We start from the raw sequence: 57,671 nt of genomic DNA on the forward strand, positions 1-57,671 counted from the left end.
TGTCCAGGCTCAGCTCCGCGACCAGCTTCTTGAGCCGCGCATTCTCGTCCTGGAGCTGCTTCGGCTCGCGGACCTGGATTCCAGGCCCGCGTACTGTTTCTTCCAGCGGTAATACGTCTGCTCGGAAATCCCCAACTGCCGGATCAGGTCCGCCACCGGCATGCCCAGCTCAGCCTGCTTGAACGCCGCCACGATCTGCTCCACCGAGTACTGTTTGCGTTTCATCGCCAACCTCCCGTTCACATTGGGAAACTCGCTCCGAAACACTAACACTCGTTTCTGTCCAGGATTTCTATAGCAGATCACCCGCCCCCTCTTTAGAGCCGCGCTACTCCTTCATCTCATCAATCACGAACGCATCCACATCGAACTGGGAACAAAGCTCCAGCGCATATCGATCCGCGATTTCGACGATGGAAGCATCGACCATATGATGTCGGCGCACCCATAGCTGAACCGTTCGAATCTCCTTGAGCAGCGCCTCGGCATCGCCGCCGATGGTTACGCTGGCGGCGTGCCGGCGATGAAGGTTGAGCGACTCGGGGACGAACGCGACCCTGCCGCGATCCATCACCCGCAGATACACCATCCAGTCGCCCGCGACACGAAACTGTCGAATGTCCTCGAAGTGGCGCTCAAGCACATCCTTGAGGATCCCTCTCCGGAACACGACCGCACTGACGTTGGGGATGGTGTTCTTGACGGCAAGCGCTTCGGATATTTCCCGCTCGCCGTCGTCGATATACGCCTTGGTCCATTTCGCGGCGGAGATGTCCGCCACGTAGTCGCGATAGTGTTCGCAGATGATCTCGCCCGTTTCAGCCATCTGCTTCGATTCGCAGTAACTCAGCACGGTTTGTTCATCGTCGAACCCACTTACGACGGTCGCGAGAAACTCCGGCTGTGACAAATCATCCGCTTCGGCAATCCACACGAAATCGCCTCTCGCGAACTCGACGCCTCGTTTCCATTGGGCAAACACCGACCCCGAGTTCACACTATTCACGAACAGGCGATTGTCAACGCTCTGATTCGCCAAATGCTCGCGGATCACGGGCACACTCCCATCCGACGAATTGTCGTCAAGCGCGATCAGTTCATAGATTGGATACGTCTGTTTGAGGATCGAATCCAATCTCTCGCCGATATAGCGTTCGTAGTTATAGTTGGGAACAACGACAGAGACGCGCTTGAATCCGCAGTTCAGCATGTCGAGGAGGTCATACACGTAGTGGCGGAACGAAAATTCGTCCGCCACGATTCGCGCCCCCTTCGAACCGAGGTCCTGCGTAAGCTTCGGAGACTCGATCAGATTGCGCAGCGCGGCAGCGAAAGCGCCAACATCTTCGAATGGGACAACCACACCGCCGCCTCGCTTCAGCAGTTCGCAACTGCCACTCGCTCCGTCGAACGCAACGACAGGCACCCCCACTTCTAACGCCTCGAGCACAACGGACGGAAACGGATCCTCACGCGACGTCAACGCGAGCACATCCGCGCCGGCATAATAAAGATCGGTATCGGCATCGAGTCCTGTGAACACAACCTTGTGTTGCAGACTGTGTTCCAAAACGATCTCATCAGCCGCGGCCTTTGCTGCGCTCTCCCAATGGCCTACCCACACGAAATAGGTATCGTCTCGGTCGGCGAGATTCGCTGCCGCCTGCGCATACAGGTCGATCCCTTTACGGAAGTCGGCATAACCCACGCCTAGCACGATCTTCGCGTCGCCCGGAAGATGGAGACGTTCGCGCAACGCGGAACGCGCGCGCGCGACATCGCCTCGCATCTGATTGCGTTTGTACAGCCCTTGCGGACGCACGCGAATCTGCTGCTCGTCGAGGGCAGAGAACTCCATGAACGAGCGCTGCACCATTTCGGCAGGAAAAACGACTGCTTCCGCATGCCGCGATATCTCCGCCGCGTGACGTTCGAGCCCGTGCTTGGCCAACATGCCCTGAAGTTCGTGGACGAGCGCGATGCAATTCACGCCGGCGCGCGACAAAGCCCCTGCAAACAGCCCCGATACGGTCGTGTTGCAGATCGCAGCGCTAAAACCTCGCTGTACCAACTTGTCGATCAACGCCTGCGCCGCGTCGCCCTCGGGATCGACACCGGCCAGGTCGTGAACGGCCCCCCAACGCTCGAACTCCGACTTCAGCGGCCCCTCGCCAAGCAACACGGTCTCCACGTCGACGCCGAACTCCACAGCCAGCGTCTTAACCAGATTGAGCGCGAGAAACTGTGCGCCGTGTGCGTAGGCATCGTGAGAGACGACCAGGACACGACGCGCACTGCCAGCCGCACTTGCGCGCGAAAGTGCATTGTTAGTGGCTTGCAGCCACGCATAGCCGTACCGACGATCCGGTTCGAGGTGTGCCCCCTCTGCCCACTCGTTCCACGCATTGATGAAGACAAGACGCTCATCCGGGTTCCCGATCCGCCGCACGGTATCAGTCGCTGCATTGCATAGCCACTCCTCGTACAACTTAGGTGTCGAGCCGACAAATACGGTTCCGCGCCCAGGCTTGCGAGCCTCGTTGTCCCACGATGGCGTCACACCGCGGAACAAGCGGTACTCGGTATCCTGATACGATCGGCTGCGCTCCAGATAATGCGTCCAGTCCAGGATATGGCCGGCGTAACCCCCATTGATCAACGTAACGCTATCTGCCTTCGACGGCGGTTGACTGTTGTTCGGCGGGAATTCGATGGCCGCATCGAATCCGTATTCACGCGGATCCACCCTTTCGAACGACTGCGTGTAAGCGAGATACAGCTCCCCGAGCCCATTTGCTCTAGCCCACTCTCGCCACCGCGCAACGGTGGCGAGCGCATCGGGAAGCAGATTCGGACGATACACCAGTAGCAGTGGGCGGCCATCGATGCGGATATAACGAGCGTCGCGCATGTACTGAGCGACATGCTCGATAAACGCCAGATCGTCCTCGGGCGAGTGATGCTGCGAAATCAGCAGTTCTTGATCCAGACCGTCCCAGCGACGCGTCCAGTTCTCGTTTGCCCAGCACAGGCAAAACGGCAGGTCGAATTCACGATGTTCAAGATACTGGCGTATCGGAGCTTCCATCAAGCGCTTGCCGCCAAACCAGTAGAAGTAGAAGCAGAAGCCGCCCAACCCTGCCGCTTTCGCGAGTTCAACCTGACGGCGTTGCACGTCAGGGATCCGGAGATCGTAGAAGCCGAGCTCGCCGGGCAAGTGCGGTTGATAATGCCCGGCGAACTGGGGCACGGCGCGCGTTACGTTCGTCCACTCGGTGAAGCCGCGCCCCCACCATTCGTCGTTCTCCGGGAACGGATGGAATTGCGGCAAGTAGAAGGCGATAGCCTTCACTGGCACCTTTCGCGGCGCCGTCGGCGGAAATGACTGATAGTCCTGCGACGGGCTTACCGCCATGACCGGCAGAAGCTGCGCCGCGAGATTCATTTCATCAGCCTTCGGTTCAGGCTCAACGAACGATGACGCCGACGCTGCAGCAGCATGCTCCTGGACCGGCACGGCTACGACCTCACCACGCAACCGGCTACGCAGCGCCGCCCAGTCCTGATACGCGCGCGTATGCGCAAACACGCCCGGAAACACCCTGAAAAAGAGCCCCTTTACCTTTCGCTTGAAGAAATGAGGAACCGGGAGTCGCCGATAGAGCACCTTGCCCGCCGAGCGGATCGCCGCAGCACGCTCGGCGCCCCCGACCGTCAGGCGCTTTGCAAAGCGAAGCGGCTTCGTGATGCGCCACGACGTGCTGGCAAACAGCGCATTGATATATTCATCGCGTTGTCTTACACGCGCATCGGCATCAGCGGCCGCGGTTCGGAGTAGCTCGCCGCGCCGCCGCAACTCGTCAACGGCGCGATGGTGCTCGTTTGAAATTCGCTCGCGTTCGCGCTCAAGGCCGAGCACATTCTCGGACAGAACCGCTGCGCATTTTTCTTTCTCGTCGAGTTCCGTCTCGATACGTTCGCGAATAACCCGTTCCGTCCCGAGGCGATCCGTCATGCGCGCGAGTTCGCGCTCGAGGTCGAGCACATTCTCGGACAGGATCGCAGCGCATTTTTCTTTCTCTTCGAGTTCCGCCTCGAGACGTTCGCGGATAACCCGTTCCGTCTCGAGGCGATCCGTCATGCGCGCAAGCCCCCTCAGCGCGTCGTCGATACCGACCTCGCCGACGGCATTCCCGGACGTCACTGTGTCACCGATGGTTTCCCCAACACCACTTTCCTGTATCGCTCCCCTAATATGCGTTTTCAGTTTCTTCAACTGTTCGTCCGATCGGATCGCAAGTTCCGCGATCGCACCAGCCTCCGCACGCACCGAAAGGCGGAGCGATAACGCGCAACCATTGGTCAGTTTTTGCAATACATGATCCGGCGCCGGCAACTCAAACCATGGATCGTCACCCGGGACGACGAGCTTTATCGGCCAACCGTCCTCAAGGACGAACGCGCCCGACACCTCCGGTTTCCCGGCAAAATCGCTGCACCATGTCCAAAGAACACGCCCGTCGGGATCGACAAGTTGGACATCGATCAGATCGACAACGCCAGGGCGATCGGTCACGTCGATACGCAGCTTCCGCACATTGAGCGCCGCTGCCGGCTCGCGCAATTCAAGATGCGCGACGCGCTCGTTTCCGTCTCCAAGCACATAACATCCCATGGCATGACGCTCGGACCACGACTCGTCCGTATCCGTCTGCCAGTACACCTTACATTCGACTCGGCCACTCTGGGTCTTCGAAATCGTCTCGCCGGCCACATTGGCAACCTCGTACATCGTCACGTCGAGACTTGGAAGCTTAACGTCCGATGCCAGCGCAACGAAGTAGAGCGGCCGAGCAATACCGGTATGCTCGTCGTCGCCCGTCATATCGTCCCGTTGCAACGTACGCATTGGCGCTTCGCGCAACTCGAGCGCAGCGAGCACTGATCCCGTCATCACCCGCTGGCCGTAAAGCGCCACTTGTGAGAACTGCGAATGCAAGAGAGACTCGAACTCGTCCAGATAGAGTTCCTTGACATGCCACGGGTTTGAGTATCCTGGTACATCGGAGTACTCGTACTTGTTCGGACTCGAAATGATGACGAAACCGTCGGGACGCAGTACCCGCTTAATCTCACGCATCATCGCCTCGTGCTGATCGTGATGTTCGATCGTTTCGAAGCTCACAACCATGTCGACGCTTGCATCGGCCAGCGGAATGTCAGCGGCTGATCCGACGACGAACGTCAGGTTATCCGCCGCGCGACCATACGCGGATTGCGCGTGGTGAATCGCGTCGTCACTGATGTCGACACCTACGACGGACGCCGCGGTTCGAGACAGCGCAAATGACCCATACCCTTCACCACACGCGATGTCGAGCACACGCAGCCCCGACGCGAGCTTGCGCGCAACGAGATACCGATGCATGTGCTCCATTTCGATCTGAGCCGACATGCCGGGAATATAGCGTTCACCATCCCAGACAAGATCGTCGTTCTGATCTGACGTCGTTTCGGAATCGCGGCTTGGCGATGACGATGCATGCTCGGAAATCTTCAAATATTCGTTGGCCATAGTAATCTTGGCGCTACGCGACTGACGAAGCGGAAACGCCCACGCGCAGCATTGGCACTGCAAGGAGGTGATGTTCAATACTCGACGAATGCACGTGAATCGGCAATGCGTCATGAATCCAGTGCAGTTGCACATGGTTTTGCTGGGTTCCGTCAGCGATCGCCACGTTGAGCGCATACTCGCCGACCGGCAAAAGCGGCATCGTAAACGAGAAGCGAGCCACCAGCGTATCGCCGGCGCGACATGATGAGTTCTCGCCTTTGTAAGTCAGGTAAGTGTTTTCCCCGAACAACGGTTGGCCAAGGTGATCGTTTAAAAAAAAGCCGACGATGGGTGCGCGCACGTCATCGTGAATAGCGGCGGTCACTTGCAGCGTGACGCACTCTCCACCCACCGCCCACGCGAGCGGCACATTTGCATCATCGATGAACTCGACATTGACAATGCGCGCCGCACCACTGCCGAACGAGGCTGCATGGGGATCGAACCGAAGCACTTCGATGTCGTTACGAAAGGGAGTAAAGTTGATTGTCGACAGTCGCGTATCGGTTTGCGCCTCACTGCCACGCGGGCCTGACGTGTGCGTCTGCGCAGGCGTCGCATCAGTTGGAGGCGCAGCGTCGAAATAGGCGTCCAGATATGCCTCGCACACTGCCCCCGGATCCCCTTCGCGCTTGACCTTGCCCTTGTCAATCCAAATGACACGCGAGCACAGCTTCTTGACGGTCGACGTGTCGTGACTGACAAATAGAATCGTGCCAGTTTTCCGAAACTGGTCCATGAACCGCATACACTTCTGATTGAAGAAAGCGTCACCGACCGCCAGCGCTTCGTCCACGACAAGGATGTCGGCATCCACGTGCGCGATGACCGCAAATGCGAGCCGCACAAACATGCCGCTCGAATACGTCTTCACCGGCTGGTCGATAAATTCACCGATATCAGCGAACTCGATGATCCTGTCGAGCCTCTCATCGATCTGGCGACGCGACAGCCCGTGAAGCTGCGCGTTCAGATAAATGTTCTCGCGGCCCGTATATTCGAGATCGAACCCTGAGCCGAGCTCAAGCAAGGCGGCCACCCTACCAACCGTATCGATCGATCCCCGGGTCGGCGAAAGCGTCTGGCAGACAATCTGCAACAACGTACTCTTTCCGGAACCATTCCTGCCGATGATTCCGATCGTTTCGCCCTTGGCGACCTCGAAGCTGACGTCATTCAACGCCCAGAAGACATCGGCATAAGCATCCGATTTCGCCCGCGCGTAACCGCGCCCCTTGCGGCTCGGTAGCATACGGCTCGCCATGCTGAACGCCGCCTGCTTGAGGCGATTCGCCGGCAAATCGTATGAATGAAATCCTTTTGCCACTCCTGATGCTCGAATGACAATCTGCTGTGACATTGAAGCCCTTTCGTCGAAGGCGCGATCCGCGCACCACTGCAAATTACCCAGCTCACCGAGCCGGGCGCAACACGCTATTTTAACAAACCGCCCCCGCAGCTGGCGGGTATCGACGCCGGATATCCCGTCGCGAGCCGCAACATCGAGCGCCATCGGTTTCACTGGTAACCGGAAGTAACAACCTCATCCCCGTCGATCTGCAATAATTGATGATTTGGCGCCGCGACAGCACTTGCCCCGCCCAGCAACAGCAAAGACCCTCCTCCCGACATGTTCATTATCTTCGGCTCGCCCCGTTCCGGCACGACGCTGCTTAAAGAGACACTCAACCTCCACCCCGACTTGTTCATCCCGATGCAAACGACGTTGATCAGCACCAGCGCCCACATCGCGGGAAGCATCTCGAACTGGGAGAAGGCTGCTGACGTCATCGCGCATTCGCTGGTTGCATCCGATGACTTTCCCGTGGTTTTCGGACAACATTTCACCGAAGACGACATCCGCAACGTAATCAAGTCGGCCGAACCTACGCTCGCCGGCGCGCTTCAGGCACTGTATCGCGAACTCGCAAACCGGCTCGGCAAGCGGGAATGCGGTGACAAGTCTCCGGACGACCTGCTGTCGATCCGCAAGCTCGAACAGTCTGGCCTGCTCGACGCCCCAATCAAGTTCGTTCACATCATTCGCGACGTCCGCGGGTCCGTTGCATCGCTGCTGAACGTCGATTGGGCACCTGCCGGCATCGATGAGTATTTTCCGCGGATCTGGAGTTACACAAATTTGCATCTGTATCACGTGCTCAAGGATCGCCCGAATTACGCGCTCATCCGATATGAGGATTTCGTGTTGCAACCGGCAGCCACCATCGAGCAACTTACGCGATTCCTCGACGTTCCGTTCCAGGAGTCGATGCTGGATGCAAGCCGACGCGGCCCCGAGCTGCGCACGAATCCGAGCCACCTAAACCTCGCGCAACCGTTCCTTCCCGAGCGGATCAGTGCGTGGAGAAGCCAGCTCTCGCCAGACGTCATCGCGCATTGCGAATACAGTGCGCTTGAGGCCCTACACACATTTGGTTACCAGTGATGCATTCGGTACGCCCAAGCGTGCCGAATGCAGCGGACAGCAAAACAGGCTATGAGATAATCCCCTGATTCCGTCTCGGGTACCACATTCGGGCCTCCGCCGCATATGGCCGCTCGGGCAGACTCGAAACCACTCCTGCCTCTCACCGCTTCCGTTCGTAGACCCATGCAAAGCTTCAGTGCCTCGCCGACGTACCTATTGACATCGCTGGTGAAGAACCGCCGCCTCATGTTCGATCTCGCCCGGCGAGATGCTGTCGGGCGTTACAAAGGGTCGGCACTCGGCATCCTCTGGTCGATGCTTACCCCGCTCCTCATGTTGAGCGTGTATACGTTCGTGTTCAGCGGGGTGTTCAAGTCCCGCTGGGGCGGGCAATCGACGCCAGGCTCGCACAGCGAATTCGCGGTTGTGCTTTTCGCCGGCATGCTGACGTTCAACATATTCTCGGAATGCGTGAACCGCGCGCCGTCGCTAGTACTAGTCAACACCAATTTCGTCAAGAAGATCGTCTTTCCGCTTGAAATCCTGCCGTGCATCAGCTTGCTTTCGGCACTCTTTCACGCATTCGTCAGCATCACGATTCTCTTGGTCGCCGAATTCCTAATCCAGGGCAGCGTCCCGATCACGGCGCTGTTGCTGCCTGTCGTTCTGGCCCCGCTTTGTTTGCTAATTCTGGGCATCTCGTGGCTACTGTCGGCCACCGGTGTCTACCTGCGCGACATTGGCCAAACGATAGGCATTCTGGTGACCGCACTGATGTTCCTGTCACCGATCTTTTTTCCTCTTTCATCGTTGCCCGAAAACATCCGGAACTTGGTGTACTGGAATCCGCTGACCTTCCCCATCGAACAAAGCCGAAACGTCCTGATTTGGGGCAAGCCGATTGATTGGACGATCTGGAGCGGCTATCTGGCGATCAGCCTGATCGTGTCGTGGATCGGTTTCGCATGGTTCCAGAAAACACGAAAAGGGTTCGCGGATGTCATCTGAGCGCGTCATCGAGGTAGCGTCGCTCGGCAAGGGCTTCAAAGCATATGACCGGCCGTCCGACCGTCTTGTCCAGTCGGTTTTCAACTTCGCCGCACGCCTTGCCCCCGGCATGAAGCTCAAAACCCGATTGCGCCGGCATGCAGAGGCCGCGGGTCGAACCTTCTGGGCATTGCGCCACATTGATCTGACAGTGAACCGCGGCGAAACAGTCGGGATCATCGGCAGAAATGGATCCGGGAAAAGCACGTTACTGCAGATCATCTGTGGGACGCTATCCCCAACCGAAGGTTCAATTCGCACGGCTGGCCGAATCGCGGCCTTGCTTGAGCTCGGCTCCGGCTTCGAACCCGAATACACCGGGCGAGAAAACGTCTACATGAACGGACAGCTACACGGTCTCTCGAAAGAGCAGATCGACCAACGCTTTGCCGCGATCGAAGCGTTCGCCGATATCGGCGAGTTCATAGATCAGCCGATCAAGACCTACTCCAGTGGTATGTTCGTGCGCCTCGCCTTCGCGGTGATCGCACACGTCGACGCCGATATTCTCGTGATCGACGAGGCATTGGCCGTCGGAGACGCGTTCTTTACGCAAAAATGCATGCGCTTTCTTCGCCAGTTCATGCAGACCGGCACGATCCTGTTCGTGAGCCATGACACATCGGCAATCCGGACCCTGTGTACACGTGCCGTCTGGATCGATCGCGGCGTGATCGTCGACGAAGGCGACCCAAAAGATGTCAGCAATCGCTACCTGCAAGCCTATTACGAGTCGCAGCAAGGCAAGAGCAGTATCTCAGCGCCTCCAGTGGCCGCCCTCGATAGCAATGACGGAGAAAGACTGGATCAGCGGGCCCGATACTCGTCTCGCGAAACCGCAGCCGCCCGAAATTTCACTTTCGATCCTTCGCAAACCGGAACCGCACTCCGCGGCGGCGCATTGCTCGAATCGGTAGAGCTGACGAGAGACGATGGCAACCGGATGCTCTGGATGGCCGGCGGAGAACTCGCAACACTGCGCATCAAGGCATCGGTCGCCCATCCGATATCCGAAGCGGTGGTCGGGTTCACCGTCAAGGACAAACTGGGTCGCATGCTGTTCGGCGATCACACGTACTGGGTCTCCACGGAGCAGCCGCTCAGCGTTGCAGAAAACGAACAGATAGCTGCCGAGTTCACTTTCCTGATGCCGGTTCTCGCGCCCGGCGACTATGCTGTCGACGTCATTGTCGCGGACGCCGCGTTGCCCGGAGAGCAGTTGCTGCTCCGTGTACATGACGCCTATGTATTCAAGTCGGAGGCCGCGACGTCATCGACTGGACTGATCGGAATACCCATGCGGAACATCTCGCTGTCGGTCGAATCAGCCGTCCCGTCTCAGGATTAACATCACATCGCCATGATGCATAACTCACGACCGTCGACTGCGCCCGGCAGCGACGCGTCTCGCGACAAGCCGCTCGAACATCAGCTTACAGAAGCCCTCTTGCGTACGCATCTGCTGGGAGAGCAATTGAAGCAAGCACGCGTAGAGGCGGACGCTGGCGCTGCTGCGCAAGCAGAAGTCATCAGGTTGCGGATCGAGATCGCAGCACTGCGTAATTCGACGTCGTGGCGCGTGACAGCGCCGCTACGGGGCCTGAACCGCATCGCGCGCATGATCCGACTGACGTTTCAGACACTCTCTCGTCAGGCGCAGATACGCGGAGGCTACGTCAGTGCCTTTCGCTACAACCTGGGAGCATTACGGCGCGATGGCCTTCGCGGGCTACGCGCACGCCTGAGTCGGCTGAAGAACGGTGCCGGCTTTGCAGATAGCCCCCTCCCGACCGAAGTCTATCGTTCATGGATCGAACGCTATGACACGTTCACCCAGCAAAGAAGAATCCAGTCACTCGCCGAAATCGAACATTTCGAGCGCCGTCCGCTGATCTCGATTGTCGTACCCACGTACAACAGCGACGAGCGCTTTCTACGCGAAATGATCGAATCAGTCCGTGCGCAGGTTTATCCGCATTGGGAACTGTGCATCGCCGACGACGCATCACCATCCGAATCGGTTAGAGCGGTACTCGAAGCGGCTCGTGCAAGTGACAACCGAATCAAGGTCGTGTATCGGTCTGTGAACGGGCACATCTCCGAGGCAAGCAACAGTGCGCTCAACATCGCGACCGGTGAATATGTCGCATTGCTCGATCACGACGACGTCATTCCGCCGCACGCCTTGTTCATGGTAGTCAAGTACCTGAACAGGCATCCGGACGCACGGATGTTCTACAGCGACGAGGACAAGCTTTCGGCCGACGGCGAGCGAACCTCGCCGTATTTCAAGAGTGACTGGAATCCGCAGCTGTTTCTCTCCCAGAATGTGTTTTCACATCTGGGCGTGTACGAAACGGCCCTCGTGCGCGACGCAGGGGGATTCAGGAAAGGACTCGAAGGGAGTCAGGATTACGATCTCGCGCTTCGTTGCATTGAAATTGCCGGACACGATGCAGTGGTTCATATTCCTCATGTCCTATACCACTGGCGCATCCTTCCCGGCAGCACCGCGACTAGCGGAAGCGAAAAACCGTACGCATTACTAGCCGCGATCCGTGCGCTTGAAGAGCATCTCGCCCGTACGCAGACGCGTGCAATCGTCGAGCACCCATGCAATGAGCATTCGACGCTTCGCGTCAGATATGCGCTCCCTCGACCTGCGCCGAAGACTTCCATCATCATTCCGACGCGCGACGGCCTGTCGATTCTCAAGCAGTGCATTGATAGCATCTTCGCCAGGACGATCTATCCGAACTACGAGATCATCGTTGTCGACAACGGCAGCGTGAAACCGGAAACACTTGCATATTTCGATTCGCTGAGAACCGATTCCCGAGTTCGAATCCTGCGGGATGATTCGCCATTCAATTTTTCCGCGCTGAACAATCGGGCCGTCGAGATCGCGACAGGCGACTATGTCTGCCTGCTAAACAACGATATCGAAGTCATTTCGCCGGACTGGCTGGACGAACTCGTCGGCATTGCGTCACAACCCGGAAATGGCGCAGTCGGAGCCGCACTCTGGTATCCGAACAACAAGCTGCAGCACGGTGGTGTGGTAATCGGATTGGGCGGCGTGGCTGGCCATATGCATACCTTGCTGCCAAGAGGACAGTACGGCTACTTCTGCCGTGCCGTGGCCATGCAAAATCTGTCCGCCGTCACCGCAGCATGCCTCGTCATCAGCAAAGCCATCTACTTGAAGGTCGGCGGACTGGACGAGGAACTCGCAGTCGCCTTCAATGATGTGGACTTTTGCCTTCGTGTCCGAGAGGCCGGCTATCGGAATGTCTGGACGCCGTATGCCGAGTTATACCACCACGAATCGGCAACGCGCGGCTCCGACATGGATCCGGACAAGTATCAGCGGTTCGTCGGCGAGGTGCGCTGGATGGAAAATCGCTGGGCCGGTCATTTTGAGTTCGATCCTGCCTACAATCCCAACCTGACGCTGAACGGCCAGGTCGCGCCATTCGCGCTTGCCGATCCGCCACGTCTCGACATGCTCGAATGAGGCAGTACTCAAGGCGATGGACGGGGTCACTCCCTCCGCCATCGTCAGCGCGAGTAGGGCCCGGCCTTTCCACGTAAACCGTCAAGCAACCCGCGCCACGCCATCCGCCAATGTTCCTGCGCCTGTTTGGGGAACAACGCGTAAATGGCGAGTCGCACTGGCAGCTTCAACGCCTCCGAGCTTTTCCACCGCCAGGGAACATAGCCGCGACGAAACAGGGCGACGGCATTCCTGAATAGGTAGTAATGCCTCAGCGGATTGTGCATCGGATACGCACGGCCAAGTATCCGCACGGGCTCTTCGCCCAATTCATGCTGCATCGTTACCCACGGCACGCCAACGACCCTGAACCCGCGATGCTTGGCCCGGACACACCATTCGAGATCGACGAAATCGATGAAGAGCGACTCATCCATCCCGCCGATCTCCGCCCAGTAACGCAGATTGATGCATGACCCGGATGTGATCAGGAAATCAACATCGATCAGATCGTGTCCCGCAGGCATGACGCGTTCGAGCCGACAAACTCGAAATCGCACGAACGGAGCCACGCCGCCGAGTCTCGCATCGTCGTAAGCCGGGCCAGCCAAGGCGATCTTCACGAAATTGACATTGGCTTTCGCGATCACGCGCGATAGCTCCGTCAGCAACATGGGTGATGGCTCGCTATCCTGATCGAATACGAATGCTGCCTCGTACCCTTCGTCGATCAAAGCCGCCACGCCGCAATTCAACGCTGCACCGATACCTTTGTTGTCGCCATTGGGAAGATATTCGATCGACTCGGCAAGCCCCAGATCCTTCGCGCTCCGCATAGTCGGCGAGTTGTCGACCACAACGCACCGAAGCTGTTCTGCCAAGCGGTTGGCCCGCTCGACACAAGCGGCATCCGGATTGTAAAACACGACAACCGCGCCTGCGCGCAGTTCTGTACTCATCTTTCCGCCATGCACAGGCGCAACGCATCGTGCCAGTCGGGTGCCCGGATTCCAAACGTTCTCGACAGCTTGTCGCCAGACATCCGGGAGTTGGCCGGTCGCGCGGCGGGAGTCGGATAAGACGATGCCGGGATAGGATTGACCTTCGGCTTGCGCGCGAGATTCGACGCGTCGAAGATAGCTTCGGCGAAGCCATGCCATGACGTCGAACCCGACGCACAAAGATGATAGATACCCGATCGTTCACGCCACCATGCGTCGCGATCTGCTTCGCCGACACCTGCAGCCTGAGCGAGGATATGGGCCGTGAGCGTCGCGATCGTCTTCGACCACGTTGGTGCGCCAATCTGGTCGGCCACGACGTTCAATTCTTCACGCTCCGCGCCAAGGCGCAGCATCGTCAAGAGGAAGTTCTTGCCGCGGATACCGTAGACCCAGCTCGTCCGCAAAATCAGATGGGCGCATCCGGATGCAGCAATCGCTTGCTCACCCACGAGCTTGCTCCGTCCGTAAGCGTTTTGCGGATTGACGGGGTCGTCCTCGACGTATTGATCATCCTTCGTGCCGTCGAACACATAGTCCGTCGAATAATGCACAAGCACGGCCCCGAGACGCGCCGCCTCCTCTGCCAAGATGGCCGGCACTTCGGCATTCAGCCGCATTGACAGCTCGACTTCGTCCTCGGCCTTGTCGACCGCCGTATAGGCGGCAGGATTGACGATGATGGCCGGAGCCTGCTCCTGTACCACGGCGCGCAAACGATCGAGATCGGTGAGGTCCACCATGGAGCGATCGCAGGCAACGACGGTTCCTAGCCCCTGAAGGGCTCGCAACAACTCGAACCCGACCTGACCGCTGACGCCGGTCACCAGAATCTTCGGCTGACTCATGCGCCTCCTCATGCAAAAACTTCGGCTTCGCCCAAACGCTTGCCGGCCGCATCCTTCGCGGCGAGCAGCGGCTCGAAATCGATCGGCCATTCGATTCCGATTTCGGGATCGTTCCAGACGATGCTGCGCTCATGCTCGGGGAACCAGTAATCGGTCGTCTTGTAGAGGAACTGCGCGGCTTCCGACAGCACGACGAACCCGTGCGCGAAGCCGGGCGGCACCCACAGTTGCTTGTGGTTGTCATTCGACAGCACCACACCGACCCACTTGCCGAAGTTCGGCGAACTCTTTCGAATATCGACCGCGACGTCGAACACTTCACCTTCGACCACGCGAACCAGCTTCCCCTGCGCATGCTGGATCTGATAATGCAGCCCGCGCAGCACACCCTTCGACGAGCGCGAATGGTTGTCCTGCACGAATTCGATACCGGGTTCGACCTGCTCGGCGAATTCCTTCCCGTTGAAACTTTCGTAGAAGAACCCGCGCGCGTCGCCGAACACCTTCGGCTCGATGATCTTGACTTCGGGCAGCGCCGTCGCCGTTACTTGGATGGCCATGCGACTTGATCCGTGAGAATGTTCTTGAGGTACTGCCCGTACGCGTTCTTCGCGAGCGGCTGTGCAAGCTTCAGCACCTGCTCCGCGTCGATCCAGCTGCGGCGATACGCGATTTCTTCCGGGCACGCGACCACGAGACCCTGCCGCTTCTGCAGCGTCGCGATGAAGCTGGCTGCCTCGATCAACGAATCGTGCGTGCCGGTATCGAGCCATGCGTAACCACGCCCCATGATCTCGACATTGAGCGCGCCATCCTTCAGATACTGCGAATTGACGTCGGTGATTTCCAGCTCGCCGCGCGGCGACGGCTTGATGTCGGCCGCGATATCGCACACGCGGTTGTCGTAGAAATACAGGCCAGTCACCGCATAGTGCGAACGCGGCTTTGCCGGCTTCTCTTCGATCGACAGCGCGCGGAACGACTTGTCGAACTCGACGACGCCGTAACGCTCCGGATCGTGCACGTGATACGCAAACACCGTCGCGCCGGTTTCCTGCGCATGCGCACGCTCGAGTTGCTTCGCGAGATCGTGGCCGTAGAAGATGTTGTCGCCAAGAATCAGAGCCGACGGATCGTTGCCGACGAATTCCTTGCCGATGATGAATGCCTGCGCGAGCCCGTCAGGCGACGGCTGCACCGCGTACTGGATGTTCATCCCCCACTGGCTGCCGTCGCCGAGCATCGATTCGAAACGCGGCGTGTCCTGCGGCGTCGAGATAATCAGCACGTCGCGAATGCCGGCGACCATCAGCGTCGACAGCGGATAGTAAATCATCGGCTTGTCGTACACGGGCAGCAGCTGTTTCGAGACGACGTGCGTGATCGGATACAGCCGCGTGCCGGAACCGCCCGCGAGAATGATGCCTTTACGTGCCATCGCGTGTCTCCTCAAGCGCGCTTCGCGTAGTTGGTCTCGACCCACTTCCGGTACTCGCCCGACGCGACTTCATCGGCCCATACCTGGTTGTCGAGATACCAGTCGACGGTCTTCGCGAGGCCCGTCTCGAACGTTTCCGCCGGCTTCCAACCAAGCTCGCGCTCGAGCTTGCGCGCATCGATCGCGTAGCGGCGATCGTGGCCGGGGCGATCCGTCACGTAGGTGATCTGGTCGCGATACGAACCGGCCGCCTTCGGGCGCGCCTTGTCGAGCAGGTCGCACAGCGTATGCACGACTTCGAGGTTCTTCTTCTCGTTCCAGCCGCCGACGTTGTACGTCTCGCCCGGCACGCCGCGCGCCAGTACTTCACGGATCGCGCTGCAGTGGTCGCCGACATACAGCCAGTCACGCACGTTCTGGCCGTCGCCGTACACGGGCAGCGGCTTGCCGGCGAGCGCATTCGCGATCATCAGCGGGATCAGCTTTTCGGGGAACTGGTACGGGCCGTAGTTGTTCGAACAGTTCGTCGTCAGCGTCGGCAGGCCGTACGTATGATGGTAGGCGCGCACCAGATGATCCGAACCGGCCTTCGTCGCGGAATACGGGCTGTTCGGAGCGTATGGCGTCGTTTCGGAGAATTGCGGATCGGTGGCGGACAGCGAGCCGAACACCTCGTCGGTCGACACGTGCAGGAAGCGGAACGCCGCCTTGTCGGTGTCGTTTAGGCCATTCCAGTACTGGCGGGCCGCTTCGAGCAGCGTGAACGTACCGACGACGTTGGTCTGCACGAAATCGGCCGGGCCGTGGATCGAGCGGTCGACGTGGCTTTCGGCGGCGAAGTGCAGCACCGCGCGTGGCTTGTGCTCAGCGAACAGCGCGTCGAGCGCGGTACGATCGCAAATGTCGACGCGTGCGAACACATGCTTCGAATTGCCTTCCAGCGATTGCAGCGTACGGAGGTTGCCCGCATAGGTCAGCTTGTCGACATTGAGTACCGCTTCGTCGGAATCGCGTAGCCAGTCGAGTACAAAATTGGCACCGATAAACCCTGCGCCGCCCGTAACCAGAATCATGAGGTTCCCTCTCGTAGTGCGTGGCCGGCGCCCTGGGGCGGCGGCCACGTCGAATTCGTCAGTATTGTGCTCGGTACATCAGACCGGGAATTTTAACCGGTCGACACGGCCGCCAAAGTCATGAAATGCTAATTTTGTTCGGGAAAACGACAATTATAGGGAGCCGCCCGCAGCAAAAGCCATGCCGCTAACAACTTGATACAGCGCTCCGCACCCTTGGCAGGAATAAAATTTCTTGCCAAATCAATGCAATTTCGAGAAATTTAAGTTGCAGAATGCTGGCTGAAACCAATCATTTTTCTTGTTTGTTGGAAAACCTGCAGGACTCGCCCCTTCATGATCCGCCCCCCCATCGCCATCGGCGACATCCAAGGCTGTCATTCAGCTTTCCAGTCGCTACTCGACCAGCTTTCGCCCCCCGCCGACACGCCGCTGTGGATCGCCGGCGACGTCGTCAACCGCGGCCCGGACTCCCTCGCCGCGCTGCGCGCGCTGGTGGACCTCGGCCCGCGCGCGACCGTGGTACTCGGCAATCACGACCTCCACCTGCTCGCGGTCTCCGCCGGCCTGCGCACCGAACGCCCGGGCGACACGATCGGCGAGATCCTCGACGCGCCCGACGCCGAAGCGCTGCTCGACTGGGTCCGCCACCGCCCGTTCGTGCACGCCGAGAACGGGATGCTGCTCGTACATGCAGGCCTGCTGCCGCAATGGGACGCCACGCTCGCGCTCGAACTCGCCGACGAACTCCAGCGCGCGCTGCGCGCGCCCGACTGGCGCGACACGCTGCAGAAGCTGTACGGCAACGAGCCGAACCAGTGGAGCCCGAACCTGAAGAAACGCGACCGGATGCGCGTCGCATTCAACGCGTTCACGCGCCTGCGCTTCTGCACACCCGATGGCACGATGGAATTCAAGGCAAACGGCGGCCCCGCCAGCGCGCCGCCCGGCTACCTGCCGTGGTTCGACGTGCCGGGGCGCCGCACGGAGGACGTGACGGTCGTGTTCGGCCACTGGGCCGCGCTCGGCCTGATGCTGCGCGACAACCTCGTCGCGCTCGATTCGGGATGCGTTTGGGGAAACCAACTGTCGGCCGTGCGGCTGACGGCCGATCCGGCGCAGCGCACGGTCACGCAGGTGCAGTGCGAAGCGTGCGGCGCGCCGGGCGGCGAGTGATTACGCGCTGAGGCGTCCGACCGGGAAGCGCCTTACCCCTCCCGCCCCGGCACCGGCTCGTCGGCCGCCCCGTCGCCTGACGCGCCGGCGCCAAGCTCGGTCGCCGGATACGCATGCTTCGCCAGTTCCGCGAGCGACTCGGCCGACGGCTTGCCGACCTTCTCCTGCATCGACGCGAGCGCGGCCGCGATCGCGTCGCGCGCCGCCGCGGACGTCGCCCGCCGGTCGCCGCCCGGCGCGATCGGCTCGCACACGTACAGGTGCGCGACGAGCGGGCCGCCGCTCAGCACCATGTCGAGTGACGTGCCGAGCGACAGCTCGCCCGTGTAGGCCGGCGCGACCGACTGCCGCCGCTGCGCGTCCTCGTACATCAGACAAATCGGCTGAACCGCGCACCCGGCCGATACCGCGGCCTGGAACAGGTTCGCATGGAACGGCAGCAGTTCCTGCCCGTCGGACGTCGTCCCTTCCGGAAACACGCACATCAGCCCGCCGTTGCGCAGGCGCTCGGCCATCTCGTGCATGATCCGCATCGCCTCGGTGCGCTTCTCGCGCTGCAGGAACACGGTGTCGAGCTTCTCGGCAAGCCAGCCGACGACCGGCCACTGCCGCACCTCGGCCTTCGACACGAACGGCGTCGGCCGCCACGCGTTGACCGCATAGATGTCGAGCCACGACACGTGGTTGCCGACGACGAGCGCGCTCGCGTCGAGCCGCGCGCCGTCGTTGTGGACGACGACGCGCATCCCGCAGATCCGCAGCATCTTGAGCGACCAGCGGCGCGTCATCTCGGCGCGGCGCGCGGGCGTGACGTGCGAAAAACGCAGCGCGACGATCGCCATGCCGCGCAACAGGTGAAAGACGAGACGCAGCTTGCGAAGAGCAATCATGGCGAGGGTCCGGCGTGGTTCAGTGGCGCTCGAACGCGATCTGTCCGGCAACGAGCGTCGTACGCACGCAGGCGGGCAGTTCGTAGCCGAGGAACGGCGAGTTGTGGCCCTGGCTCTTCAGCGCACGCGGCTCGACGCGCCAGTGCGCACGCGGGTCGAACACGCACAGGTCGGCCGTACCGCCTTCGGCCAGACGGCCCGCCGGCAGCTTCAGCACGTCGGCCGGCGCGGACGTGATGCGGCGCAGCGCCTGCGCGAGCGGCGTGCGCGTCTCGTCCGCCCACTTCAGCGTCAGCGACAGCAGCAGCTCGAGCCCGGTCGCGCCAGGCGTCGCTTCGCCGAACGGCAGCAGCTTCTCGTCGTCGTCGACAGGCGTGTGGTCGGAGCAGATCGCGTCGATCGTGCCGTCTGCAAGCGCCACGCGGATCGCTTCGCGATCGCGCTCGCCGCGCAGCGGCGGGTCGAGCCGGAACTGCGAATCGAAATAGCCGATGTCGACGTCGATCAGGTGCAGGTGGTTCACGCCGACGTCGCAGGTCACGGGCAGCCCCTCGGCCTTCGCCGCGCGCACGAGCGCGAGGCCGGCCGCCGACGACAGCCGCGCGAGGTGCACGCGCGCGCCCGTCACGCGCATCAGTTCGAAGATCGTGTGCAGCGCGATCGTCTCGGCCGCGACCGGCACGCCGGACAGCCCGAGCCGCGACGCGAGCGCGCCGCTCGCGGCAACGCCGCCGCGGCCGATGAACGCGTCGAGCGGGCGCAGCCACGTGGTGTAGCCGTAGGTGCTCGCGTACTGCAGCGCACGCAGCAGCACCTGCGTGTCGCGCACCGGCACGTTGGCATGCGTGAAGCCGACGCAGCCGGATTCGGTCAGCGCGACCATCTCGGTGATCACTTCGCCCTTGAGGCCGACGGTCAGCGCGCCGAGCGGATGGACGTTCGCCTGGCGCAGGTTGCTCGCGCGGAACTTGAGCATCTCGACGAGGCCCGGCTCGTCGAGCACGGGATCGGTGTCCGGCGGGCACACGAGGGTCGTGACGCCGCCCGCGACGGCCGCGGCCATCTCGGATGCGAGCGTCGCCTTATGCTCGTAGCCGGGCTCGCGCAGCCGCGCGCACAGGTCGACGAGGCCGGGCGCGACGATCAGGCCCGACGCGTCGATGGTCTTCGCGGCGTTGAAATCGGCCGGCGCCGCCGCGCCGGCCTCGGCGATCGCGGCGATCTTGCCGGCCGCGACGAATACGTCGGCCTGCCGTTCGGTGCCGGCGACCGGGTCGATCAGCGTGCCGCCTTTGATATGAATCTTCATGCGCTGTCTGTGAATGCGTTGATTGCGTGAATAAGGATGCGCGAAAGCGGGCTCAGTCGTTGTTGCCGGCGACGATGCCCATCACCGCCATCCGCACGGCGATGCCGAACGTGACCTGGTTGAGGATCACCGACTGCGGACCGTCGGCGACCTGCGAATCGATCTCGACGCCGCGGTTCATCGGGCCCGGGTGCATCACGATCGCGTCGGGCGCGGCGAGCGCGAGGCGCTCGGGCGTCAGGCCCCAGGTCTTGAAGTATTCCTGCGCGGACGGCAGCAGCGCGCCGCTCATCCGCTCGTTCTGCAGGCGCAGCATGATGATCACGTCGACGCCCTTCAGCCCTTCGTCGAGGTTGTTGAACACCTTCACGCCCATCTGCTCGAGGCCGCCCGGCAGCAGCGTGCGCGGGCCGATCGCGCGCACTTCCGGCACGCCGAGCGTGGTGAGCGCGTGAATGTCGGAGCGCGCAACGCGCGAATGCAGGATGTCGCCGACGATCGCCACACGCAGCTTCGTGAAGTCGCGCTTGTAGTGACGGATCGTGTACATGTCGAGCAGGCCCTGCGTCGGGTGCGCATGACGGCCGTCGCCGGCGTTGATCACGTGCACGTGCGGCGCGCAGTGCTCGGCGATCAGGTACGGCGCGCCGCTCGACGCGTGGCGCACGACGAACAGGTCGGCATGCATCGCCGACAGGTTGTTGATCGTGTCGAGCAGCGATTCGCCCTTGCTCGTCGACGATGCATTGATGTTCAGGTTCAGCACGTCGGCCGACAGGCGCGTCGCGGCGATTTCGAAGGTCGTGCGCGTGCGCGTCGAGTTCTCGAAGAACAGGTTGAAGACGGACTTGCCGCGCAGCAGCGGCACCTTCTTCACTTCCCGGTCCGTCACGCTGACGAACTGCTCGGCCGTATCGAGGATGTGGTTGACGATCGAGCGCGGCAGGCCCTCGATCGACAGCAGGTGTTTCAGCTCGCCGTTTTTCGTGAGCTGCGGGTTGCCCTTCAGGAAACCGTAGCGGAACCGGTCGGGGCTCGCGGCCGCCGCGGGATTGCCGGTGCGGCCAGTGGTGTCGGTGGTCATGGTGTGCGTGATTCCAACTATGCAAACGGGCCGCGGTGCAAACCAGCGGCCCGGGATACGGTTTCGCGTGTCGTTCAGGCGCCCTGCGCCTCGACGCACAGCGTGAACTGCGCGGCATCGTCGCGCGCGAGCACGAGCGTCGCACCGGCCGGCACGTCGAGCGCGCCGCCCGCGAAGCGCGCGGCGACCGGCAGCTCGCGGCCGCCGCGGTCGGCGAGCACCGCGAGCTCGACCGCGGCCGGACGGCCGTAGTCGAACAGCTCGTTGAGCGCCGCGCGCACGGTGCGACCGGTGTACAGCACGTCGTCGACGAGCACGATGCGCGCGCCGTTGACATCGAACGGCAGCGACGTCGGGCTGGCCTGGCTGTGCAGCCCCTTCTTCGCGTAGTCGTCGCGATGCAGCGCGACGTTCACGACGCCGAACGCCGGCGCGCCGAGATCGCGGGCGAGGCGCTCGGCGAGCCACGCGCCGCCGCTGTAGATGCCGGCGAGCCGCGGGCCGCCCGGTTCGGCGAAAGCCGTGCCGTACGCGGCGCGGATCTGGTCGAGCAGGACGCGGTAAAGCGCCTCGGCGTCAATGGTGCTCATGGTCGGACAATTGATCGAGATACTGTTGAAGGATGACGCGCGCGGCCTCGGCATCGAGCATCTCGGCGCGTGCGCGGCCGCGCACGTTGCGCTCGCGCAGCCCGGCCTCGGCCTCGACCGACGAATAGCGCTCGTCGACCCACGTGACGGGCAGCCCGAAGCGGCCGTTCAGCTGGTTGCCGAAGCGCTTGGCCTGCTGCGTCATGTCGTGCGGCGTGCCGTCCGGATGCATCGGCAGGCCGACGACGAGCGCGTCCGGCCGCCATTCGGCCAGCAGGTCGCCGACCGCCTTGAAGCGGTGTTCGCGGTTCAGGTTCTGGATCACGACGAGCGCGCGGGCCGAGCGCGTCAGCGCATTGCCGATCGCGACCCCGATTCGCTTTTCGCCGTAGTCGAACGCCAGGAGCGTCGCATCGCGCGCGCTCGCGCCACTCATGCGTGCCCTGCTTCGCCGGACAGCATCGACGAGCTGACGCCGAGCAGGCCCAGTGCGGCTTCAAAGCGCTCCTCGGCCGGCGTGTCGAACACGATGCGCGGATCGGCGGCGACCGTCAGCCAGCCGTTGCGGGAAATTTCTTCCTCGAGCTGCCCTGCGCCCCAGCCTGCATGGCCGAGCGTCAGCAGGAAGCGCTTCGGGCCGGTGCCCGTCGCGACCGCCTCGAGCACGTCCTTCGACGTCGTCATCTCCAGCCCGCCGTCGACGGACATCGACGAGTTGTAGCTCGCGCCCTCGACCGGCTCGTGCAGCACGAAGCCGCGCTCGGTCTGGACCGGGCCGCCGAAGTACACGGGGATGTGCAGCAGCGGCTCGATGTCGAGCTTCAGGTCGATGCGGTTGAACAGCGATTCGAGGTCGATGTCGGTTGGACGGTTGATGACGAGGCCGAGCGCACCGCGCTCGCTGTGATCGCAAAGGTAGACCACCGTTCCCGAGAACGTCGGATCGGCCATGTTCGGCATGGCGATCAGGAACTGGTTGGTGAGGTTGATGCGATCGGAAGGCTTTGACATGGTTTGAATTTTAGCAAAGACGCCGCGGCCTGACCGGGCCGCGATCAACAAGCAACGCCGCGCCGCGCTGGCAACGGCGCGCGCGGATCACATGGCACTCTAACACGCGCGCGGGCGCTGTCGGCAGCGTGTTGCAGGCCCGTGCGGCAAGGGTCGCCACCGCGTGTCCGTCCCCTTGTTCATCAGGTCCGGCCGAGCGCCGTGCCGAGCGCTTCGGACGCCGCGGTCAGGTCCGGCGGCGCGACGCCGGCTGCGATCTTCAGCAGCGCCGCGCGCAACATGTCGGACGCGTGACCGTGCGCGTCGAGGCCGCCGTCGGCGAGCGGTACGCCGTGCGCGGCACGGCGCCACGCGAGGCCGAGCGTGTCGGCCAGCAGCGCCGCGTGGCCGAGCCCGAGCGCGCACGCGGCCGTACCGACCCGGTAGGCGGCGCCGGACGCGCGCCACGCGGCACTCGTGTCGGCCGCGGCCGGATCGGCCGCGAGGTCGGCCATCGACGCATCGGCGGTCTGCAGGAAATCCTCATACGCATGTGCATTGACGGTCACGACGCCGAGCGCGCGGGTCGGCGCGACGGCGACCGCGTCGTGCTCGGCCCGCGCGGCATCGGCCTCCCACAATGCCTCGGACGCCGGCGTGCCGGCGACATGCCAGTCGACCGTCAGCCCGTAGTCGTGCAGTACGTCGACGAGCGCAACGTCCTCGGCCGCGGCGCCGAACAGCGCGAAATCGCGCCACAGCAGCGCAACCGTCTCGCGCACGAATTCGGGCGGCGCGCTGCGCAGGCCCTGCGCCTGCTCGCCGAGCAGCAGGTTCGTCCGCGCGAGAAAGCGCTTCAGTTCGGGCGCGCCGCTCGCGCGCAGCGCGCGCAGGCACGCGGCCGCGAGCCGCCAGAAATCGTACGGTGTGTCGTCGGCCAGCGCCGCCTGCATCGCATCGAGTTCGTCGAGCGCCGCGTCGGGCGCGGCGTGCGGCGCCCGCAGTACGCCGAGCAGCGCCTGCTCGTAGCGGGCGCGTATCCGGGTCGCGAACGCATCGGGCAGCGCGCGCAGCGTGGCCGGCGGCACCGCGCGGCCGACGAGCGCAAGCGCGTCGAGCGGCGCGCTTGCGCGCAGGTCGGCGGCGCTTTGCGCACGCAATGCACGGAAATGCTCGAAAAGAACCGGCGAGCAGGCGAGCTCGCGCAGGTTGTGGCGCCCGACGGCCGCGCTGAAATCGCGCAGCGCGGCACGCCAGCCGGCCGAAGTCGGCTCGACGGCGACGAGCGGCGCGGCGGCCGACAATTGCCCCGCGAAACGCGCGGCCGGCAGCCAGCCGGCCTCCGCCAGCACGGCCGCCGCAGCGGACAGCGGCGCGGCCGCGTCGTCGCGACGCTCGAATGCGTCGGCGGCTGCCGCAAGCCACGCGTCGGCCGCGCGCACGGCCCCGCCGCGCGGGTTGGGCAGTGCGTCAGGGAGGGGAAGGTTCGCCGGATCGGACGTCATGGACACGCGCGCCTGTCATCGTCAAGCCGCTCGCGCGAACCTCGGCGCGCAAGCGCCGGGCCGATGCGAGGCCGGAGCGGGGTGTCCGTGGGCTGAAGGTCCGGTCAGATCTGGACCATCTCGAAGTCTTCCTTGCGGGCGCCGCATTCGGGACACGTCCAGTTGATCGGGACGTCTTCCCAGCGCGTGCCCGGGGCAATGCCCTCTTCCGGCAGCCCGGCTTCTTCGTCGTAAATCCAGCCACAAATCAGGCACATCCAGCTCTTGTATTCCATCTTAAGCCGCGTCGGGAAAGTCGGTAAATTCGGGAGCCATGATGGTACCGTGTCGGGGCCGGACTGCCTAGCAATCGCGCTGGAGTCCGGCGACTACGTTGCGCTGCGCTAAAAAATCCGTCGTGCGGGCCGGATTCCGCCGCATAATGGCTGGAAAGTGCGGCCTGCCGGGCAACACAGGGCCGAAAAAGCCCATTTCGCCTCGCCGTCCGCATCCCCGTCGCTTTCCCGTTTTTCTCTTGCCCCATTTTTACATGTCCAGCAACGCCCCTCCGATCGTCCTCACCTTCGGCCTGTCCGATCCTACCGGCGGCTCCGGCATTCAAGCCGATCTGATGACCTTGGCGAGCATGGGCTGTCACGGCGTGTCCGTCCTGACGGGCTACACCGTGCGCGACTCGGCCGCCTGCGACGAAGTGACCGGCCTCGACCCCGACGTCGTCGCCGCCCAGGCGCGCATGCTGCTCGAGGACATGCCGGTCGCCGCGTTCAAGATCGGCGCGGCGACGCGCGCGGAAGTCGTCAGCGCGATCGCCGAGGTCGTCGCCGACTACGACGGCGTGCCGCTCGTGCTCGCGCCGGACTTCACGCTCGACGACGAGCACGTGCTCGCGGCCGACGACCTGCGCGAATCGATTGCCGACCTGCTGGCGCCGCAGACGACGCTGCTGGTCGCCGACTACGCGACGCTGATCGCGCTCGCGCAGCCGGACGGCGACGCCGAGGCGCCGAATCTCGACGCGGCCGTGTCGCATCTGCTGTCGCAAGGCTGCGAGTACATCCTGTCGTCCGAGACGGGCTCGCATCGGCTCGTCAACACGCTGTACGGCGAGGAAGGCCAGCTCCGCGAGGACATGTGGGATCGCTCGCCGCACCGGCTGATGGGCATCACCGATACGCTCGGCGCGGCCATCGCGGCGCTGCTCGCGAACGGCCAGGAGCCGCCCGAGGCGGTTCGCGAGGCGCAGGAATACCTGTATCAGGCCGTGCGCGACGCGTTCCGGCCCGGTATGGGCGCATACTTGCCCGACCGGTTCTTCTGGGCGCGCAGCAACGACGATGCGGACACGCCGCCGGCCACGAAGGTCGAACCGGTGCCGAGGACGTCTCACCGGCATTGAAACGCGCGCGGCGGGCGTGACCGCCGGCCGGCGCACGCACGCGAATCCGGCGCGCACATAAAAAAAGACCCGCATCGCTGCGGGTCTTTTCTTTTGGCTGGAACGCGCATCGCTGCGCGTTCCGGACACCATCGACCGAAGTCGATTACATGTCCATGCCCATGCCGCCCATGCCGCCCGGCATGCCGCCCGGCATCGGTGCATCTTCCTTCGGCAGTTCTGCAACGGCTGCGTCCGTCGTCAGCAGCAGGCCTGCAACCGAAGCTGCGTTCTGCAGTGCGGTGCGCGTGACCTTGGTCGGGTCGACGACGCCGGCTTCGACCATGTCGACGTACTCGCCCGTCGCTGCGTTGTAGCCGTAGTTGCCCTTGCCTGCAGCAACTGCCGCCACCACGACGCTGGCTTCTTCGCCGCCGTTCGTGACGATCTGGCGCAGCGGCTCTTCCATTGCGCGCAGCACGATCTTGATGCCGGCGTTCTGGTCGGCGTTCAGGCCGGTCAGGCCTGCGATCGCGGTGCGAGCGCGGATCAGCGCAACGCCGCCGCCTGCCACGATGCCTTCTTCCACAGCTGCGCGCGTTGCGTGCAGTGCGTCTTCGACACGCGCCTTCTTTTCCTTCATTTCGACTTCGGTCGCAGCACCGACCTTGATCACTGCCACGCCGCCGGCCAGCTTGGCCACGCGCTCTTGCAGCTTTTCACGATCGTAGTCCGACGTCGCTTCCTCGATTTGCGCGCGCACTTGCTTCACGCGTGCTTCGATGTTCACGGCTTCGCCTGCGCCGTCGATGATCGTCGTGTTTTCCTTGCCCACTTCGATGCGCTTCGCCTGGCCCAGTTCTGCCAGCGTTGCCTTCTCAAGCGTCAGGCCGGTTTCTTCCGCGACGACCTGACCGCCGGTCAGGATCGCGATGTCTTCCAGCATCGCCTTGCGACGATCGCCGAAGCCCGGCGCCTTGACCGCGACGGTCTTCAGGATGCCGCGGATGTTGTTGACGACCAGCGTTGCGAGCGCTTCGCCTTCGACGTCTTCAGCGATGATCAGCAGCGGACGGCCAGCCTTCGCGACTTGCTCGAGCACCGGCAGCAGATCGCGGATGTTCGACACCTTCTTGTCGTGCAGCAGCACGAACGGGTTCTCGAGGACGGCGACTTGCTTGTCCGGGTTGTTGATGAAGTACGGCGACAGGTAGCCGCGGTCGAACTGCATGCCTTCGACGACGTCGAGTTCGTCGGCCAGCGACTTGCCGTCTTCGACGGTGATCACGCCTTCCTTGCCGACCTTGTCCATCGCTTCAGCGATGCGATCGCCGATCGACGAATCGCTGTTCGCCGAGATCGAGCCGACCTGTGCGATTTCCTTGTTCGTCGTGCACGGCTTGCTGATCTTCTTCAGCTCTTCGACAGCCGCTGCGACTGCCTTGTCGATGCCGCGCTTCAGGTCCATCGGGTTCATGCCCGATGCGACGTACTTCATGCCTTCGCGAACGATCGATTGCGCGAGGACGGTTGCCGTCGTCGTGCCGTCGCCTGCGTTGTCGCTGGTCTTGGAAGCGACTTCCTTGACCATTTGCGCGCCCATGTTCTGGAGCTTGTCCTTCAGCTCGATTTCCTTCGCGACCGACACACCGTCCTTGGTGACCGTCGGGCCGCCGAAGCTGCGCTCGAGCACGACGTTGCGGCCCTTCGGACCCAGCGTGACCTTGACTGCGTTGGCGAGAATGTTCACGCCTTCGACCATCTTCGAACGGGCGGAATCGCCGAATACGACGTCTTTAGCTGCCATCTTCTAACTCCTTGAATTCTTGGGAATATGTACCGTCGAAGGACGCTTAGTTAGCGTTGACCACGGCCATGATGTCTTCTTCGCGCATGACCAGCAGTTCCTGGCCGTCGACCTTCACGGTCTGGCCTGCGTACTTGCCGAACAGGACGCGATCGCCGACCTTCACGTCGAGCGCGATCGGGGCGCCCTTGTCGTCACGCTTGCCCGGGCCGACCGCGAGGATCTCGCCTTGATCCGGCTTTTCAGCAGCGGCTTCGGGGATGACGATGCCCGAGGCGGTCTTGGTTTCTTGATCCAGACGCTTGACGATCACGCGATCGTGCAAAGGACGAAGGTTCATATTCACTCCTCTCTTGACTGAGATTGAAGAACGCTTGGGAATCTGCCCGGCGGATCGCCCGGCAGAGAATTGTTAGCACTCTCGTGCAGCGAGTGCTAATTATATGGACGGGTTTTGACAAATTCAAGAAGGGAAACCGGAGGAATTTTTTGAACGGCGCGGCGGCGGGAAAATCACGCGGAAACAACAAAAAACCCTTTATAAACAAAGCCATGACGAACGCGGCCCAACCCGGCCGGCGGGCCCGAGAGGCCCGCGCATCCCATCCAGCCCCGTTTGGACACCGGGTAAGCACGGAGTTCCCGAAGCCGGCGACAGCGCATCAAAAAACCTGCGCCGGCGCCGATCCGGCATGCTGCAGCACCGCCTTCGCGTACGCCGGACGGCCCTCGCGCGCCGTCGCACGTCGTCACGTATCGGCACAGCCCGCGCCCGACAGCGGCCGGAACGTCCGGCCCTCCGTCTCGACCGCCGCGCCCAGCAGCCGCGCGAGCCCTTTCGCGCCTTCGCGCATCACGACGTCGTGATTCCACTTGAATAACGGGCGCGCGATCGGCGCCAGCCAGTTCATCCACTTCAGTTGCGTGCGGATGTGCCAGTCGTAGCGCACGACGGTGCACGCACCGTCGCCGGCAAACGACCAGCATCCGTCGCCTTCGATCGCGCCGCTCGCGCGGCCTTCGAGCGCATGCCCGGGCTCGACGCGCCGCACGCGCATGTCGAAGGTCAGCCGGTACGGCAGCGCGCCCTTCCACGTATACCGGTGCAGCGCACCGACGCCGCGCGCGTCGCCCGGCTCGATCTCGACGGTGCGCACGGCGCCCTTCCACCAGTCGGGCCAGCGGTCGACCTGGTAGATCGCGTCCCAGACCGCTGCGAGCGGGGCGTCCACGCGCCAGGTCGTCGAGAACCGGTATTCCGCCATGCAGCCTCCGGCATGCGCGTCAGGGGCATGAATCAGCGCACCGATCAGGGCGCGAAGAAGCGCTCGGGAAACGCGACGTCGATCTCGATATCGTCGAGCGTCACGGTTTCGAGCGGCACGTCGTCATCGTTCGCGAAGCTGACGACCTTCAACGGAAAGCCGTCCTCGGCGTCCAGCCACAGCCGGTAGCGATGCACGCCGCCGACCGCATGCGCGGGCGCGCCCGTGACCGACACGCGCAGCGCGGTCCGGCCGCCGACAGCCTCCTCGCCTTCGGTCACCGTCGCGCCGCCCTGCTGCAGCGCATGAACGTTGCGCAGCAGTTCGCCGACGTCCGACCGGTCGACCCGGTGGCCGCTGCGGTCGCGCACAAGCGGATTGGACGGCGACAGCGTCAACGCGGGCGGCGCATGCGCGCCGAACGGGCGCAGCCGCACCTTGCCGTCGCCGGGATCGTATGCAAGCACCGCGCCGTGATGAGGCGACACGAAATCCATCCGGACGAAGCCCGGTTTCAGGTACGCGTAGCGGATTTCGGCGTGTTCGCCGCTCCGCGCCGACGAGCGGATCGTCGCGCGGTACGAGCGGACGTGGTCGAAATGCGCCTGCGCGACGGTCACGGGATCGGCTGTCATGCTCGCTCCTATCAGGCTCGCGGCCAGCAACGCGGCGATCACGGCGCCGCCTCGACGTCGAGCACGCCCTCCATCCCGCGCTCGCGATGGCTCCTGAAAAACAGCAGCCGATGCGTGCAATAGTAGGCGAACCGGCCCGGCTGCGCCGGTGTGAAGCGAAAGGTCTTCGGCGTCGTGCCGAGTTCGGTGTGCACCGCGATGCCGGCCTGCGGCGCGTCGATCTCGAAACTGTGCGGCACCACGCCGGGCTCGGCCGACACGGTCAGCTCGACCGGCACATGCGCGCGCACGATCACGTGGTTCGGACGGAAGAAATAGCTGCCGCCTACGATCGTCACCCGCTGCACGCCGTCGGCGTCGACCGGCACGCGCACCGGCGCATCGCCGTCGGCACGCGCGAGCGTGGCGCCCGCGGCGAGTGCCGCGAGCACGGGCATCAGCACGAGTGCCTTCGTCATCGTCCTCTTCATCTTCATCCCCTGCCCCCTGCCGGCGCCGCGCACGTCATCCCTTCCACGCGTCGGTCGAGCCGCCTAGCGCGCCGCACGCTTCGATCGCAAGCTCGCGCAGGTGCCGTTCGTCTCCGCGGCCGGACAGTGCATAGCCCATGCCGCGATCCGACCAGAAATATGTGTAGCGGCCGTCGGCCGACATCGCCCGCGGCGCGAGGTGCCGCGCGTCGTACGCGGTCATGTACAGCGTCACGCGCTCGCCGTCCGCGCGCTGGTACATGAACTGCGCGGCCGGCCCCGCGTCGCCGGGCAGCAACCGGCCGCCCAGCAGCGCATAGCCGTATTCGTCGAGCGACGGCGCGCGCACGGGCCGCCCGACGCGTGCCGACAGCCACGCGGCAAGGTGCGAGGCATCGCCCGCGCCGACCTCGACCGGATGCTCGCGATCGGCTGCGTACACCGCATACGCGACATCCGCGCGCGCGGCAAACGCCGGTTCGCTGCCGAACGCGGCCCAGCCCGCATGCAGCGCGACGCCGATCAGCAGCCCGGCCGCCAGCCCCGCGAACGCATAGGCGATAGCGCGCCGGCGCGGCGCGCGGCGCTGCACGAACAGCGCGGGTGCGGCGCCCGGCAACGGAAACAGCGCCTGCAGCGCATCGCGCTGGGCGCGGTAATGCGCGAATCGTTCGGCCTCCTGCGGATCGGACTGCAGGCGCTCGAGCATCTCGCGCTGCTCGTGCCCGGACAGCTCGCCGTCCAGCAACGCGGACAGCAGTTGCGCCGACGCATCGTCGTCCCGCTCGTTCGAAGGCTTGCGCGGTTCATCCATCATGTCTTCCCGATTACCCGTAACGCAGTCGTGCCGTGCGCCGACGGCTCGTCCGACAGCAGTGCGCGCATCTGCCCGCGCGCCCGCGCGAGCCGCGACATCACCGTTCCCACCGGCACGCCGAGCACCTGCGCGGCGTCGCGATAGCTCAACTCCTCGAGCGCGACCAGCAGCAGCACCTCGCGCTGTTCGACGGGCAGCCGGTACAGCGCGCGCTGCACGTCGCGCAGCACCAGCCCGCCGATCTCGCCGGCCGGCGCGGCCATCGTCTGCCACGGCGCCGTCGCGTCGTCGACCGCGATCTCGTGCCGCGCCCGCAACTGGTCGATGAAGCGGTGCCGCAGCAGCGTCAGCAGCCACGCGCGCAGGTTGCCGCCGTCGCGCGGCGGCCGGTTCAGCGCGCGCTCGAGCGTGTCCTGCACGAGATCGTCCGCCCAGGCCCGGTCGCCCGTCAGCGCACGCGCATAACGCGTGAGATGCGGCAGCCACACCAGCAGGTCCGATTCGTAGCTCATCGATGCGTCGCGCGTCGCCGCGCCGTTACGGACGCGCAACGTGCCACATGCCGCCGATCCCGTCGCCGCCCGCGTCGCCGGCCTTGTGGTCCATCTTCCAGCGATACAGCGGGCGCCCGTGGTACGCCCATTGCTTCTTGCCGTCGCTGCGCGTGACGAGGCTCCACGCGCCCGACGCCTTGTCGTACGCGTCGGCGATCGCGGGCGGCCAGTTGGCTGCGCACGCACTGTCGCACGCGCTCTTGCCGGGCGCGTCGCGATCGAATACGTACAGTGTCATGTGATCTTCGTCGACCAGTTTCCCGTCGCCGACCTGTGGCGGTTCCGCGGCCGCCGGCCGCACGATCGCCGCCATCAGCGCGGCGGCGAGGAAAATACGTTTCATTCCCGTTCTCCTTTCGACATGGCATCGCGACACGGCGGCGCCGGACGGGACGATCGGCTTCGTCGAGACCATTATCCCGCCGGCCGGTCGTGCCGGGACTCGGTATGTAAACGGACGAAAGCGGCCGGTTATTCCATGCCGCCCTGCGACGATCGGCAGCGGCCCGGCATCGGCCATTCATACGACGAAAGAAAGCGGGAAACCCAAAAGACAACGCGGCATGACATCCCTGCCATGCCGCGTTGCGCGACCCATGTTGCACGGCGCGTTGCGCATGGCGGCCGATACGGCGCCGCCGTGCGTTTCCGGCTCGTTACCTCGGCAGTGCGCCCGTCAGCGATTGCAGCAGCGTCGTCACCGGTGCGAGCGGGTTGTTCGGCGAGCCGTTGCCCGAATGCGGCGTCACCGACAGGCCCGGCGCGGAACCGAGCGCCGTGCCGACCGACGTGCCGACCGCATTGCCGACCGTCGCCGTCGAGTTGGCACCCGTCGTCAACAGCGAGCCGACCGCGCCCGACAGCGCGCCGGCCGCCTGGCCGAGCGCCGCCGGACCGTTCGCGAGTGCGCCCGTCGCCGAGCCGAGCGCACCGGTCAGTGCGCCGGCCGGGTTGCTGCCGCCAGTCAGGCCGTTCACGAGGTTCGTGATCGGTGCGATCGGGCTGTTGCCCGCCGCGCTCGTCAGCGTGCCGACGACCTGGTTCACGACGCCTTGCACCGGCGCCAGTGGATTCGCCCCGCCGAGGTTGCCGAGGGCACCCGTCACCGAGTTCAGCGCGCCCGTCAGTGCACCGGCCGGATTGCCGCTGCCGAGCGTACCGACGACCTGGTTGACGACACCCTGCACCGGCGCTAGCGGGCTCGTGCCGCCCAGCGCGCCCGCGACGGAGCCGACTGCATTGCCGAGCGCGCCCGTGGCCGTGCCGACCGCGTTGCTCAGCGTCGCAGCCGGATTGTTGCCGCCGAGCGTGCCGACGACCCGGTTCACGACGCCTTGCACCGGCGCCAGTGGATTCGCCCCGCCGAGGTTGCCGAGGGCACCCGTCACCGAGCCGAGTGCACCGGTCAGTGCGCCGGCAGCGTTGCCGCCGGTCGGCAGCGCGTTCTGCAGGCCGTTGACGAGGTTCGTGATCGGCGTGATCGGGCTGCCGCCTCCTGCGCCGGACAGCGTGCCTACGACCTGGTTGACGACGCCCTGCACCGGCGCGAGCGGGTTCGACCCGCCGAGGTTGCCGAGGGCACCCGTCACCGAGTTCAGCGCGTTCGTCAGCGCAGCGGCCGGATTGTCGTTGCCGAGCGTGCCGGCGAGTTGCGTGACGACGCCTTGCACCGGCGCGAGCGGGCTCCCCGCGCCGCCAACGTTGCCGAGCGTACCCGTGATCGTGTTGACCGCGTTGCTCAGCGAGCCGGCCGGGTTACCGCTGCCGAGCGTGCCCGTCACCTGGTCGACGACGCTCTGGATCGGTGCCAGCGGGTTCGAGCCGCCGCCGATGTTGCCCAGGGCACCCGTTACCGTGCCGAAGGCGCCGGTCAGTGCGCCTGCCGGATTGCCGCTGCCGAGTGCGCCCGTGACCTGGTTCACGACACCCTGGACCGGAGCCAGCGGGTTCGAGCCGCCGCCGATATTGCCCAGGGCACCCGTTACCGTGCCGAGTGCGCCTGTCAGGGCACCGGCCGGATTGCCGCTGCCGAGTCCACCGGTTACTTGATTGACGACGCCCTGGACCGGCGCCAGCGGGTTCGACCCGCCGCCGATACCGCCCAAGGCGCCCGTTGCGGTGCCGAGGGCGTTGCTCAGCGTCCCCGTCGCGGTATTCAGCGCACCGGTCAGTGCACCGGCCGGATTGCCGCCACCGAGCGCGCCCGTCACTTGATTCACGACACCTTGAACCGGCGCCAGCGGATTCGCCCCGCCGCCGACGTTACCCAATGCGCCCGTTACCGTACCAACCGCATTGCTCAACGTCCCCGTCGCCGTATTCAGCGCACCGGTCAGCGCGCCTGCCGGGTTGCCGCCACTCAGCGCCCCCGTTACCTGGTTCAGCCCCCCTTGCACCGGCGCCAGCGGCTGCACCGTGCCGCCGCCACCGCCGAGTGCGCCCGTCACCGCCCCCATGGCGCCCGACAGTACCTGGCCGGGATCGCCGAGCGACGTCTGGATCGCGCCCGAGCCGCCCGCCGTCACGGTGACCGAGCCCAGCGGCGACGTGCCCGTCGCAACCAGCCCGACCGACACGCTGTTCGTCGGTGGATTGACGATCACTTGCGGGATCGGCAGCGAATCGAGGGCCCCCGCCATCGCGGAACCCGAAGCCAGTACCCCGAACACCGTCGCGACCGACAGCGCCACACCCGTCAATTTAAAATTTTGTCTCATCCTTATTCACCCCATCTCGGTTGGCACTACGTTGACAAAGCATGGGGACGGATCGCACGAAGCGTGCCAATTCAAAAAAACGGATTGATTCATCTGCCAATTGCCTGGCAATAACGCTTTTTTATGGATTTCAGGCGAAATACACGGGTCGCGGAGCCGGAATCGTCTGACGAAAAAGGCCCGCGGAACGCGGATGTAACGTAACGTTTGCGAGCCGCGTAGTAACGTGTTCCGGTACATTCCGCGTAACGCCGGAACACCCGGTCGAGACGGGGCCCTGAATCGTCGGGGCCGGCTGCCCATTGCGCATTTCAGCAATATGAAAATGCATTGATAAATCGCTAATTTACTGATTTTATTTATTGCGCGATTTCTTTCTTGGCGATTACGCAGATCATTTCCGAATACCCGGTTTTCGATAATTCGGATAGCCGAATGAAAAATTGTCGCGGCCGCATCGCAGCCGGAGAACGCGATGCAGCGCGCGCGGCGGCGGCCCGGGCCGCCGCCGCATCGCCGCGCTGCCAGCTCAGCCGAAGCGCGCCGGCCGGTACGGATGGGGATCGATATAGGTCGGCGCGCCCGTCATCATTTCGGCGAGCAGGCGCCCGGTCGCGGGGCCGAGCGTGAGCCCGTGGTGGCAATGGCCGAACGCGAACCACAGATGGCGATGGCGCGGCGCGGGCCCGATCACCGGACGCATGTCGGGCGTGCACGGCCGCATCCCGAGCCACGGCTCGGGATCGAGCCGCTCGCCGATGCCGAACGCGTCGCGCGCCAGCGGCTCGGCACGCGCGAGCTGCACGCCGGTCGGCGGCGCACCGCGCAGCGCGATCTCGACGCCGGTCGTGAGCCGCAGGCGGCCGCCTTCCATCGGCGCGACGACGAAGCCCGCCTCGGTATCGCATACCGGCATGTTCAGCAGCGTGCGTGTCGGCAGGTAATGCATGTGGTAGCCGCGCTTCGCGCGCAGCGGAATCCGATAGCCGAGCGGCGCGAACACCTGATCGGACCACGGCCCGAGCGCGACCACGGCCGAGCGTGCGGAGATCGGCCCATGTTCGGTACTGACGCGCCAGCCGCCATCCACCTGGGTGAGCGTCTTCGCGTCGCCGAGCACGAACGTGCCGCCGTCGCGTTCGAACAGTCGCGCATAGGCCTTCGTCAGCCCGCCCGGGCTCGACACGGTCTTCGGGTCCTGCCAGTGGAAGGCACCGCAAAATGCGTCGCCGACACCGGGCTCGCGTTCGCGCAGCGCACGCGCGTCGAGCACGGTCATCCGCAGCCCGTGCGCGTCGGCCACGCGCTGCTGCGCGCGCGTTTCCGCGTCGAACAGCGCGGGCGAACGGAATGCCTCGATCCACCCGCCGTCGTGCACGAGCGGCTGCGCGTCGGTGCGCGCGAGCAGCGCATCGTGCTCGACGACACTCGCCGCGACGAGCGGCAGCAGGTCGCGCGCGGCGGCCGCGAGCCGCTGCGGCGACGATTCGCGCCAGAAGCGCGCGAGCCAGCCCGCATACGCAGGCAGCGCGCGATAGTCCCAATAGAGATCGACCGAGCGGTTGCGCGCATAGCGCAGCAGCGTGCCGAGCCGGCGCGGAAACGCATACGGCACGACCGACGAGCGCTCGATCAGCCCGGCATTGCCGTGGCTCGTTTCCTCGCCGGGCGCGCGCCGGTCGACGAGCGCGACGCGCAGCCCGCGATCCTGCAGATGCAGCGCCGACGACACGCCGACGATGCCGGCCCCCAGAACGATGACGTCGAAATCCATGCTTCCCCGCCCAGCGTCGAGATTCGATGCGACGCGCGCCGGCACCGCGGCCGGCGCGCGGCCGTGCTTACTTCGCGACGATGTCGCGCTTGAAATACTTCTGCGACAGCGCACCCAGCGTGCCGTCCTTCTTCAGCGCGTCGAGCGCGCCGACGATCTTCGCCTGCAGCGCCTTGTCGCCCTTGCGCAACCCGAAGCCGGTGCCTTCGCCGAGCGTCGCCGGATCCTTCAGCGGCTCGCCGACGATCTGGTAGTCGCGGCCGGCCGGCTTGTCGAGAAAACCGTCCTGCGCGGTCTGCGTTTCCTGCACGGCCGCGTCGAGACGCCCGGCGACGAGATCCGCATAGATCTGGTCCTGGTCCTGATACGACACGACGGCCACGCCCGCATCGGCCCAGTGCGCCTTCAGGAAATCCTCCTGCGACGAGCCCTGCAGCACGCCGACGTGCTTGCCGTGCAGGCTCGCGACGTCGGGCCGCAGCGGCGAGCCGCGCCTGGCGACCAGCACGATCGGCACCACGTAGATCGCCGGCGTGAAGTCGATGCTCTGCTTGCGCTTCGCGGTGATGTTCATCGCCGAGTTGATCGCGTCGAACTTGCGCGCCTGCAGCGCCGGGATCAGGCCGTCGAACGAATTCTCGACCCACACGCATTTCATGTTCAGCTTCGCGCACACGGCGTTGCCGATGTCGACGTCGAACCCCTGCAACTGGCCGGCCGGCGTCTTGCTCTCGAACGGCGGATAGGCGGCTTCGATCCCGAAGCGCAACGTGGTCTGTTCCGCGTGGGCCGTGACGGCCGTGCACGCAAGCGCCGCGGCGGCGCAGAGGGAAAGCTTCCAGTTCATGAGACGGTCCTTCTGTTCTCGATTGAGGCAATGAAGATCGGTCGCGCGGCGCCCGCGACCGGGCGCCGGATCGGCATTCGACACAGGCGGCCGCCGCACGGCGACACGTCGCGTCCTGCATGCGAAATATAGACTTAAAGTCCACTATAGACTATAGGGGATACGAGGATCGTGCGTCGTCGCGTCACGTCGAAATTGCATCGAGCACGCACAACACCATTGATTTTCCGGTGTTTTCTACAAAAACAGCGACGACACAAAGTCTCGAAAAGAAAAATCCTCCAGATTGTGTTTGTCTATATTAGACTTTTCGTCCATCACGAACACCGCCGGACACCGTCTTTCGAGACATTCCTGTCCGGCCCCGACCGGAGATGTCCCCATGACGCAAACCGTCCCGCCCCTGCCGCTGACCGTCGACGAAGCCGCGGTGCGCGCGGCCCTGCCGTCGCTCGACGTACTCGGCACGCTGCGCCGCATGTTCGCGTCGCTCGCGTCGGCGCGCGCGGTGCAGCCACCGCAGACCCTCACGCTGTTTCCCGACCAGGCCGGCGACTTCATCACGTATCTCGGCGCGCTCGCCGACGAGCAGGTGTTCGGCGCGAAGCTGTCGCCGTATGTCGTGACGGACAGTAAACCGATCGTCACCGCGTGGACCGCGCTGATGTCGATGCGCACCGGCCAGCCGCTGATGTGGTGCGACGCGGGGCGGCTGACCGTCGAACGCACGGCCGGCACGACCGCGCTCGCGGTCGACTGCCTCGCGCCGCGCGACGCGCGCCATCTGGCGATCGTCGGCGCGGGCGCGGTCGGCCTCGCGCACCTGCGGCACACGGCGGCATTGCGCGACTGGGAGACGATCCGCGTGTACTCGCCCGCGCTTGCCGGCGACGCGGCGCTGCAGGCGACGCTCGCCGAACTCGACCCGCGCGCACGCGCGGCTGCGAGCGTCGAAGCCTGCGTGCGCGACGCGGACGTCGTGATGCTATGCACGTCGTCGGGCACGCCCGTGCTCGGCGACGGGATGCTCACGCGCCCCGCGCTCGTCACGTCGATCAGCACGAACGTCGCGCGTGCGCACGAGATCCCGCCCGCATGGCTGCCCGACATGGACGTGTACTGCGACTACCGGCACACGACGCCCGCGAGCGCAGGCGAGATGCAGATCGCGGCGGCCGATCACGGCTGGGACGCCGAACGGATCGTCGGCGACCTGCCCGCGCTCGTCGCCGGCACCTGCGCGGCGCCGTCGGGCGCGCGTCACGCGTTCTTCCGCTCGATCGGCCTCGGGCTCGAGGACATCGCGATCGCGCACGCGCTATACACGCACCTGACGCGCGCATGAGCGGCACGCGAGCGCGGGGCCGATACAATGGCGCAACCGCCGCGGCGGCCGCGCGCGGGCGCACGGGCATGCCGGCCACCGGCGCGCCGGCACGCCGGCCCGATGTGCCGCCCGGCCCCCGCCCACCCGAGATGGCGACACCGATGCGCAAGAAGAAATCCCCCGTCAAAGACCTGCTGCTCACCCGTTATGCGCCGATCGCCGACGGTATCGCCGCGCTGTTCTTCCCGTACGCGGAAGTCGTGATCCACGACCTGCACGACCAGACCGTGCTGTATCTCGCGAACAACCTGTCCAAGCGCGAGGTCGGCGACGATTCCGCGCTCGAGGAAATCGATCATTCGGCGCGCGAGCGCGTGATCGGCCCGTACGAGAAGCTGAACTGGGACGGCCGGCGGATGCGCTGCGTCAGCAACGTGCTGTTCGACGACGAAGGCCGTCCGGCCGGAATGATGTGCATCAACTTCAACATCGCGGTGTTCGACGAGGTGCGCGCGACGCTCGACCTGTTCATCAAGGGCGCGGGCGTCGTCGCGCAGCCGGACGAGCTGTTCCGCGACGACTGGCAGGAGCGCATCAACACGTTCCTGCACGGCTGGCTGCACGAGCGGCAGGTCGGGCTGAACGGGCTCACGCGCGAGCACCGACGCGAGCTCGTCGAGGCGCTTTACGCGGAAGGCGCGTTCCGCGGCAAGAGCGCGGCCAACTATGTCGCGAACGTGCTCGGGATGGGGCGCGCGACGGTCTACAAACACCTCAAACACCTGAAGGAAACGCAGGGCGACGCGTAAGCGGCAAGCGGCATGCCCCGCAGGCCGGTTCGCCGGGCCCCGCCGCCGCATCCGGCATCCGGCATCGGCAATCGCTATCGGTCCGTGCCTTCCGTGCCTATGCTTCGTGATACGTCGGGCGCGGGCCCGTTCCGCACGGGCCCGGCCACGACCAAGCGTCGAAGCACAAAGTGATATAGTCCCGGTTACATTTTTTTGCCGCCCCCGGACCGCCCATGACGACCGCTCCCGCCCCGACTGCCCGCCCGACCCTCATCGTCGAAATCTGGTCCGACCTGATCTGCCCGTGGTGCTGGATCGGCAAGCGCCGCTTCGACGAGGCGCTCGCCGCGTTCGCGCACGCCGACCGCGTCGACGTTGCGCTGCGCGCGTACCGGTTGATGCCCGGCCAGCCCGTCGAGCCGGTCGAGGCGATGCTTGCGGGCAAGTACCGGATGTCGCCCGCGCAGGTCGATCAGATGCTGCGCCAGGTGACCGACGCGGCCGCGAGCGTCGGGCTGCGCTACGACCTGCCGGGCACGCTCGTCGGCGACACGCTCGACGGCCACCGGCTCGTGAAACTTGCGGAAGCCACAGGCCGCGCGCACGCGCTGACCGAGCGGCTGTACCGCGCGTATTTCTGCGAGCACGGCTCGCTGTTCGATCATGGGCAACTGACCGAATTCGCGGTCGAAGCGGGGCTCGAGCGCTCGGCCGTCGACGACGTGCTGCGCAGCGACGCGTACCGCGCCGAAGTCGAAGCCGACATCGCGCGCGCCGCGCAGATCGGCGGGCGCGGCGTGCCGCTGTTCGTGTTCGGCGGCCGCTACGCGGTGTCGGGCGCGCAGCCGGCCGACGCGTTCGCGCAGGCGCTCGACCAGGCGTGGCGCGACGGTATCGTCGAACTCGCCGGCAGCGACGCGGCTGCATGCGGCCCCGACGGCTGCGAACTGCCGGCGCGCTCGTAACACGCGCAACGCCCATCCCGTGCGTCCCGCCCGGACGCGCCACTACGCGTCGCTGCTGCCACAAACCGGCAGGAAGCCCGCGCCGATGACGTCTACAATGCATCCTTTCAAATAACTATCAGAAGGCTGCATGCCCATGACACACGGGATTCACGGCGAGAAGCGCTGGTACGCGCTGATCGTGCTCTGCCTCGGCGTGCTGATGATCGTGCTCGACAGCACGATCGTGAACGTGGCGCTGCCGTCGATCAGCACCGACCTCCATTTCACCGAAACGGCCCTCGTGTGGGTCGTCAACGCTTACCTGCTGACGTTCGGCGGCTGCCTGCTGCTCGGCGGCCGGCTCGGCGACCTGTATGGCCAGCGCCGTATGTTCCTCGCGGGCCTCGTCGTGTTCACGCTCGCGTCGCTCGCGTGCGGCCTCGCGCAATCGCAGGCGATGCTGATCGCCGCGCGCGCGGTGCAGGGGCTCGGCGGCGCGGTCGTGTCGGCCGTCTCGCTGTCGCTGATCATGAACCTGTTCACCGAGCCCGGCGAACGCGCGCGTGCGATGGGCGTCTACGGCTTCGTGTGCGCGGGCGGCGGCAGCATCGGCGTGCTGCTCGGCGGGCTGCTGACGAGCTCGCTGTCGTGGCACTGGATCTTCCTCGTCAACCTGCCGATCGGCATCGCGGTCTATGCGATGTGCGTCGCGCTGCTGCCGCGCATGCGCGCGCCTGCCGGCACCGCGCGGCTCGACGTCGCGGGCGCGGTCACGGTGACCGCATCGCTGATGCTGGCCGTCTACGGGATCGTCGGCGGCAACGAGGCCGGCTGGCTGTCGACACAGACCGTCGCACTGATCGGCGCGGCCGTCGCGCTGCTCGCGCTGTTCATCGCGATCGAGGCGCGCGCCGCGCATCCGCTGATGCCGCTCACGCTGTTCGCCGCGCGCAACGTCGCGCTCGCGAACGTGATCGGCGTGCTGTGGGCGGCCGCGATGTTCGCGTGGTTCTTCCTGTCCGCGCTGTACATGCAGCGCGTGCTCGGCTACGCGCCGCTGCAGGTCGGCCTCGCGTTCCTGCCGGCGAACCTGATCATGGCCGCGTTCTCGCTCGGGCTGTCGGCGCGCATCGTGATGCGCTTCGGGATCCGCGGCCCGATCGCGGCGGGCCTGCTGATCGCGGCCTGCGGCCTTGCGCTGTTCTCACGCGCACCGGTCGACGGCGGTTTCGTCTGGCACGTGCTGCCCGGCATGACGCTGCTCGGCATCGGCGCGGGCATCGCGTTCAACCCGGTGCTGCTCGCCGCGATGAGCGACGTCGATCCGGCCGATTCCGGGCTCGCGTCGGGGATCGTCAACACCGCGTTCATGATGGGCGGCGCGCTCGGCCTCGCGGTGCTCGCGAGCCTCGCGGCGGCCCGCACCGACGCGCTCGCGGCCGCGAACGCCGCGCCGCTCGACGCGCTGAACGGCGGCTACCACGCGGCATTCGCGTTCGGCGCGGCGTTCGCCGCCGCGGCCGCGCTGATCGGCCTCGCGCTGCGCATCCGGCCGCAGAACGGCGTCGAAGGCGTCGGCCCCGCGATGCACTGACCGCCGGCAGGCGGAGCCGGTCGCCGGCATCGAACCGGGGCGCGCACTGTCGCGCCCTTTTTTGCGCGCGCCGGGGCGCGTCGCGCATTCCCGGTTCGTCATACCTTTCGGGCCGATCGCCGTGATCGGCCCCGCCCTCGCTCAAACACGCGTTTCACACTCGTCCGGCCGCCTGCCGCACGGGCCTTTGCGGCCGATTTTTAACGCAGTCGTACATCGACCCGCCACTTTTGCGACAATGGCGGACTTTGACGCGCGCGCAGCGGCCGCGCGCCGCCGCCGAACGCCGCATAACCGCCTGCTTCCGATGTCGCTTCCCCATATCGATCTGCTGTACTCCCTGTCCGGTCTGTTCGTCGGCATCCTCGTCGGCCTGACGGGCGTCGGCGGCGGTTCGCTGATGACGCCGATCCTCGTGCTGCTGTTCGGCGTCCACCCCGCGACGGCGGTCGGCACCGACCTGCTGTACGCAGCCGCGACCAAGGCGACCGGCACGCTGGTCCACGGCCTGAAGGGTTCGATCGACTGGCGCATCACGGGCCGACTCGCGGCGGGCAGCGTCCCGGCCGCGGCGCTCACGCTGTGGTGGCTGCACACGCACGGGATGAACACGCCGGGCACCGCGCGGATGATCCAGCTCGTGCTCGGCATCGCGCTGCTGCTCACGTCGCTCGCGCTGATCTTCCGGCCGCAGCTCACCGCGTTCGCCGCGCGCAACCCGCTCGCGCCGAGCCCCGCGCGCACGCTGTGGTCGACCGTGCTCACGGGCGCCATGCTCGGCGTGCTCGTGTCGATGACGTCGGTCGGCGCCGGTGCGATCGGCGTCACCGTGCTCCTGCTGCTGTATCCGATGCTCGCGACGACCCGCATCGTCGGCTCCGACATCGCGCACGCGGTGCCGCTCACGCTCGTCGCGGGCATGGGCCACTGGCTGCTCGGCTCGGTCGACTGGTCGATGCTGCTGTCGCTGCTGCTCGGCTCGCTACCCGGCATCGTGCTCGGCAGCCTGCTGTCGGCGCGCGCGCCCGAGCGGCTGCTGCGCAACCTGCTCGCCGCGACGCTCGTCGCGGTCGGCGTGCGGCTCGTGCTCGCGTAAGCGGCGCTTCGCGACGCACCGCAGCGTCGCATCGATACCCTCTCGCTCCTAACGAAAAAACACCATCCCGGCTCGCAACCCAACCGTTGCTTCCTGTCTTGACGGACTTCCGAGCGGATCTCACGGCGTACCGGTCAGCGTATGCGCAACGGGTAAGTATTTGGCCAGGATGCTCAGCATGGTGGCGGCCTCTGCCTTCGACACCGGGGGAAACGGTGAGACGTACGACGTGCCATTGCGGCGCTCGTGGGCCTTCGTGATGAAGGCAAATTCCTGGGTATTCACGCCCAGCGAGGTGGACACACGCTGGATGGCCAAGTTACGGCCGGCGTCTTTGGTCCGCACCTCGTAGTACTCCAGGATGGCCTGTACCAACTGGAAATAGCCTTCGTAAGCCAAGGTAAATACCTGCAGATATCGGGCGGGGTCCAACTCATCGGCGGTGGCCTTATAGTCCGCGGCATTGCGCAGGAAGCCCGCGATTGCCCCGGGCGTCGGAGCAACAGCATCGAAGGCTTTCGTCTTGATGAGGTTTTCGTATTCAGTCGGGCGCGGCATCACAGTATCCTCAGCATTGGGCCTTGGGCGATCTGGGTCATGACAGGGTCGGCGTCCAACAGCGCAGCCCATTCAGCAGGCTCGTACAAAGAGAAGTTGACGGGGCGCAGCAGACTTTGCTCGGCCACGTGTAGGGCTTCAGATAGCTCGAGGAGAGGGACGTTCCCGATGACGATCAGGTCGATGTCGCTATGGCCACTGTCGGTACCCTTGGCCACCGAGCCAAACACGAACGCCGTGGAGATGTGCGCGGCAAAAGGCAACAAGGCTTCCTTCAACGGCTCCACAACGGCAAATGACTTGCGCGCGATGCTGACCAGTTCCGGATAGAGGATGAATTCCGTATTCGCGCGGATGCTCCGTTGTCGGCCTCGTCGGGCGTCTTCCTTAAGTACGCCGACCTCGACCAGCCGGTCCACCTGCTTTTGGGCGCTGCCGCGCCCACTGTTTGCCAGACGCAGCAGTTCCTGTAGCGTAAAACTACGGTCAGGCTGCAGCAGTGTGGCGCCAAGCACCCGTTGCATGCCCGGTGTGAAGAGAAAGTCAGCGAGACTCATGAAAATCCCCAATAGAGGGATAAATATCCTCATTATGGGGATTTTCTAACAAATCATCAACAGAGGGCTATTCATCCCCTCTTTGAGGATTCTCACCGCCATCACCGATAGTCTCAGGGGCCGACGAGTCGGTCCTCGGACAAGACGATGCCCCCGAGGTCCATGACTCCCGGGGGCACCTTGGAGAATTGCAGCACCGCCATCGACACACGCCGCGCGAAGAGCCGAGGCGCGTGACCCGGCTGCGCTTTTACGTCAATTCAGGCGGCGCGAGCCGCCCACGGCGCTTACTGCCCCTGCTGCTTCAGTTGCTGCTGCTTGAGTTGCTGCGTGCGCGCCTGCAGCTTCAGCACGCGCTGCAGCGCGGTGCGGTTCGCGAGGATGCCATCGTAGAAGTTGGCGAGATCGCCCTTCAGCGCGGTCCGCGACGCGTCGTTCAGGTAGATCATGTGGCCCGACGGGTAGTTCTTGATCGTCAGGTTCTGTGCCTTGAGCGTCGGATCGAGCGGCATCTGCGCGAGCGTCAGCTCAGTCTGGTGGAACGGCGTGACCGCATCGAAATAGCCGTTCGCCGACAGCACCTTCAGGTCCGGGTTCACGCTCATCGTCGACGCGAGGTCGCCGGCCGTGTACAGCGTATTGCCGCCGCCCCGGTTCGCGCCGGTCGGGTCCGTGTGGCTGAAGTCCCAGTTGTTGAAGACCTGGTCGTTCAGGTCCACGAACGACGACGTCGACGTGTACTTGAGGTCGGTGTTGATGTAGCTGTTCCACAGCACCGTGTATGCGCCGCCGACGTTCGTGATCGACGGATCGTTGCTGCCCGAGTTCGGCAGGATGTACGGCGCGATGCCCTTGCCCGTGAAGTTCGCGCGACCGTCGTACTGGCCGATCTGCGTGCCCGGCACGAGCGTCAGGAAGAACGTGTACGGCGGGTTGTCGTTCGACGACGGCACGTTGCCGAGCGCGGCCGGGTTGCCGAAGGTCTGGATCAGCGACGTCGGATCCGTGCCGATGTACGAACCCATCTGCTGCGCCGTCTGCAGGTTCAGGTTCAGCCGCACGTTCACGAAACCGCCGTCCTGCGGGTTCGGCTTCTGCGCAAGCGGCGCGAGCGTGTTGTCCGCGTAGTTGCGGGCCTGGACCATGTACGCGTCGAGATCGGTCGGCGTCGGGTTGACCGTCGTCTTCTTCCAGTAGAACGCATCGGCCGCGAGCGTCGGGAACGTACCCGGCGCGGACAGCGCATTCGCGTAGTCGAGGATCGACGACTGCAGCGTGATCCCGTTCAGGTCGATGCCGTCCTCGTGCAGCACCCACGACACGACCGCGCTGCGCGCGGTGCCGTACGACTCGCCGAACAGGAACTTCGGCGAGTTCCAGCGCGAGTACTTGGTCAGGTAGCGTTGGATGAAGCGGTCGATCGAGCGCGCGTCCTGGTCGGTGCCCCAGAAGTCCTTGTTCTTCGCCGGGGCGATCGCCGCCGAATAACCGGTGCCGACCGGGTTGATGAACACGAGGTCGGTGCGGTCGAGCAGGCTGTCCGGGTTGTCGAGCAGCTTGTACGGCGCGGGCGGCGTGAAGTTCGGGAACGACGACTGCAGGCGCTTCGGCCCGAACGAGCCGAGCAGCAGGTAGACCGATGACGAGCCGGGGCCGCCGTTGTAGAAGAACGTGACCGGGCGCGGCTTCGACGGATCGGGATTGTCCTGCGTGTACGCGACGTAGAACATCTTCGCGTTCGGCGCCGACGTGATCGGATCGATCGTCGTCAGGTGGCCCGTGGTGGCCGTGTACTTGACGGTCTTGCCGCCGATCGTGACCTGGCGGTGCACGACCGCGGCGCCTTCCGTCGAATCCGTGACCGCGTCGTTCGGCCCGGTGCCGTACACGTCGTTGTCGACGTACGGCTGGTCGGCCGCGGCGGCGGCCGTTGCGTCGGTGCTGGCCGACGTGCTGCCGCCGGACGTCGTCGCGGCCGCGGCTGCGGCCGAAGCGGACGGGCTCGGCCCGTCGTCGCCGCCGCATCCCGTGACGAGCAGCGCCGCGGCCGCGGCTGCGGCGAGCGGCATGCTCAGTGTCGTTCCGAATAGCGCGAAACCGTCTTTCAAGGACTTCCGTGTCGTCATTATTGCCTCTCGAACAGAACGATAAATACCGCCGGCCGCAAAGGATCGTTTGCGCCGGCGCTCCGCACCGGGAATGCATTCGTTATGCGACGCACTCCGAGTTTTTTACCGGATCGGCGAATACCGATCGGCACGATTTACCCCACCCATATTTTTTTGCGACCGCACAATGAAATCAATTCCATTGCCAACGACAATTCGATAATCCGCAGCAATACGAATTCATTTCATATATCCGTATGCGCACAAAATCGGCAGCAAAAGCATACCCCGCGAAGCCCGCCCGATAAGGCGGCTTCGCTGGGAACAGACGACCAATCCCCCTCGGCGAGACGCCGATTAATCGTAAAACGGCGATCAATCGCAGCTCGAGCCGATTTAATAAAATCGAAAGGATCGATTAACCAAGCGGAAAGGAATATCTCGTATCTGGAATTTATTAAATTAAGTGAAAATACCGGCGCATAATAGGTTCCGGATTTACCGCCGTAAAGTAACAATTTGTTACGGCACTCGCCATTCGAATAAATGGCGGCGCGGGACCGATTCCAGCGACGGAAAAAGAAAAAGCCGGACGGCTGTCCGGCTTCGTGATGACGATACGGCGGGCGCCGTCAGAGGGGCACGTCGATCGCGCCGGCGCCGGTCGTGATCGCGTTCGCGCCCGGCGCGGCCGAGATCGGCGGCAGGTTCGCGCTCGTCAGCGCGGGCGCGGCGCCCGGCGTGCCGCCGCGCGGCACCGTGCGGATCACCTGCGACGGCGGCAGCGGCGCGCCGTTCTTCAGGTGCCGCCACATCAGGTTCAGCGCCTGCAGGTCGTAGTAGTGGACCGGCACGAAGCGCGTGTCGAAACCCGCGACCGGCAGGAACGCGTCGAAGTGCTGGCCGTTCGTCACCTCGTAGAACACGAGCTGGCTGCGGCTGCCTTCGCTGATGCCGTTTTGCGCGACGTACGCGCGCGACGCGTGATTCACCGGCACGAGCGCGTCGCTGCGACCGTGCACGATGATCGCCGGCTTGCCCTGCAGGTTTGCGTTCACGCGCACCGCGTCGACGTTCGCGGGCATCCCGAGCATCCCGTTGGTCCAGAGTTGGCGCAGGCACAGCGCGCCCGCGAAGCTCGCATCGGGCGTCGCGAGCCGGTGGTCGACGCCCGCGCCCGTGTTGAACACGAGGTTGATGCCGGCCGTCGGCGGCACGCCGTTGCCGACGCCGAACACGGCCGTCATCGGCGACGCGGCCGGCGAAGCGACCGCACCCGTCGCCGCGTTCGTCGTCGCGAAGCTGAAATTGCACAGGTTGTCGATGACGCGCGAGCGCGTGTACGCGTTCGCATAGGTGACCGAGATCGCCGGAATCGCCTGCGAATCCCACATCGGCGCCTGCAGCAGGTCGGAATCGGCCAGATAGCCGGCCGCGTGGAGCTGCGCGAGCGCGTCGGCGGCCTGGCTCTGCGGGTCGGCGCCCGACACGAGCCCGGCCGCGGCGAGCGTCGCGCAGCGCTGCGTACGGATCGACTGCGTGGTCGCGGCCGGCAGCGCGCTCAGGTACGGCGCACCAGCGAGCGACGCCGACGCGGCCGCGCACGGCTGCAGCAGGTTCGCGAGCGTCGCGTAGTCGGCCAGCGGCCGGCCGAACGACGGCACGGGCTGGCCGCCCGTGCGCACGATCGCGTTCGGCGACATCCGCACATTGATCTGCGGTTCGCCAACCACGACCGCGGTAATCCAGCCGCGGTTGTCCTGCTCGGCCGCCGCGAGCGACGCGCCGCCGCCGTTGCTGACCGACGCGGCGATCGTCGTGATGTCGCCCGCGCGATAGCGCACGCCGTGATGCGAGCCGTCGATCAGCGGTCCGAACTGCTCGTTGAGCGCCCAGTACGCGAACTCGACCGACTGCAGCGTCACGCGCCCCCAGTCCTGTTCGGGATTCTGCTGCGAATGCGCGTGCTTGAACGCATAGCGGTTCGGGAAGCGGCTGTTGAACGCGGCGAGATCGCCGCTCGTCACGTTCGCGGTGAACAGGCTCGCAGTGCCGGCGAGCACCGCGTTGGCGAGCGTGCCGTCGATCAGCGTGACTGTATCGGTGCCGAGTTCGTGCGCGCCGTTGCCGCCGCCCTTGTCGTTGTATGCGACCGCGCAGCCGCGCTTGAGCGCCCATTCGCCGGCCGCGGAGATCGCGCCGTACACGCCGCGCGAGCCCGACGACGTCGCGGTGACGATGCACGGTTGCGCCGGGTCGAAGCTGGCGGGCACCTGCACGAGCAGCGTCACGTTCTTGCTGCCGCTGCCGTCGTCGGAATACGCGAGATATTCGGTGCCGGGGATCTTGCCTTCGCCGAGCGTGTCGTTGCCGTCGAGGTCGACGTTCGGCCCCCAGAAGCGGCCGTAGCCGCCGTTCGCACTCATGTCGACGAGCGCGCGGTAGTTCGACCAGATCGCGAGACGGCGCAGCTCGGCGCTCGTCGGCCGGGACGGATTCGCAAAGCCGGGCGCGGTCGCCGCCGCGAGCCCCGTCTTGCCGAGGCCGGCCGTCAACAAATCGTCACTGGCGCCGTCGTAGGCCGTCGTGCGCACGCTGCCGGACACGAAGCCGGGCAGCCGGTTGCGCTCGGCCGATTCGTCGCCGTTGCAGGCGCCGAGCATCGCGACAGCGGCCAGCGCCGCACCGAAAACCATCCGCCTGCCCCACCCGAGCCTAGCCATCGCCGCCCTCTCGATATCGTTATCGGTCCACCGCCGCGTCGCACGCGGCTTGCGGACTTTGAAGCGCAAACGGGCTCCGGCATGCCGGAGCCCGCCCGAAAGCGGGCACCTGCGGCGCTCGCGCGCCGCCGCCCGGCATCACTGCTGCTGGACCGTCAGCTTGTTCGAGACCGACGTCACGCCCTTCACGCCCTTGGCTGCAGCTTCGGCCTTGTCGATCTGATCCTGGGCCGGCATCGTGCCCTCCAGCGAGATCGCGCCGCCCTTCGAACGCACGACGAGGTTCGACACATCCACGCCGCTTTCCTTCGAAATCGCCTTGCGCACCGCGTAGCCGAGCTTGCGGTTCGCCTTCTTCGCGGTTTTCGCGGCGGCCTTCGGCGCGCTCGTCGCGGCCGCCGGCGCTTCGGTTGCCGCCGCATCGCTCGACTGCGCATACACGCTGCCCGACAAACAGGCCGCCACGGCGGCGACGCCCAACGCTCTCAACACGATCGACTTCATGCTATCTCCTTGTAACTCCGGAACGGCCGTGCACAGTACGGCCGGATACCCCCAAAGACAGCCGGCCCGCGCGCGAACGGGCGGGACAGCCGGTGATTTCCACGGCGATACGAGAGAGGCGAGACGGGCCGACAGCCGGCGCGCGCGATAGCGGGCCGGCCGGGCCGGACAGCCGCCGGCCGGACGCGCCCGGTCTAATTGCGTGCCGGGTCGCGCGCGAATCGGGCGCGGCTGCGTCGCACAATGTAATCCAGCGCCCGCGGAAGCGCAAAGCTTTTGACGACGCGCCGCCCGCCGCTGTCGCCGCGGAGCCGCGCCGCGGCGCCCGACTCGCGCATGCGCGGCGAAACCGGGTACCATCGCCGCGAGAATCCGCATCGTCCATGACGGCCGTCATCGATGCGTCACGCCAGCGTCATCCGCCGACCCCATGAAGCCTGCCCGCCCTCGTCCGCCTCGCCGCATCCTCGCCCGCTTCGTCGCGGTGTCGTGGCGCGACCTCGCGCTGTCGATCGGCCCCACCGTGCTGCTCGCGGGCGCGGCCGTCTGGCTCGCGGTCAGGCTGATCCAGCCGGCGCCGCCGTCCACGCTCGTGATCTCGGCCGGGCCGCCCGGCAGCACGTACTGGAACGCCGCGCAGAAATACAAGGCCATCCTCGCGAAGAACGGCGTCACGCTCGACGTCCAATCGTCCGAAGGATCCGCGCAGAACCTCGCGCGGCTGTCGAACCCGAACGCGTCGGTCGACGTCGGCTTCGTGCAGAGCGGCATCGGCCCGAAGGAGCGCGACGAACAACTCGTCTCGCTCGGCAGCATCGGCTACGTGCCGCTCGCGATCATGTACCGCGGCCCGATCGTCGCGCGCCTGTCCGACTTCAAGGGCAAGCGGCTCGCGCTCGGCGCGGAAGGCAGCGGCGCACGCGAGCTGAGCCTCGCGCTGCTGAAGATGAACGGCATCGTGCCGGGCGGCCCGACCGAGCTGCTGCCGACCGCCGGCGAGGACGCCGCGACCGCGCTGCTCGACGGCAAGATCGACGCCGCGTTCCTGTCCGGCGACTCGACGCAGATCCCCGTGATGGCGAAACTGTTCCGTGCGCCCGGCGTGCACGTGTATTCGTTCACGCAGGCCGAAGCGTACGCGCGGCGCTTCCCGTACCTGACCGCGATCACGCTGCCGATGGGCGTCTACGATCTCGGCCGGAACCTGCCGCCCGCCGACATCCATACCGTCGCGCCGACGATCGAACTGGTCGCGCGCGACTCGCTGCACCCCGCGCTGTCCGACCTGCTGATCGAGGCCGCGCGCGAGGTGCACGGCCATGCGACGATCCTGCAGCACGCAGGCGAATTCCCGTCGTCCGTCACGCGCGGCTTTCCGCTGTCCGACGATGCCGCGCGCTACTACAAGTCGGGCAAGACCTTCCTGTACCGGAGATTGCCGTTCTGGGTCGCGAGCCTCGTCGACCGGCTGCTCGTCGTGATCGTGCCGCTGATCGTCGTGCTGATCCCCGGGCTGCGGCTCGTGCCATCGCTGTACGGCTGGCGCGTGCGTTCGCGCATCTATCGCTGGTATGGCGCGCTGATCGCGCTCGAGCGTCGCGCGCTCGGCGAGCACACGGCCGAGGAACGCGTCCGGTTGCTCGACGAGCTCGACGACATCGAGGAAGCGGTGAACCGGATGAAGATGCCGCTCGCCTACGCGGGGCAGTTCTACGTGCTGCGCGAGCACATCGGCTTCGTGCGCGAACGGCTCACCGCGCACGACCAGGACACGCCGGCGGGGTCGCCTGGCGCCGGCGGAAAGCCGCAGGCACGCGCCGACGCCGGGTCGCCGCCGGCCGGCGCGCCCCCCCGGGCGACTCCCGGTTCCGCGTAAGCGGACGATCCGCGATCATTGCTGCATGCGCGCCCGCCCGCGTACCATGGAGGCCGCCGTACGCCCCACCCTCTGGAGATCGTCATGACAACCGGCCTCGACACCGCCCAGCCCGCCTGGTTCTTCGACTTCGTGTCGCCGTTCTCCTATCTGCTGCTCGAACAGCATGACAAATGGCCGGACGTGCCGTTCGAACCGGTCGCCGTGTCGCTCATCGACCTGCAGCGCCACTGGGGACAACGCCCGAGCGCCGACGTGCCGGCCAAGCGCGTGTTCACGTACCGTCACGCGCTGTTTCGCGCGGAACAGCTCGGCATCCGCTTCAAGATGCCGCCCGCGCACCCGTTCGATTCCGACAAGGTGTTGCGCCTCGCGATCGCGCTGCGCGCCGATATCGCGACGGTACTGGAGATGTACCGCTTCATCTGGCGCGACGGCAACGATCCGTCGACGCCCGAAGGTTTCGCTGCGCTGTGCGAACGCGTCGGCGTCGGCCACGGCGACGAGCTGATCGAATTCGAGGAGACGAGTGCGCAGCTGGCCCGCAACAACGCCGACGCGATCGCGCTCGGCGTGTTCGGCGTGCCGACGTTCTGGATGAACAAGCAATTGTTCTGGGGTGAAGACGCGCTGCCGATGGTGCTGTACTGCGCGCGCACGCCGACCTGGCTCGAATCGAGCGAGGTCAAGCGGATCAGCACGCTGCCGAAGGGCCGGGCGTGATGGCCGGTATCACGCACGGCAACGTGCAGCTGCGGTAAGGTTACGCTTCGCCCGAATCACCCGCACCGATGGAAGACGACGACCGTACCGCCTCGCTCGACATCTGGCTCGTGCGCGTATTGCGCACGCTGCTGCTCGAGCGCAGCGTCACGCAGGCCGCGCTGCGGCTGAACCAGACCCAGCCCGCGATCAGCACCGCGCTGCGCAAGCTGCGCGAGACGCTGAACGACCCGATCCTCGTGCGCGGCAAATCCGGGATGGTGCCGACCGAATACGGCGCGTCGCTGCTCGAAGCCGCGCAGCGCGCGCTGCGCGAGGTCGACTTCATCGCGACGCCTCACGGCGATTTCGACCCGTCGTCCGCGCGGCGCACGTTCCGCGTCGCCGCGCCCGACTACCTGAACGATTTCTTCATGCCGACGCTCATCGAACGCTTTCGCGACGCAGCGCCGCATGCGCACCTGGAAATCGATTCGCTGAATCCCGCGCTCGACCACGCGGGCGCGCTCGAATCGGGCGCGCTCGATCTCGTGATCGGCAACTGGCCGAAGCCCGACCCGCAGTTCGCGCGCCAGGACCTGTTCTCCGACACGATCGTGTGCCTGATGCGCGAAGCGCACCCGCTCGCGCACGTGCCGCTCACGCGCGAAGCGTATGCGTCGGCCGCGCATGTCGCGCCCACGCCGTACACCGGCGACAAGCGCAACGCGATCGAGATCGGCCTCGCACGCGCGCGCCTCGCGCGGCGCATCGTGACGACGCTGCCTTACTTCGGGATCGTGCCGCAGGTGCTGCTGCAGTCGGACCTGATCTTCACGACGACGCGCCGCTTCGCGACGCACTACGCGCAGTTGCTGCCGCTCGTCGTCGTCACGCCGCCCGTGCCGTTCCCGCGCATCAAGAGCTACCTGCTCACGCATCCGCAGCCCGACCGCCCGACCGACATCGCGTGGCTGTGCGCGCTGATGCAGAGCGTGTCCGACGAGCTGACGGTCGCCCGCAGCCGCAAGCGCTGATACGCGGCGCGTCCGCTCAGGCCGTGCAGAACGTTTCCTGCAGATGAGTCCAGCGCACGACGCCCGCCGCGTCGCGTTCGAACACGGCGGTCGAGCGGCGCGCAGGCAGTTCGCCCGATGCCGCGTGCTGTGCTTCGAGGTAGGTGATCACCGCATGCGATGCGTCGGCCGCGAGCACGCGGATTTCCGACAACGTGATGCGCAGCCCCGGCTTCGCGCCGGCGAGCTTCGCGAACAGCGCGCGCGTGCCGTCGCGGTCGACTACGCGGCCGTCGGTCAGGATCATCGTGAAACCGGTGGAGAACGGCGCGAGCAGCGCGTCGAGCGCCGCGGGCGCGGTGTCGACGCCGGACAGCCAGCGCTCGATGGCGACGAGGCTCGCATCGAGCGCGTCGAGATAGATCGGGTGATCGGACATGGCGCCTGCACGGAAAAAAGCGCGGCCCGATGCCGCGCGTTGCCGTGCAGTGTATGCAAAAACGCGCGGCCGTGCGCCAGCCGTGCGACGTTACCGCGCGCAGGACACGTCGTCGCGCGCGCGCCCTGCCGCGGCCGCCTTCGCGTCGGCCACCGGCATGCCCGAGCGCGCCTGCAGCAGCTCCGCGCACACGGCCACCGCGATCGCGCCCGGCGCCTTGTCGACGATGCCCGCGACGCCGATCGGGCACACCATCTCCGCGAGCCGCGCCGGATCGACGCCGCGCGCGGCGAGCCGGCGCTCGAACTTCACGCGCTTGGTGCGCGAGCCGATCATCCCGAAGTACGCGTAGTCGCGCCGCCGCATGATCTGCGCGGCGAGCGCGAAGTCGAGCGCGTGGTTGTGCGTCATCACGAGGAAGTACGCGCCGGGCGGCGCCGCGTCGACGACGGCCTCCGGCGTGTCGGTCGGCTCCGGCTGCACGTTCGGCGGACATTCGTCCGGGAACAGCTCGTCGCGCGTGTCGACCCACTGCACGACGCACGGCAGCGCGCCGAGCAGCGTGACGAGCGCGTGACCGACGTGCCCGGCGCCGAACAGCACGATGTGCATCGGCGCCGGCGCGCCGGTCGCGCGGTTGCGCCGGCCGGTGCCCTGCGCGAACGTCGGGGTCGACGCGGTGCGAAGCGAGCGTGCGGGCCCGTTCATGTCAGCCTGCCCGAGCCGCACGCACCGCATTCACCGCGCGCAGGATCGACTCGCCGGTGGCCGGCGCGTCGAGCGGCGGGTTCACCTTGTAGTCGCCGACCGCCGCAACCGCGTCGCGCACGGCGAAGAACACCGAGAACGGCAGCAGCAGCGGCGGCTCGCCGACGGCCTTCGACCGGTGGATGCTGTCCTCGACGTTGCGGTTCTCGAACAGCCGCACGTTGAATTCGGGCGGCGTGTCGTTCACGGTCGGGATCTTGTACGTGGACGGCGCATGCGTCATCAGCTTGCCGCCCTGGTTCCACCACAGCTCCTCGGTCGTCAACCAGCCCATCCCCTGGATGAACGCGCCTTCGACCTGGCCGATGTCGAGCGCCGGGTTCAGCGACGCACCCACGTCGTGTAGCGCATCGACGCGCAGCGTGCGCATCTCGCCCGTCAGCGTGTCGATCACGACTTCCGACACGGCTGCGCCATACGAGTAGTAGTAGAACGGCCGGCCCTGCAGCTTCGACTGATCCCAGTACAGCTTCGGCGTCGCGTAGAAACCGTCGGACCACAACTGCACACGTGCAAGGTACGCTTTCGCGATCACTTCGCCGAACGGCACGCCCTGGCCGCCGACCCACACGACGTCGTTGCCGAACTTCACGTCGGCCGCATCGGCCTTGCCGTCGCCGAACTGCTTCGCCGCGAACACCGCGAGCCGCTCGCGCAACTGGCGCGCCGCATCCTGCGCGGCCTTGCCGTTCAGGTCCGAGCCCGTCGACGCGGCCGTCGCGGACGTGTTCGCGACCTTGCTCGTGTCGGTCGCCGTCACGCGGATCCGGCCGAAGCGGATGCCGAGCTCGTGCGCGACGACCTGCGCGACCTTCGTGTTGAGCCCCTGCCCCATCTCCGTGCCGCCGTGGTTCACGAGCACCGAGCCGTCGGTGTAGATGTGTACCAGCGCGCCGGCCTGGTTGAAGTGCGTGACGTTGAACGCGATCCCGAACTTCACCGGCGTGAGCGCGATGCCCTTCTTCAGCACCGTATTGCGCGCGTTGAATGCGCGCACGCCCGCGCGCCGTGCGCGGTAGCCGCTCGTCGTCTCGAGTTCGCCGAGCAGCTCGGGCAGCACGTTGTCCTCGACCGTCTGCCCGTACGGCGTCACGTTGCGCTCGGTCTTGCCGTACAGGTTCGCGTAGCGGACGTCGAGCGGATCGCGGTCGAGCGCACGCGCGACGTCGTCGAGGATGTATTCGATCGCGAACGCGCCCTGCGGGCCGCCGAAACCGCGGAACGCGGTGTTCGACTGCGTGTTGGTCTTGCCGCAGTAGCCGGCGATGTCGACGTCGCCCAGCCAGTACGCGTTGTCGAAGTGGCACACCGCGCGCGTCATCACCGGGCCCGACAGGTCGGCCGAGAAACCGCAGCGCGACGTCATCTCGAGCGCCACGCCGTCGAGGCGGCCGTCGTCGTCGTAGCCGACGTCGAAGCGGTAATGAAAGTCGTGCCGCTTGCCGGTGATCATCATGTCGTCGTCGCGGTCCGGGCGCAGCTTCACCGGGCACAGCAGCTTCCACGCGGCGAGCGCCGCGCAGCACGCGAACAGGCCCGACTGCGATTCCTTGCCGCCGAACCCGCCGCCCATCCGGCGGCATTCGACCAGCACGTTGTGCGACGCGACGCCGAGCACGTGCGCGACGAGGTGCTGCATCTCGCTCGGATGCTGCGTCGAGCAATACACGTGCATCCCGTCGTCGTCCTTCGGCACCGCGTACGCGATCTGCCCTTCCAGGTAGAACTGCTCCTGGCCGCCGAGCAGCATTTCGCCCGACTCGCGGTGCGGCGCGGCGGCGAGGCGCGCGGCCGCGTCGCCGCGCGCGAGCTTCAGCGGCGGGATCACGTAGGTTTCGGCCTGACGCGCTTCCTGCGCGGTCAGGATCGCTGGCAGTTCCTCGTAATCGACCTGCGCGCGGCGCGCGGCGAGCCGTGCGGTTTCATGCGACGTCGCGACGACGATGAACATCGGCTGGCCGACGAACTGCACGATGCCCTTGGCGAGCACCGGGTCGTCGTGGATGATCGGGCCGCAATCGTTGACGCCCGGGATGTCGTCGGCCGTGAACACCGCGACCACGCCCGGCGTCGCGCGCACCGCGTCGAAGTTCATCGACACGATCCTCGCGTGCGGCTTTGCCGACAATCCGAGCGCCGCGTGCAGCGTGCCCGCGACGACCGGAATGTCGTCGGTGTAGGTGGCACGCCCGCTGACATGCAGGTGCGCGGATTCGTGCGCGCGCGATACGTGCACCTGCGCGGCGTCGGCCTGCGGGTCGAGGGTGCTCAGGAACGGTTCTGCTTGCTGGTTCATCTTCGGTGTTCTCCGTCTTCAGACGCGCGCCGCGTCGGCGCCGGCTTCGGCGGCCACTTCACGCACGTTCAGGGCTTGCGGCGGCAGCGGGTCGTGCGGGCGCGTCTCCAGCCAGAAGCGATACATCAGGTTCTTCGCGGTATCGAGGCGATACGTGCTCGTCGCGCGCATGTCGGACAGCGGCTGGTAGTCGCGCTCGAGCGCCTGCATCGCGGCCTGCGCGGTGGCTTCGTGCCACAGCGCGCCGTCGAGCACGGCTTCGGTGTGCGCCGCGCGCTTCGGCGTCGCGGCCATCCCGCCAAACGCGACGCGCGGCTCGCGGATCGTGTCGCCGTCCGCGATGAACGCGAACGCCGCGCAGACGGCCGAGATGTCGGAGTCGAACCGCTTCGACAGCTTGTACGTGCGGAACTGCAGCTTTTCGCGCGCGCCGGTGCGGGTCGGCACCTTCACGCCGACGACGAATTCGTGCGGCGCCATGTCCTTCTGCTGGTAGCCCGTGTAGAGCGCCTCGAGCGGCAGCTCGCGCACCGTATCGCCGCCGCGCAGCACGACGCGCGCGCCGAGCGCGATCAGGCCGGGCATCGTATCGCCGATCGGCGAGCCGTTCGCGACGTTGCCGCCGAGCGTGCCCGCGTTGCGGATCGGCAGCGACGCGAAACGCTTCCACATCTCGGTCAGCTCCGGATAGGTGCCGGCCAGTGCCGCATACGCGTTCTCGACCGTCACGCCCGCGCCGATCTCGATCCAGTCGCCCCGCTCCGCGACGCGCTGCAGTTCGGCGATCTGGCCGACGTAGATCAGGTCGTCGAGCCGGCGCATCTGCTTCGTGACCCACAGGCCGATGTCGGTGCTGCCCGCGAGGATCCGTGCGTCGGGCCGTTCGACCTTCAGCGCGGCCAGCGCGTCGAGCGTGCGCGGCGCCGCGAAGCGCGCGCCGTCGAGCGTCGCGTAGTCGAACGTGTCGTCGCGCCTGAGCGACGCGAGCGTGCGGGCGAGCGCGGCCGTGTCGACCGGTGCCGACGCACCTTCGCCGGCCGCGTCGAACATCTGCACGGCCGCATCGACGATCGGGCGATAGCCGGTGCAGCGGCACAGGTTGCCCGTCAGCGCGTCGGCGATCTCGGTGCGCGTCGGCACGTCCTTCGCCTTCGCGCACGCGCTGCCGCAACCTTCGTGGCCGTGCTTCTCGTACAGCGCCCACATCGACATCACGAAGCCGGGCGTGCAGAACCCGCATTGCGAACCATGGCAGTCGACCATCGCCTGCTGCACCGGATGCAGCGAGCCGTCCGGCTGGCGCAGATCCTCGACCGTCAGCAGCGCCTTGCCGTCGAGCGTCGGCAGGAACTGGATGCATGCGTTGACGGCCTTGAACTCGACCGCGCCGGCGTCGGTCAGCTCGCCGACGACGACCGTGCACGCGCCGCAGTCGCCTTCCGCGCAGCCTTCCTTGGTGCCGGTGCAATGCGCGTCCTCGCGCAGGTACTGCAGCACGGTGCGGGTGACGTCCGCGCCGCTGACCTCGCGGATCGCGTGACGATGGTAGAAGCGGATCGGCTCACTCATGTCTCGATGATTCTTCAAATGGGGGGCTAAAGCGGCCTGCGCGGAGC

Annotated in this window: 49 protein-coding genes and 1 pseudogene; 14 read left to right on the forward strand and 36 right to left on the reverse strand. The window is 65.6% G+C overall.

Annotated elements, in window-relative coordinates:
* The 3 genes and pseudogenes from AC3WLY_RS33345 to AC3WLY_RS33355 all read right to left on the reverse strand — a co-directional run.
* Positions 1-225, reverse strand: a pseudogene (locus AC3WLY_RS33345) (transposase); the annotation flags it as partial.
* A 103-nt stretch (positions 226-328) separates the two neighbouring features.
* Positions 329-5,575, reverse strand: coding sequence for a glycoside hydrolase family 99-like domain-containing protein (locus AC3WLY_RS33350; RefSeq protein ID WP_492310670.1), 5,247 nt, complete (start codon positions 5,573-5,575; stop codon positions 329-331).
* Positions 5,576-5,588: 13 nt separating this feature from the next.
* Positions 5,589-6,977, reverse strand: a complete 1,389-nt coding sequence (locus AC3WLY_RS33355) for an ABC transporter ATP-binding protein (RefSeq protein ID WP_492310672.1) — start codon at positions 6,975-6,977, stop codon at positions 5,589-5,591.
* Positions 6,978-7,247: 270 nt separating this feature from the next.
* On the opposite strand from AC3WLY_RS33355, the gene AC3WLY_RS33360 reads away from it, so the two are divergent.
* The 4 genes from AC3WLY_RS33360 to AC3WLY_RS33375 all read left to right on the forward strand — a co-directional run bounded on the left by AC3WLY_RS33360 (position 7,248) and on the right by AC3WLY_RS33375 (position 12,609).
* On the forward strand, positions 7,248-8,063 hold the full coding sequence (locus AC3WLY_RS33360) for a sulfotransferase family protein (RefSeq protein WP_492310669.1): 816 nt from the start codon (positions 7,248-7,250) through the stop codon (positions 8,061-8,063).
* Between the two features lie 165 nt (positions 8,064-8,228).
* Complete coding sequence (locus tag AC3WLY_RS33365) at positions 8,229-9,053, forward strand: ABC transporter permease (RefSeq protein WP_492310668.1); 825 nt, start codon at positions 8,229-8,231, stop codon at positions 9,051-9,053.
* On the forward strand, positions 9,043-10,440 hold the full coding sequence (locus AC3WLY_RS33370; protein WP_492310667.1) for an ABC transporter ATP-binding protein: 1,398 nt from the start codon (positions 9,043-9,045) through the stop codon (positions 10,438-10,440). Before AC3WLY_RS33365 ends, AC3WLY_RS33370 begins: the two co-directional genes overlap by 11 nt.
* Positions 10,441-10,710: 270 nt before the next feature.
* Positions 10,711-12,609, forward strand: coding sequence for a glycosyltransferase family 2 protein (locus AC3WLY_RS33375; RefSeq protein WP_492310671.1), 1,899 nt, complete (start codon positions 10,711-10,713; stop codon positions 12,607-12,609).
* 44 nt (positions 12,610-12,653) lie between these two features.
* Here the strand turns inward: AC3WLY_RS33375 and AC3WLY_RS33380 are convergent, their stop codons facing one another.
* From AC3WLY_RS33380 to rfbB, 5 genes are read right to left on the reverse strand one after another with little or no spacing between them, the layout of a single operon-like run.
* A complete protein-coding gene (locus AC3WLY_RS33380) occupies positions 12,654-13,547 on the reverse strand; it encodes a glycosyltransferase family 2 protein (protein ID WP_492310666.1) in 894 nt (297 codons plus the stop codon).
* Positions 13,544-14,437, reverse strand: coding sequence for a dTDP-4-dehydrorhamnose reductase (gene rfbD / locus AC3WLY_RS33385; RefSeq protein WP_492310665.1), 894 nt, complete (start codon positions 14,435-14,437; stop codon positions 13,544-13,546). The genes AC3WLY_RS33380 and rfbD overlap by 4 nt, the downstream gene beginning before the upstream one ends.
* An 8-nt stretch (positions 14,438-14,445) precedes the next feature.
* Positions 14,446-14,997 (reverse strand): dTDP-4-dehydrorhamnose 3,5-epimerase, encoded by a 552-nt coding sequence (gene rfbC, locus AC3WLY_RS33390; protein ID WP_492310664.1) that lies wholly within the window; start codon positions 14,995-14,997, stop codon positions 14,446-14,448.
* Complete coding sequence (gene rfbA, locus AC3WLY_RS33395) at positions 14,982-15,875, reverse strand: glucose-1-phosphate thymidylyltransferase RfbA (RefSeq protein WP_492310663.1); 894 nt, start codon at positions 15,873-15,875, stop codon at positions 14,982-14,984. The genes rfbC and rfbA overlap by 16 nt, the downstream gene beginning before the upstream one ends.
* 11 nt (positions 15,876-15,886) lie before the next feature.
* Complete coding sequence (gene rfbB, locus AC3WLY_RS33400) at positions 15,887-16,948, reverse strand: dTDP-glucose 4,6-dehydratase (RefSeq protein ID WP_072436186.1); 1,062 nt, start codon at positions 16,946-16,948, stop codon at positions 15,887-15,889.
* A gap of 336 nt (positions 16,949-17,284) precedes the next feature.
* On the opposite strand from rfbB, the gene AC3WLY_RS33405 reads away from it, so the two are divergent.
* Positions 17,285-18,124 carry a symmetrical bis(5'-nucleosyl)-tetraphosphatase gene (locus AC3WLY_RS33405; protein WP_492310662.1) on the forward strand — a complete coding sequence of 280 codons (840 nt, stop codon included), beginning with the start codon at positions 17,285-17,287 and terminating at the stop codon, positions 18,122-18,124.
* A gap of 32 nt (positions 18,125-18,156) precedes the next feature.
* Here AC3WLY_RS33405 and AC3WLY_RS33410 read toward each other — a convergent pair whose 3' ends face one another.
* From AC3WLY_RS33410 to AC3WLY_RS33445, 8 genes are all read right to left on the reverse strand, one after another.
* Complete coding sequence (locus tag AC3WLY_RS33410) at positions 18,157-19,014, reverse strand: lysophospholipid acyltransferase family protein (protein ID WP_492310661.1); 858 nt, start codon at positions 19,012-19,014, stop codon at positions 18,157-18,159.
* Between the two features lie 19 nt (positions 19,015-19,033).
* Entirely contained in the window at positions 19,034-20,323 is a 1,290-nt protein-coding gene (locus AC3WLY_RS33415; protein ID WP_310144046.1) for a dihydroorotase, read from the reverse strand.
* A gap of 52 nt (positions 20,324-20,375) precedes the next feature.
* Positions 20,376-21,407 (reverse strand): aspartate carbamoyltransferase catalytic subunit, encoded by a 1,032-nt coding sequence (locus AC3WLY_RS33420; protein WP_072436190.1) that lies wholly within the window; start codon positions 21,405-21,407, stop codon positions 20,376-20,378.
* Positions 21,408-21,481: 74 nt separating this feature from the next.
* Entirely contained in the window at positions 21,482-21,997 is a 516-nt protein-coding gene (pyrR, locus tag AC3WLY_RS33425) for a bifunctional pyr operon transcriptional regulator/uracil phosphoribosyltransferase PyrR (protein ID WP_425132572.1), read from the reverse strand.
* Complete coding sequence (ruvX, locus tag AC3WLY_RS33430) at positions 21,984-22,433, reverse strand: Holliday junction resolvase RuvX (RefSeq protein WP_027788201.1); 450 nt, start codon at positions 22,431-22,433, stop codon at positions 21,984-21,986. The genes pyrR and ruvX overlap by 14 nt, the downstream gene beginning before the upstream one ends.
* Positions 22,430-23,008 (reverse strand): YqgE/AlgH family protein, encoded by a 579-nt coding sequence (locus tag AC3WLY_RS33435; protein WP_006491354.1) that lies wholly within the window; start codon positions 23,006-23,008, stop codon positions 22,430-22,432. Before AC3WLY_RS33435 ends, ruvX begins: the two co-directional genes overlap by 4 nt.
* A 182-nt stretch (positions 23,009-23,190) precedes the next feature.
* Complete coding sequence (locus AC3WLY_RS33440) at positions 23,191-24,492, reverse strand: FimL-related protein (RefSeq protein ID WP_492310660.1); 1,302 nt, start codon at positions 24,490-24,492, stop codon at positions 23,191-23,193.
* Positions 24,493-24,596: 104 nt separating this feature from the next.
* On the reverse strand, positions 24,597-24,767 hold the full coding sequence (locus tag AC3WLY_RS33445; RefSeq protein WP_004186709.1) for a rubredoxin: 171 nt from the start codon (positions 24,765-24,767) through the stop codon (positions 24,597-24,599).
* A 254-nt stretch (positions 24,768-25,021) separates the two neighbouring features.
* Here AC3WLY_RS33445 and AC3WLY_RS33450 point away from each other — a divergent pair, with 254 nt between their 5' ends.
* Positions 25,022-25,888: a hydroxymethylpyrimidine/phosphomethylpyrimidine kinase gene (locus AC3WLY_RS33450; RefSeq protein WP_310144063.1), complete on the forward strand. Its 867-nt coding sequence runs from the start codon at positions 25,022-25,024 to the stop codon at positions 25,886-25,888.
* 145 nt (positions 25,889-26,033) lie between these two features.
* Here the strand turns inward: AC3WLY_RS33450 and groL are convergent, their stop codons facing one another.
* From groL to AC3WLY_RS33505, 11 genes are all read right to left on the reverse strand, one after another.
* Positions 26,034-27,674, reverse strand: coding sequence for a chaperonin GroEL (gene groL / locus AC3WLY_RS33455; RefSeq protein ID WP_072436194.1), 1,641 nt, complete (start codon positions 27,672-27,674; stop codon positions 26,034-26,036).
* A gap of 46 nt (positions 27,675-27,720) precedes the next feature.
* The gene (locus AC3WLY_RS33460) at positions 27,721-28,014 is read right to left on the reverse strand and encodes a co-chaperone GroES (protein ID WP_026044985.1); all 294 of its coding nucleotides are present in this window, start codon (positions 28,012-28,014) and stop codon (positions 27,721-27,723) included.
* Between the two features lie 409 nt (positions 28,015-28,423).
* On the reverse strand, positions 28,424-28,939 hold the full coding sequence (locus AC3WLY_RS33465; RefSeq protein WP_425133170.1) for an SRPBCC family protein: 516 nt from the start codon (positions 28,937-28,939) through the stop codon (positions 28,424-28,426).
* 44 nt (positions 28,940-28,983) lie between these two features.
* Positions 28,984-29,616, reverse strand: coding sequence for a LolA family protein (locus tag AC3WLY_RS33470; RefSeq protein ID WP_034182872.1), 633 nt, complete (start codon positions 29,614-29,616; stop codon positions 28,984-28,986).
* Positions 29,613-30,032, reverse strand: a complete 420-nt coding sequence (locus AC3WLY_RS33475; protein ID WP_492310659.1) for a quinol oxidase — start codon at positions 30,030-30,032, stop codon at positions 29,613-29,615. Before AC3WLY_RS33475 ends, AC3WLY_RS33470 begins: the two co-directional genes overlap by 4 nt.
* A gap of 46 nt (positions 30,033-30,078) precedes the next feature.
* Positions 30,079-30,861: an anti-sigma factor family protein gene (locus tag AC3WLY_RS33480; protein WP_492310658.1), complete on the reverse strand. Its 783-nt coding sequence runs from the start codon at positions 30,859-30,861 to the stop codon at positions 30,079-30,081.
* Complete coding sequence (locus tag AC3WLY_RS33485; protein WP_310137947.1) at positions 30,858-31,373, reverse strand: sigma-70 family RNA polymerase sigma factor; 516 nt, start codon at positions 31,371-31,373, stop codon at positions 30,858-30,860. Before AC3WLY_RS33485 ends, AC3WLY_RS33480 begins: the two co-directional genes overlap by 4 nt.
* A gap of 25 nt (positions 31,374-31,398) precedes the next feature.
* A complete protein-coding gene (locus tag AC3WLY_RS33490) occupies positions 31,399-31,758 on the reverse strand; it encodes a COG4315 family predicted lipoprotein (RefSeq protein WP_492310657.1) in 360 nt (119 codons plus the stop codon).
* A gap of 313 nt (positions 31,759-32,071) precedes the next feature.
* Positions 32,072-34,132: a beta strand repeat-containing protein gene (locus AC3WLY_RS33495; RefSeq protein ID WP_492310656.1), complete on the reverse strand. Its 2,061-nt coding sequence runs from the start codon at positions 34,130-34,132 to the stop codon at positions 32,072-32,074.
* A gap of 529 nt (positions 34,133-34,661) precedes the next feature.
* Positions 34,662-35,906, reverse strand: a complete 1,245-nt coding sequence (locus tag AC3WLY_RS33500; protein WP_492310655.1) for an NAD(P)/FAD-dependent oxidoreductase — start codon at positions 35,904-35,906, stop codon at positions 34,662-34,664.
* Between the two features lie 67 nt (positions 35,907-35,973).
* Complete coding sequence (locus AC3WLY_RS33505) at positions 35,974-36,753, reverse strand: ABC transporter substrate-binding protein (protein WP_492310654.1); 780 nt, start codon at positions 36,751-36,753, stop codon at positions 35,974-35,976.
* 382 nt (positions 36,754-37,135) lie between these two features.
* Here AC3WLY_RS33505 and AC3WLY_RS33510 point away from each other — a divergent pair, with 382 nt between their 5' ends.
* From AC3WLY_RS33510 to AC3WLY_RS33530, 5 genes are all read left to right on the forward strand, one after another.
* On the forward strand, positions 37,136-38,098 hold the full coding sequence (locus tag AC3WLY_RS33510) for an ornithine cyclodeaminase family protein (RefSeq protein WP_492310653.1): 963 nt from the start codon (positions 37,136-37,138) through the stop codon (positions 38,096-38,098).
* Positions 38,095-38,889, forward strand: a complete 795-nt coding sequence (locus tag AC3WLY_RS33515; protein WP_175962528.1) for a helix-turn-helix transcriptional regulator — start codon at positions 38,095-38,097, stop codon at positions 38,887-38,889. Before AC3WLY_RS33510 ends, AC3WLY_RS33515 begins: the two co-directional genes overlap by 4 nt.
* 215 nt (positions 38,890-39,104) lie before the next feature.
* Positions 39,105-39,836, forward strand: a complete 732-nt coding sequence (locus AC3WLY_RS33520) for a DsbA family oxidoreductase (protein ID WP_175962527.1) — start codon at positions 39,105-39,107, stop codon at positions 39,834-39,836.
* 136 nt (positions 39,837-39,972) lie between these two features.
* On the forward strand, positions 39,973-41,412 hold the full coding sequence (locus AC3WLY_RS33525) for a DHA2 family efflux MFS transporter permease subunit (protein ID WP_175962526.1): 1,440 nt from the start codon (positions 39,973-39,975) through the stop codon (positions 41,410-41,412).
* Positions 41,413-41,719: 307 nt separating this feature from the next.
* Complete coding sequence (locus AC3WLY_RS33530) at positions 41,720-42,508, forward strand: sulfite exporter TauE/SafE family protein (RefSeq protein ID WP_034183419.1); 789 nt, start codon at positions 41,720-41,722, stop codon at positions 42,506-42,508.
* A gap of 120 nt (positions 42,509-42,628) precedes the next feature.
* Here AC3WLY_RS33530 and AC3WLY_RS33535 read toward each other — a convergent pair whose 3' ends face one another.
* The 5 genes from AC3WLY_RS33535 to AC3WLY_RS33555 form a co-directional block, all read right to left on the reverse strand.
* Positions 42,629-43,066 (reverse strand): hypothetical protein, encoded by a 438-nt coding sequence (locus AC3WLY_RS33535; protein WP_492310593.1) that lies wholly within the window; start codon positions 43,064-43,066, stop codon positions 42,629-42,631.
* Complete coding sequence (locus AC3WLY_RS33540; RefSeq protein ID WP_072436430.1) at positions 43,066-43,623, reverse strand: nucleotidyltransferase domain-containing protein; 558 nt, start codon at positions 43,621-43,623, stop codon at positions 43,066-43,068. The genes AC3WLY_RS33535 and AC3WLY_RS33540 overlap by 1 nt, the downstream gene beginning before the upstream one ends.
* A gap of 287 nt (positions 43,624-43,910) precedes the next feature.
* Positions 43,911-45,749, reverse strand: a complete 1,839-nt coding sequence (locus AC3WLY_RS33545) for a S10 family peptidase (protein WP_425131429.1) — start codon at positions 45,747-45,749, stop codon at positions 43,911-43,913.
* A 614-nt stretch (positions 45,750-46,363) separates the two neighbouring features.
* Positions 46,364-48,454, reverse strand: a complete 2,091-nt coding sequence (locus AC3WLY_RS33550; protein ID WP_425131428.1) for a D-(-)-3-hydroxybutyrate oligomer hydrolase — start codon at positions 48,452-48,454, stop codon at positions 46,364-46,366.
* 138 nt (positions 48,455-48,592) lie between these two features.
* Positions 48,593-48,958 carry a BON domain-containing protein gene (locus AC3WLY_RS33555; protein ID WP_175962522.1) on the reverse strand — a complete coding sequence of 122 codons (366 nt, stop codon included), beginning with the start codon at positions 48,956-48,958 and terminating at the stop codon, positions 48,593-48,595.
* Positions 48,959-49,388: 430 nt separating this feature from the next.
* On the opposite strand from AC3WLY_RS33555, the gene AC3WLY_RS33560 reads away from it, so the two are divergent.
* From AC3WLY_RS33560 to AC3WLY_RS33570, 3 genes are all read left to right on the forward strand, one after another.
* A complete protein-coding gene (locus AC3WLY_RS33560; protein ID WP_310137982.1) occupies positions 49,389-50,834 on the forward strand; it encodes a TAXI family TRAP transporter solute-binding subunit in 1,446 nt (481 codons plus the stop codon).
* An 84-nt stretch (positions 50,835-50,918) separates the two neighbouring features.
* Entirely contained in the window at positions 50,919-51,557 is a 639-nt protein-coding gene (locus AC3WLY_RS33565; RefSeq protein ID WP_492310594.1) for a DsbA family protein, read from the forward strand.
* Between the two features lie 68 nt (positions 51,558-51,625).
* Positions 51,626-52,573 (forward strand): LysR family transcriptional regulator, encoded by a 948-nt coding sequence (locus tag AC3WLY_RS33570; protein ID WP_175962521.1) that lies wholly within the window; start codon positions 51,626-51,628, stop codon positions 52,571-52,573.
* 16 nt (positions 52,574-52,589) lie between these two features.
* On the opposite strand, the gene AC3WLY_RS33575 is transcribed toward AC3WLY_RS33570, so the two are convergent.
* The 4 genes from AC3WLY_RS33575 to xdhA all read right to left on the reverse strand — a co-directional run bounded on the left by AC3WLY_RS33575 (position 52,590) and on the right by xdhA (position 57,624).
* Positions 52,590-52,991 (reverse strand): nuclear transport factor 2 family protein, encoded by a 402-nt coding sequence (locus AC3WLY_RS33575; RefSeq protein ID WP_175962520.1) that lies wholly within the window; start codon positions 52,989-52,991, stop codon positions 52,590-52,592.
* Positions 52,992-53,081: 90 nt separating this feature from the next.
* A complete protein-coding gene (gene xdhC, locus AC3WLY_RS33580) occupies positions 53,082-53,699 on the reverse strand; it encodes a xanthine dehydrogenase accessory protein XdhC (protein ID WP_310137990.1) in 618 nt (205 codons plus the stop codon).
* Between the two features lies 1 nt (position 53,700).
* Positions 53,701-56,055: a xanthine dehydrogenase molybdopterin binding subunit gene (gene xdhB / locus AC3WLY_RS33585; RefSeq protein WP_492310595.1), complete on the reverse strand. Its 2,355-nt coding sequence runs from the start codon at positions 56,053-56,055 to the stop codon at positions 53,701-53,703.
* A gap of 18 nt (positions 56,056-56,073) precedes the next feature.
* Positions 56,074-57,624, reverse strand: coding sequence for a xanthine dehydrogenase small subunit (gene xdhA / locus AC3WLY_RS33590; protein ID WP_492310596.1), 1,551 nt, complete (start codon positions 57,622-57,624; stop codon positions 56,074-56,076).
* Positions 57,625-57,671 lie beyond the last annotated feature (47 nt).

Source organism: Burkholderia sp. FW306-1C-G01B (genome assembly GCF_058781685.1).

Bases quoted from the DNA above. Each gene is read 5' to 3' on its own strand.
- AC3WLY_RS33350 (WP_492310670.1), bottom strand. From the start codon at position 5,575: ATGGCCAACGAATATTTGAAGATTTCCGAGCATGCATCGTCATCGCCA.
- AC3WLY_RS33355 (WP_492310672.1), bottom strand. From the start codon at position 6,977: ATGTCACAGCAGATTGTCATTCGAGCATCAGGAGTGGCAAAAGGATTT.
- AC3WLY_RS33360 (WP_492310669.1), top strand. From the start codon at position 7,248: ATGTTCATTATCTTCGGCTCGCCCCGTTCCGGCACGACGCTGCTTAAA.
- AC3WLY_RS33365 (WP_492310668.1), top strand. From the start codon at position 8,229: ATGCAAAGCTTCAGTGCCTCGCCGACGTACCTATTGACATCGCTGGTG.
- AC3WLY_RS33370 (WP_492310667.1), top strand. From the start codon at position 9,043: ATGTCATCTGAGCGCGTCATCGAGGTAGCGTCGCTCGGCAAGGGCTTC.
- AC3WLY_RS33375 (WP_492310671.1), top strand. From the start codon at position 10,711: ATGATCCGACTGACGTTTCAGACACTCTCTCGTCAGGCGCAGATACGC.
- AC3WLY_RS33380 (WP_492310666.1), bottom strand. From the start codon at position 13,547: ATGAGTACAGAACTGCGCGCAGGCGCGGTTGTCGTGTTTTACAATCCG.
- rfbD (WP_492310665.1), bottom strand. From the start codon at position 14,437: ATGAGTCAGCCGAAGATTCTGGTGACCGGCGTCAGCGGTCAGGTCGGG.
- rfbC (WP_492310664.1), bottom strand. From the start codon at position 14,997: ATGGCCATCCAAGTAACGGCGACGGCGCTGCCCGAAGTCAAGATCATC.
- rfbA (WP_492310663.1), bottom strand. From the start codon at position 15,875: ATGGCACGTAAAGGCATCATTCTCGCGGGCGGTTCCGGCACGCGGCTG.
- rfbB (WP_072436186.1), bottom strand. From the start codon at position 16,948: ATGATTCTGGTTACGGGCGGCGCAGGGTTTATCGGTGCCAATTTTGTA.
- AC3WLY_RS33405 (WP_492310662.1), top strand. From the start codon at position 17,285: ATGATCCGCCCCCCCATCGCCATCGGCGACATCCAAGGCTGTCATTCA.
- AC3WLY_RS33410 (WP_492310661.1), bottom strand. From the start codon at position 19,014: ATGATTGCTCTTCGCAAGCTGCGTCTCGTCTTTCACCTGTTGCGCGGC.
- AC3WLY_RS33415 (WP_310144046.1), bottom strand. From the start codon at position 20,323: ATGAAGATTCATATCAAAGGCGGCACGCTGATCGACCCGGTCGCCGGC.
- AC3WLY_RS33420 (WP_072436190.1), bottom strand. From the start codon at position 21,407: ATGACCACCGACACCACTGGCCGCACCGGCAATCCCGCGGCGGCCGCG.
- pyrR (WP_425132572.1), bottom strand. From the start codon at position 21,997: ATGAGCACCATTGACGCCGAGGCGCTTTACCGCGTCCTGCTCGACCAG.
- ruvX (WP_027788201.1), bottom strand. From the start codon at position 22,433: ATGAGTGGCGCGAGCGCGCGCGATGCGACGCTCCTGGCGTTCGACTAC.
- AC3WLY_RS33435 (WP_006491354.1), bottom strand. From the start codon at position 23,008: ATGTCAAAGCCTTCCGATCGCATCAACCTCACCAACCAGTTCCTGATC.
- AC3WLY_RS33440 (WP_492310660.1), bottom strand. From the start codon at position 24,492: ATGACGTCCGATCCGGCGAACCTTCCCCTCCCTGACGCACTGCCCAAC.
- AC3WLY_RS33445 (WP_004186709.1), bottom strand. From the start codon at position 24,767: ATGGAATACAAGAGCTGGATGTGCCTGATTTGTGGCTGGATTTACGAC.
- AC3WLY_RS33450 (WP_310144063.1), top strand. From the start codon at position 25,022: ATGTCCAGCAACGCCCCTCCGATCGTCCTCACCTTCGGCCTGTCCGAT.
- groL (WP_072436194.1), bottom strand. From the start codon at position 27,674: ATGGCAGCTAAAGACGTCGTATTCGGCGATTCCGCCCGTTCGAAGATG.
- AC3WLY_RS33460 (WP_026044985.1), bottom strand. From the start codon at position 28,014: ATGAACCTTCGTCCTTTGCACGATCGCGTGATCGTCAAGCGTCTGGAT.
- AC3WLY_RS33465 (WP_425133170.1), bottom strand. From the start codon at position 28,939: ATGGCGGAATACCGGTTCTCGACGACCTGGCGCGTGGACGCCCCGCTC.
- AC3WLY_RS33475 (WP_492310659.1), bottom strand. From the start codon at position 30,032: ATGACGAAGGCACTCGTGCTGATGCCCGTGCTCGCGGCACTCGCCGCG.
- AC3WLY_RS33480 (WP_492310658.1), bottom strand. From the start codon at position 30,861: ATGATGGATGAACCGCGCAAGCCTTCGAACGAGCGGGACGACGATGCG.
- AC3WLY_RS33485 (WP_310137947.1), bottom strand. From the start codon at position 31,373: ATGAGCTACGAATCGGACCTGCTGGTGTGGCTGCCGCATCTCACGCGT.
- AC3WLY_RS33490 (WP_492310657.1), bottom strand. From the start codon at position 31,758: ATGAAACGTATTTTCCTCGCCGCCGCGCTGATGGCGGCGATCGTGCGG.
- AC3WLY_RS33495 (WP_492310656.1), bottom strand. From the start codon at position 34,132: ATGAGACAAAATTTTAAATTGACGGGTGTGGCGCTGTCGGTCGCGACG.
- AC3WLY_RS33500 (WP_492310655.1), bottom strand. From the start codon at position 35,906: ATGGATTTCGACGTCATCGTTCTGGGGGCCGGCATCGTCGGCGTGTCG.
- AC3WLY_RS33505 (WP_492310654.1), bottom strand. From the start codon at position 36,753: ATGAACTGGAAGCTTTCCCTCTGCGCCGCCGCGGCGCTTGCGTGCACG.
- AC3WLY_RS33510 (WP_492310653.1), top strand. From the start codon at position 37,136: ATGACGCAAACCGTCCCGCCCCTGCCGCTGACCGTCGACGAAGCCGCG.
- AC3WLY_RS33515 (WP_175962528.1), top strand. From the start codon at position 38,095: ATGAGCGGCACGCGAGCGCGGGGCCGATACAATGGCGCAACCGCCGCG.
- AC3WLY_RS33520 (WP_175962527.1), top strand. From the start codon at position 39,105: ATGACGACCGCTCCCGCCCCGACTGCCCGCCCGACCCTCATCGTCGAA.
- AC3WLY_RS33525 (WP_175962526.1), top strand. From the start codon at position 39,973: ATGACACACGGGATTCACGGCGAGAAGCGCTGGTACGCGCTGATCGTG.
- AC3WLY_RS33530 (WP_034183419.1), top strand. From the start codon at position 41,720: ATGTCGCTTCCCCATATCGATCTGCTGTACTCCCTGTCCGGTCTGTTC.
- AC3WLY_RS33535 (WP_492310593.1), bottom strand. From the start codon at position 43,066: ATGCCGCGCCCGACTGAATACGAAAACCTCATCAAGACGAAAGCCTTC.
- AC3WLY_RS33540 (WP_072436430.1), bottom strand. From the start codon at position 43,623: ATGAGTCTCGCTGACTTTCTCTTCACACCGGGCATGCAACGGGTGCTT.
- AC3WLY_RS33545 (WP_425131429.1), bottom strand. From the start codon at position 45,749: ATGACGACACGGAAGTCCTTGAAAGACGGTTTCGCGCTATTCGGAACG.
- AC3WLY_RS33550 (WP_425131428.1), bottom strand. From the start codon at position 48,454: ATGGCTAGGCTCGGGTGGGGCAGGCGGATGGTTTTCGGTGCGGCGCTG.
- AC3WLY_RS33555 (WP_175962522.1), bottom strand. From the start codon at position 48,958: ATGAAGTCGATCGTGTTGAGAGCGTTGGGCGTCGCCGCCGTGGCGGCC.
- AC3WLY_RS33560 (WP_310137982.1), top strand. From the start codon at position 49,389: ATGAAGCCTGCCCGCCCTCGTCCGCCTCGCCGCATCCTCGCCCGCTTC.
- AC3WLY_RS33565 (WP_492310594.1), top strand. From the start codon at position 50,919: ATGACAACCGGCCTCGACACCGCCCAGCCCGCCTGGTTCTTCGACTTC.
- AC3WLY_RS33570 (WP_175962521.1), top strand. From the start codon at position 51,626: ATGGAAGACGACGACCGTACCGCCTCGCTCGACATCTGGCTCGTGCGC.
- AC3WLY_RS33575 (WP_175962520.1), bottom strand. From the start codon at position 52,991: ATGTCCGATCACCCGATCTATCTCGACGCGCTCGATGCGAGCCTCGTC.
- xdhC (WP_310137990.1), bottom strand. From the start codon at position 53,699: ATGAACGGGCCCGCACGCTCGCTTCGCACCGCGTCGACCCCGACGTTC.
- xdhB (WP_492310595.1), bottom strand. From the start codon at position 56,055: ATGAACCAGCAAGCAGAACCGTTCCTGAGCACCCTCGACCCGCAGGCC.
- xdhA (WP_492310596.1), bottom strand. From the start codon at position 57,624: ATGAGTGAGCCGATCCGCTTCTACCATCGTCACGCGATCCGCGAGGTC.